General features: G+C 40.6%; 38 protein-coding genes. 24 read left to right on the top strand and 14 right to left on the bottom strand.

Annotation, left to right across the window (positions count from 1 at the left end; all coding sequences use genetic code 11):
- The first annotated feature begins 15 nt into the window (after positions 1-15).
- A complete protein-coding gene (locus tag LZG71_RS12995; RefSeq protein ID WP_233821026.1) occupies positions 16-462 on the top strand; it encodes a peptidylprolyl isomerase in 447 nt (148 codons plus the stop codon).
- Positions 463-538: 76 nt separating this feature from the next.
- Here LZG71_RS12995 and LZG71_RS12990 read toward each other — a convergent pair whose 3' ends face one another.
- The 3 genes from LZG71_RS12990 to purH form a co-directional block, all read right to left on the bottom strand.
- On the bottom strand, positions 539-2170 hold the full coding sequence (locus LZG71_RS12990) for a sodium:solute symporter family transporter (protein ID WP_233821024.1): 1632 nt from the start codon (positions 2168-2170) through the stop codon (positions 539-541).
- 163 nt (positions 2171-2333) lie between these two features.
- Positions 2334-3206 carry a hypothetical protein gene (locus LZG71_RS12985; protein ID WP_233821022.1) on the bottom strand — a complete coding sequence of 291 codons (873 nt, stop codon included), beginning with the start codon at positions 3204-3206 and terminating at the stop codon, positions 2334-2336.
- A gap of 122 nt (positions 3207-3328) precedes the next feature.
- Positions 3329-4864 (bottom strand): bifunctional phosphoribosylaminoimidazolecarboxamide formyltransferase/IMP cyclohydrolase, encoded by a 1536-nt coding sequence (gene purH, locus LZG71_RS12980; protein WP_233821020.1) that lies wholly within the window; start codon positions 4862-4864, stop codon positions 3329-3331.
- Positions 4865-5098: 234 nt separating this feature from the next.
- Here purH and LZG71_RS12975 point away from each other — a divergent pair, with 234 nt between their 5' ends.
- Positions 5099-5887 carry an SDR family oxidoreductase gene (locus LZG71_RS12975; protein ID WP_233821018.1) on the top strand — a complete coding sequence of 263 codons (789 nt, stop codon included), beginning with the start codon at positions 5099-5101 and terminating at the stop codon, positions 5885-5887.
- Between the two features lie 3 nt (positions 5888-5890).
- Here LZG71_RS12975 and LZG71_RS12970 read toward each other — a convergent pair whose 3' ends face one another.
- The 3 genes from LZG71_RS12970 to LZG71_RS12960 form a co-directional block, all read right to left on the bottom strand.
- The gene (locus tag LZG71_RS12970) at positions 5891-6427 is read right to left on the bottom strand and encodes a hypothetical protein (protein ID WP_233821016.1); all 537 of its coding nucleotides are present in this window, start codon (positions 6425-6427) and stop codon (positions 5891-5893) included.
- Between the two features lie 166 nt (positions 6428-6593).
- Positions 6594-8141, bottom strand: coding sequence for a RagB/SusD family nutrient uptake outer membrane protein (locus tag LZG71_RS12965; RefSeq protein ID WP_233821014.1), 1548 nt, complete (start codon positions 8139-8141; stop codon positions 6594-6596).
- A gap of 18 nt (positions 8142-8159) precedes the next feature.
- The gene (locus tag LZG71_RS12960; protein WP_233821012.1) at positions 8160-11213 is read right to left on the bottom strand and encodes a TonB-dependent receptor; all 3054 of its coding nucleotides are present in this window, start codon (positions 11211-11213) and stop codon (positions 8160-8162) included.
- Between the two features lie 420 nt (positions 11214-11633).
- On the opposite strand from LZG71_RS12960, the gene LZG71_RS12955 reads away from it, so the two are divergent.
- Positions 11634-14636 carry an FAD-binding and (Fe-S)-binding domain-containing protein gene (locus LZG71_RS12955; RefSeq protein ID WP_233821010.1) on the top strand — a complete coding sequence of 1001 codons (3003 nt, stop codon included), beginning with the start codon at positions 11634-11636 and terminating at the stop codon, positions 14634-14636.
- 308 nt (positions 14637-14944) lie between these two features.
- On the opposite strand, the gene LZG71_RS12950 is transcribed toward LZG71_RS12955, so the two are convergent.
- Together LZG71_RS12950 and arfB are read right to left on the bottom strand one after the other, a co-directional pair.
- Positions 14945-16180, bottom strand: coding sequence for an MFS transporter (locus tag LZG71_RS12950; protein WP_233821008.1), 1236 nt, complete (start codon positions 16178-16180; stop codon positions 14945-14947).
- A gap of 21 nt (positions 16181-16201) precedes the next feature.
- On the bottom strand, positions 16202-16609 hold the full coding sequence (gene arfB / locus LZG71_RS12945) for an alternative ribosome rescue aminoacyl-tRNA hydrolase ArfB (RefSeq protein WP_233821006.1): 408 nt from the start codon (positions 16607-16609) through the stop codon (positions 16202-16204).
- A gap of 387 nt (positions 16610-16996) precedes the next feature.
- Here arfB and LZG71_RS12940 point away from each other — a divergent pair, with 387 nt between their 5' ends.
- The gene (locus LZG71_RS12940) at positions 16997-18205 is read left to right on the top strand and encodes a DUF6600 domain-containing protein (RefSeq protein ID WP_233821003.1); all 1209 of its coding nucleotides are present in this window, start codon (positions 16997-16999) and stop codon (positions 18203-18205) included.
- A 145-nt stretch (positions 18206-18350) separates the two neighbouring features.
- Positions 18351-19370 carry a GntR family transcriptional regulator gene (locus tag LZG71_RS12935; RefSeq protein WP_233821001.1) on the top strand — a complete coding sequence of 340 codons (1020 nt, stop codon included), beginning with the start codon at positions 18351-18353 and terminating at the stop codon, positions 19368-19370.
- 72 nt (positions 19371-19442) lie between these two features.
- On the opposite strand, the gene LZG71_RS12930 is transcribed toward LZG71_RS12935, so the two are convergent.
- The 4 genes from LZG71_RS12930 to LZG71_RS12915 form a co-directional block, all read right to left on the bottom strand.
- Positions 19443-20726 carry a TIM barrel protein gene (locus tag LZG71_RS12930; RefSeq protein WP_233820998.1) on the bottom strand — a complete coding sequence of 428 codons (1284 nt, stop codon included), beginning with the start codon at positions 20724-20726 and terminating at the stop codon, positions 19443-19445.
- Between the two features lie 57 nt (positions 20727-20783).
- On the bottom strand, positions 20784-22907 hold the full coding sequence (locus tag LZG71_RS12925; RefSeq protein ID WP_233820996.1) for a bifunctional aldolase/short-chain dehydrogenase: 2124 nt from the start codon (positions 22905-22907) through the stop codon (positions 20784-20786).
- 247 nt (positions 22908-23154) lie between these two features.
- Positions 23155-24816, bottom strand: a complete 1662-nt coding sequence (locus LZG71_RS12920; RefSeq protein ID WP_233820995.1) for a T9SS type A sorting domain-containing protein — start codon at positions 24814-24816, stop codon at positions 23155-23157.
- A 219-nt stretch (positions 24817-25035) separates the two neighbouring features.
- Entirely contained in the window at positions 25036-27126 is a 2091-nt protein-coding gene (locus tag LZG71_RS12915) for a prolyl oligopeptidase family protein (RefSeq protein WP_233820994.1), read from the bottom strand.
- 213 nt (positions 27127-27339) lie between these two features.
- Between LZG71_RS12915 and LZG71_RS12910 the strand changes: the two genes are divergently transcribed.
- Entirely contained in the window at positions 27340-29697 is a 2358-nt protein-coding gene (locus LZG71_RS12910) for an ATP-binding protein (protein WP_233820993.1), read from the top strand.
- 13 nt (positions 29698-29710) lie between these two features.
- On the opposite strand, the gene LZG71_RS12905 is transcribed toward LZG71_RS12910, so the two are convergent.
- The gene (locus LZG71_RS12905) at positions 29711-30625 is read right to left on the bottom strand and encodes a PE-PGRS family protein (protein WP_233820992.1); all 915 of its coding nucleotides are present in this window, start codon (positions 30623-30625) and stop codon (positions 29711-29713) included.
- Positions 30626-30716: 91 nt separating this feature from the next.
- Between LZG71_RS12905 and aspS the strand changes: the two genes are divergently transcribed.
- The 9 genes from aspS to LZG71_RS12860 all read left to right on the top strand — a co-directional run bounded on the left by aspS (position 30717) and on the right by LZG71_RS12860 (position 43816).
- Complete coding sequence (aspS, locus tag LZG71_RS12900; protein WP_233820991.1) at positions 30717-32477, top strand: aspartate--tRNA ligase; 1761 nt, start codon at positions 30717-30719, stop codon at positions 32475-32477.
- Positions 32478-32602: 125 nt separating this feature from the next.
- The gene (locus tag LZG71_RS12895; RefSeq protein ID WP_233820990.1) at positions 32603-35020 is read left to right on the top strand and encodes an SLBB domain-containing protein; all 2418 of its coding nucleotides are present in this window, start codon (positions 32603-32605) and stop codon (positions 35018-35020) included.
- Between the two features lie 44 nt (positions 35021-35064).
- The gene (locus LZG71_RS12890; protein WP_233820989.1) at positions 35065-36141 is read left to right on the top strand and encodes a GNVR domain-containing protein; all 1077 of its coding nucleotides are present in this window, start codon (positions 35065-35067) and stop codon (positions 36139-36141) included.
- A gap of 177 nt (positions 36142-36318) precedes the next feature.
- On the top strand, positions 36319-37872 hold the full coding sequence (locus LZG71_RS12885; RefSeq protein WP_233820988.1) for a lipid II flippase MurJ: 1554 nt from the start codon (positions 36319-36321) through the stop codon (positions 37870-37872).
- On the top strand, positions 37869-38975 hold the full coding sequence (locus tag LZG71_RS12880; RefSeq protein WP_233820987.1) for a glycosyltransferase family 4 protein: 1107 nt from the start codon (positions 37869-37871) through the stop codon (positions 38973-38975). Before LZG71_RS12885 ends, LZG71_RS12880 begins: the two co-directional genes overlap by 4 nt.
- A 13-nt stretch (positions 38976-38988) precedes the next feature.
- Positions 38989-39882, top strand: coding sequence for a glycosyltransferase family 2 protein (locus LZG71_RS12875; protein ID WP_233820986.1), 894 nt, complete (start codon positions 38989-38991; stop codon positions 39880-39882).
- Between the two features lie 88 nt (positions 39883-39970).
- Positions 39971-41080 carry an EpsG family protein gene (locus LZG71_RS12870; RefSeq protein ID WP_233820984.1) on the top strand — a complete coding sequence of 370 codons (1110 nt, stop codon included), beginning with the start codon at positions 39971-39973 and terminating at the stop codon, positions 41078-41080.
- 76 nt (positions 41081-41156) lie between these two features.
- The gene (locus tag LZG71_RS12865; RefSeq protein WP_233820983.1) at positions 41157-42560 is read left to right on the top strand and encodes a right-handed parallel beta-helix repeat-containing protein; all 1404 of its coding nucleotides are present in this window, start codon (positions 41157-41159) and stop codon (positions 42558-42560) included.
- A gap of 35 nt (positions 42561-42595) precedes the next feature.
- The gene (locus LZG71_RS12860) at positions 42596-43816 is read left to right on the top strand and encodes a hypothetical protein (protein ID WP_233820981.1); all 1221 of its coding nucleotides are present in this window, start codon (positions 42596-42598) and stop codon (positions 43814-43816) included.
- Positions 43817-43952: 136 nt separating this feature from the next.
- Here LZG71_RS12860 and LZG71_RS12855 read toward each other — a convergent pair whose 3' ends face one another.
- A complete protein-coding gene (locus LZG71_RS12855; protein WP_310587756.1) occupies positions 43953-44435 on the bottom strand; it encodes a transposase in 483 nt (160 codons plus the stop codon).
- A 667-nt stretch (positions 44436-45102) separates the two neighbouring features.
- Between LZG71_RS12855 and LZG71_RS12845 the strand changes: the two genes are divergently transcribed.
- The 9 genes from LZG71_RS12845 (at position 45103) to LZG71_RS12805 (ending at position 57626) form a co-directional block, all read left to right on the top strand.
- A complete protein-coding gene (locus LZG71_RS12845; protein ID WP_233820977.1) occupies positions 45103-47301 on the top strand; it encodes a glycoside hydrolase family 55 protein in 2199 nt (732 codons plus the stop codon).
- Positions 47302-47518: 217 nt separating this feature from the next.
- Complete coding sequence (locus LZG71_RS12840; RefSeq protein ID WP_233820975.1) at positions 47519-48787, top strand: nucleotide sugar dehydrogenase; 1269 nt, start codon at positions 47519-47521, stop codon at positions 48785-48787.
- A 44-nt stretch (positions 48788-48831) separates the two neighbouring features.
- On the top strand, positions 48832-49830 hold the full coding sequence (locus LZG71_RS12835) for an SDR family oxidoreductase (protein WP_233820973.1): 999 nt from the start codon (positions 48832-48834) through the stop codon (positions 49828-49830).
- Between the two features lie 66 nt (positions 49831-49896).
- Positions 49897-51051, top strand: coding sequence for a glycosyltransferase family 4 protein (locus tag LZG71_RS12830; protein ID WP_233820971.1), 1155 nt, complete (start codon positions 49897-49899; stop codon positions 51049-51051).
- 291 nt (positions 51052-51342) lie between these two features.
- Positions 51343-52449, top strand: coding sequence for a glycosyltransferase (locus LZG71_RS12825; RefSeq protein WP_233820969.1), 1107 nt, complete (start codon positions 51343-51345; stop codon positions 52447-52449).
- Between the two features lie 47 nt (positions 52450-52496).
- Entirely contained in the window at positions 52497-53576 is a 1080-nt protein-coding gene (locus LZG71_RS12820; protein WP_233820967.1) for a glycosyltransferase, read from the top strand.
- 108 nt (positions 53577-53684) lie between these two features.
- On the top strand, positions 53685-54686 hold the full coding sequence (locus LZG71_RS12815; protein WP_233820965.1) for a sugar transferase: 1002 nt from the start codon (positions 53685-53687) through the stop codon (positions 54684-54686).
- 39 nt (positions 54687-54725) lie between these two features.
- On the top strand, positions 54726-56150 hold the full coding sequence (locus LZG71_RS12810) for a capsule assembly Wzi family protein (protein ID WP_233820963.1): 1425 nt from the start codon (positions 54726-54728) through the stop codon (positions 56148-56150).
- 51 nt (positions 56151-56201) lie between these two features.
- Positions 56202-57626, top strand: coding sequence for a capsule assembly Wzi family protein (locus LZG71_RS12805; protein WP_233820961.1), 1425 nt, complete (start codon positions 56202-56204; stop codon positions 57624-57626).
- Positions 57627-57671 lie beyond the last annotated feature (45 nt).

Genomic DNA, 57671 nt, shown 5'->3' with positions numbered 1-57671 from the left:
TTCGTTTTTACAGACATGACAAAAGCAGAAATGATCACAGATAAAGGAACCATGCTCATCGAATTTTATGATGAGGATGCTCCTATTGCCGTGAAAAACTTTGTTGATCTTTCAAAAAAAGGTTTTTACGACGGACTAATTTTCCACCGCGTGATACCTGATTTTATGGTACAAGGCGGAGATCCAACAGGAACAGGACGTGGAGGTCCGGGTTACACGATTAAATGCGAGGTAAAGAATGGTAAGCAATACCACGACCGTGGTGTACTCTCTATGGCTCACGCAGGACGTGACACAGGAGGTTCTCAGTTCTTTATCTGCCACAGCAGAAATAACACGGCTCACCTTGATGGCAATCACACCTGCTTCGGTAAAGTTGTTGAAGGAGTTGATACGGTTGACCTGATCCGTCAGGGCGACAAGATTCAGAAGATTACAATTATCGAAGAAGAAGTAGCTTAATTGAGTCCTTTGATACCAAAACGCCTGCTCTCCAAATGGAAAGCAGGCGTTTCTTATTTTGTCTTATTTCCGAATTCTACCAGAATGTAGCGTAAAGGATAATTACAATTGTTAATACAACACCCGCCCCAACTGCAAATACGGTATCCACTTTGAACATCTTCGCATCGATTTCCAGTCCTTTCTTTTCGTCAGGCATAGTTAAACCAAGCACAATCATCACCGCAACACATATTAAGAAAACCCAACCCATTCTGTCAAGGAATGGTATTGTAGTCCAGTCTGCAACCAGAGATAATGGTGGCCAGTTATTATGCATAGCGAGTGCAATCATAAAACCACCTACAATTGCAAAAAGAGCTCCCGCGGAATTGGTCCTTTTCCAGAAGAAGCCCATAATAAATGCAGCAAATACGCCTGGTGAAACCAAACCGGTCATTTCCTGAATGAACTGAAAACCTCCTTTTTTATCAATACCCATATATGGAGAGATAACAATTGCAAGCAACATAGATATTACAATTACCAGCCTTCCTATTTTGACAAGTTGCTCCTCAGATTTGTTTTTACCGAAATACTCTTTAAAAATATCCAGGGTAAATATGGTCGATATTGAGTTGGCTTTTCCCGCAAGTGATGCAACAACAGCAGCTGTTAATGCAGCAAACGACAAGCCTTTTAGACCAACAGGCAGAAGTCCCAATAAAACTGGATAAGCCTTATCGGCAACGATTTCACCATTCTCTGTAAGTTCATTTACAAATAATCCCTTACTGTAAAGTGCGTAAGCAGCAATACCTGGTATAACCACCAGCGCCGGCATCAACAATTTAAGAGCCGCAGCAAATAATAATCCTTTTCTTGCAGTTGGCAAATCTGCCCCGAGCGCACGTTGTGTAATGTATTGATTACAACCCCAATAGTTCAAATTCACAATCCACATACCACCAAATAACACAGTCAGACCTGGCAATTGAGAGTAGAAAGGACTTGACTCCTTAAAAATCATGTGGAAGTGATCGTCGTGATTCGCTTTCATTTGATGGAAACCATCTACCATTCCACCGAATGTGATAAGCCCGTCCCCTGAAACCAGATTGAGCGCCAGATAAGATGTGGCCAATCCACCAATGATTAAGAAAAACACCTGAATAACATCCGTGTAACCGATAACCTTCATCCCACCAATGGTAATGATGATGGCAAAAATGGCCAGACTCCACATGCAGAACCAGAAATCGAGGCCGGATATTCCTGATACCGCCAGTGCTCCAAGGTACAGAATGGACGTAAGATTAACCATGATGTAAAGACCAAGCCAGAACACCGCCATAATTAAGCTCACCTGCTTGTTATACCGTTGCGTAAGGAATTGAGGCATTGTCCATATCTTATTTTTAAGATAAATGGGCATAAAAAAAACTGCAACGACAATAAGTGTCACAGCAGCCATCCATTCGTAGGTAGAAATAGCAAGTCCCATGGAAAAGCCGTTTCCTGACATACCAATAAATTGTTCAGCAGAGATATTTGATGCGATCAAAGATGCTCCAATTGCCCACCATGTAAGCGATCCTTCTGCAAGAAAGAAGTCCTTAGTAGATTCTATTCCGGTTTTTTTTCTGTTGTAGATATAGTACCCGTAAGCAGCAACTATGATGAAATAAACAAAGAAAATGATGTAATCGGGTAATTGTAGCTGTTGCATACAAATTCAATAAGAGATTAAGTGTTAACCAAAATTCACTTCAAACCGAAAGGTACATTATTTTCAGAAAATAGTGCAACCTGCGATATACCATCTACGTACAATATTTGTGTATTTGAACGAAAATCGCCTAATTTTTACCAAAATTACTCTCTCGCAAGCCTTAGTCCCTGGCAGGCAAAGGTCGCCTCAACGGATTTAAAGGCAGCTTGGCGCGTTTAGAGTTTTCACCATTTAGTTGTTCAGCATTCCGATAAGCCGACTCAAAACCTTGCCCTTCCTGCATGCCGGCGATAAGTCGGCTCATTCCCTTTGAACCAGTGTTGTGTAGCCAGTATGACACTTCCAGCCCCGAAGTCATATACGCAAGCATGACATACTGCTGATTTCCCCTGAAAAAATCTTTAACCGACTCAATGTCTTCCAATTCAAGAATCTCCTGCCCTCCCCTGGTATAATACAACCACTCGTCCATGTATTCCATATACCGGTCAACGGGATGCCGGGCGCTCACAAATCTTGTATCCAGCATGAGCGCAATCCCTTCGTTAAACCATTGAGGAATCTGCATCGTCGTTTTCCACCAACCAAGCCTTGTCAAAAGCTCAATATGGCTCATTTCGTGGCTAATTACATCAATATTGACTTCCTGCATGTTGAGGATAATAAATGTGCTTCCCCATGGAGTTCCCAGGCTGCACCCGGCACCTTCGGTACTGCGGCAATATTTAACATACTCCTCCTGATTGTTACAGACAATGATCACCGGTCTGGAAGTCTTGCCGGTATAAAAGGAGTCCACCCGCATTTCGGACTGCGAGATGTATTTCAAGAGTTTCCTGGATTGTGAAGAAGATACTGATGAACTGGCGTAAACATTTTGTTTCAATGCTCTAAAACCAGAAAATCGAATTATTTCACAATTAAAAATCTGGGGATATAGAAAAGCCAGACTGGAAAGAATAACCAACACGCCCACAACAATGTATTTCCCGAATGGGATAAAATACCGGTTGAGTAAGCGGGAAGTTTTCAAATTGAGAATATAATTAACCTGACGGATAACGAAGACCATATTTCTCCGTAAACAAAATAACCGCAAATGGCTCTTTCAAGGCATTTGCGGTTATTTTATATAAAATGTATCGCTTTCGCCTTTTAGTGTTTGAAATGACGCACTCCGGTGGTCACCATCGCTAAACCATTTGCGTTGCAATACTCAACTGAATCTTTATCACGAATAGAACCACCCGGCTGAACCACCGCTGTAACTCCAGCCAAATGCGCAATCTCTACACAGTCAGCAAATGGAAAAAACGCGTCGGACGCCATTACAGCTCCATTCAAATCGAATCCGAATGCCTTTGCTTTGTCAATTGCCTGGCGCAATGCATCCACACGGGATGTCTGTCCCGTTCCACTTGCAAGAAGTTGATTTTCCTTAGCAAGAACAATCGTATTGGATTTGGTATGTTTGCACACTTTAAGTGCAAATTCCAGTGCACTTAGTTCATCCGCGGTTGGTGCTTTTTCTGTAACTGTTGTGAACTGTGAAGCAATCTCAGTCGACAAGTCTTTATCCTGTACCAACACACCATTCAATATCGTTTTGAACATCACGTTAGGAAGTTCAACCGCGTTGCGTTTCAGCAATATTCTGTTTTTCTTGGATTTCAACAATGCCAAAGCATCCTCTTCATAAGCCGGAGCGATCAATATCTCCATGAAGAGTTTGTTAAGTTCTTCCGCTGTTGCCAGATCAACTGTTGAATTGGTGATAACAACGCCACCAAATGCAGAAACGGGATCACAGGCAAGGGCATTGTCATAAGCTTCCTTCGCAGTGGCAGCTGTCGCGATTCCGCACGCATTGGTATGTTTAATAATTGCGAATGTAGGATCACCGTCAACGAATTCATCGATCAGGTTCACGCACGCATCTACATCAACCAAATTGTTGTATGACAATTCCTTTCCGTGCAATTTGTCGAATATCCCTTCCAGGTCGCCAAAATATGTAGCACTTTGGTGTGGGTTTTCACCATAACGTAATGTTTGGGAAGGCAGTTTTTGGAAATCATAAAGTGCAGCGTCCGATGCCACTTCTTTTGAAATAAAATAACTATTGATCGCACCGTCGTAATGTGAAGAAACCGCAAAAGCTTCTCCTGCATATTGACGACGATCTTCAAAATCAGTAGCACCACCTTTGGCAGACAACAAATCAACAACCGCACCATACTGGCTTCTTGAAGATACGATCAATGTGTCTTTGAAATTCTTGGCCGTAGCACGAATCAGAGAAATTCCTCCAATGTCTATTTTCTCAATAATATCTTCCTCACTTGCACCTGAGGCAACTGTTTCTTCAAACGGATACAAATCAACCACAACAAGGTCGATTGCCGGAATGTTGTACTGAGCAGCCTGGGCAACATCTCCTGCATCATCGCGACGATACAAAATTCCGCCCATAATCGCCGGATGTAAAGTTTTTACTCGTCCGCCAAAAATAGAAGGATAACCGGTAAGCTCCTCCGCGGCCGTAACCGGTATCTGAAGATTCTCAATGAATGTTTGCGTTCCGCCGGTAGAGTACAGTTTCACACCATTCTCGTGCAAGAGACGAACCAAAGGTTCAAGTCCATCCTTATAATAAACAGATATAAGCGCGGATTGGATTTTTTTAGACATTGTTCGATTATAGATTATAGATTTGGGATGTCAGAATAACTCAAATCACCTGATTTAAAAGGCCAGACCGTTTCCCTTCAAGAATAAACCGCAAAGATAGATTAAAAAAAAACGAAGTGAGAAGCATTTTGAGTAAACAGTTTAGAGTAAGAATGTTTACAGTGCTTCCGCCAGCGAAAAAATAAAGTGGTATGAAATTATTCAGAAATTAAATAAAACATTGAAACCCAAATTATGAATCTTAACCTGACAGGAAAAACGGCTTTGGTATGCGGAAGTACCCAAGGCATTGGCAAAGCAACGGCGGTCGAACTGGCATTACTGGGTGCGAACGTGACACTGGTAGCACGAAATGAAGAAAAACTCCGCGAAACAGTGGAAACGCTGGATACTTCATTAGGACAGTTGCATCGTTACGTTATTGCCGATTTTGCAGACAACCAAAATGTAAAGGAAGCGTTGGAAAATTATCTGCGGTTTTGCCCGGAAGTACATATATTGATTAACAATACAGGCGGTCCTGCCGGTGGCCCCATCATTGAGGCAGATACTGATCAGTTCCTTAAAACGTTTCAGATGCACCTTCTCAATTACCAATTCATTGCGCAAGCGGTGGTTCCATCCATGAAAAATGCAGGGTTCGGGCGGATCGTCAACATCATCAGTACATCGGTAAAACAGCCGATTCCCGGATTGGGTGTTTCCAATACCATTCGGGGTGCTGTGGCCAGTTGGTCCAAAACGCTTTCGCTGGAATTGGGTCAGTTTGGCATCACATCCAACAATGTTTTACCGGGTTTCACGAAGACTGCGAGACTGGAAGCCGTTCTTGAAATGAGGAGTAAGTCAAGTGGAAAATCTTTGGAGAAAACTTCGCAGGAAATGCAGGCGACCATTCCTATCCGCCGGTTCAGCGGGGCGGAAGAGGTGGCAGCCGCGGTTGCTTTTTTATGCAGCCCTGCCGCGGGGAGTATCAATGGAGTCAATCTGCCTGTGGATGGAGGAAAGACTGAAAGTTTGTAACTGCTAGCGCCAGCCAAAGCCGACAGCAACACCTCCGACGGAAGCAACTTTACTATCAACCAGCGACGGCGTATATCTTATTTTTAATATGTAAATCCACTTTGTACTAACAATGTGAAACCGTAATCCTGCCAATGCCAAAGGACAAATTTGTTCTTGCTGATCTGTTGGTGGGAAGTAGACATTTACATATTTGTCAAATAAAAATGCAGAAGTTCCAACTTCAAAATAAGATTCCAATACATTGTGTCCGGGGTGTGGTTGACATTCCTTTTTCCTGTATCGATTCAATAGAAAATTGTAAGTCAGCGCTGCCGAAATGGAATAAGTTGTGTAGTCGCTAATATTATAAAGTCCCAATCCTGCTTGTAAAGCAAGAAAACTTCTTGACTTATAACCAAACATTACTTCAGTACAGACCTGTCTTTGCGGAGCAGTCCCAAAAGCTTCAACGCCGACAGCGGCACGAAGAGGGGTGTAATAAGGTTGGGCAGACAATGAGTTTATTGAAAAAACGAAAAAGATGATCAGTTTTCGCATGATTGATGAAGGGCTTTTGAACCTTCAACGAAGCATTGGCATCCAGTGGTATCAGAACAGAAAAATCTGTATACGTACCTGGTTATCGCATGACAAAACTATGTTTAACAAAAAAGGAGCAAGCCTCGCAGCCTGCTCCTTTCTATTTTATTAACAAAATCAGGAATTAATATCCAGGATTTTGTTTAAGATTTTCATTCACTGCAATCTGCTGACTTGGGATTGCGTAAACCAACCTTATTGGATCACTATCAGTGGTTCTGATTTGACCTGCTTTCAGGAATTTACCGAAACGGATAAGGTCTTGTCTTCTCCATCCTTCCCAGTAAAGTTCACGTGAGCGTTCGTCAAGCAATACATCCAGATTAAGCGTTGTCAAAGCGGCAACTCCACGGTTGGTACGAATGGAATTAACAAGCGTCAAAGCATCAGCTGGTGCACCAGGAGTACCTCCACGAAGAATAGCTTCTGCCTTCATCAACAATACATCCGAGTAACGATAAACAACCCAGTCATTGTTTTTCTGTCCTCTGGATGCGAAGTCAAAAGGATATTTAATGGACCTGATACCAGCCGTTTCAAGTGTATTACCGCTGGTACGAATGCCAACCTCTTTTGTAAACACCAAAGGTTGTGTAGACGGAGTTCTTGCCATCAATGGTTTATTAGTCACCCAGCTGGTCTGTTGTCCTTGCAATAATCCAACATTCTGAATTTTGTAACCTTTGGTACGATTAGAAGTTGTATCTGCTGGATAGTCGTAGTAGATACCTCTTCTTTCGTCACCAGTACCAAATTTATCGTACAGACCAGACAATGCAGCCCATCCGTTCCATCCACCAGGCGTCATGTTGTAGTGTGACACAGTCCAGTAAGCTCTGTCTACACCTCCGCCTCTTACACCTTCCTCGTTATAAAGCGTATAGATGTTTTCGGTAGACTTCACATCGTTATCCGGAGCAAAGTTGTCAAAATACTTACCAGCAGAAGATAAGCTATATCCTGTCACTTCGTTTGCAAGACTGATTACCTTCGCCATGTCAGCAGCATCGAATTTCGGTGCATTTCTACTTAGGAAAGTACCCTTATTCAGATACACTTTCATCAACAAAACACGTGCAGCGTTTTTATTAGCCACAAAAGCCTTGCCGCTTGCCGGCAGATCAGGCATGATCGCATTTACCTCAGAAATGATAAAATCAATTGCCTCCTGTGAACTAAGCGTTTTAGGAAGAGCCCGGAAATCGTCCAAATTTTCTCTATAAGGAACCACTCCCCACAAATCCAGCACATCAAACATAGCCAAAGCCCTTATAAAACGAGCCTCTGCTGCCTGCTGAGCAGAAGGGCTGTAACGTAAGACATTGGAAGCCTGAAATATTGCGGTTAATAAACCACCGAATGTTCCACTCATATAACCGTTGTCAGCATTCCAGGTATGCAGGTGAATCGCACGGTGCAGACCATTATCATCCCAGTCACCACCACGTGTTGGTGCTACCGATTCATCTGAGGAAAGCTGCTGCAAGCACCATCGGTTATCCTGCTGATAAGGGTTATTCAATGATGCATACGCACTGATCAATAAGCCGGCAGGAGTAATGTTTCCACTTGTACTCTCCTCCAAATCACTATGTAGCTGCTCGTCTAGATCTGTGCAGGAAAACACAGATAATCCTAGCAGTAGTGTTGCACAATATGTTTTAAATCGCATAAAATCTTTTGTTTTAAATTACAATGAAAAGTTTACTCCTAACAGAAACGTTCTTGCAGAAGGGTAAGGCACATATTCAATCCCAAGTGATGGTATATCACTGCTTGAACCGTCCGTGTTAACTTCCGGATCGAAACCTTTGTACTTTGTAAGAACAAAAAGGTTCTGACCTGTCAGAGAAATATTCAGGTTTTTAAATGCTTTTCCAACGCTTCCTACTCTGTAGCTCAAAGTCAGGTTAGACATCTTCATGTAATCCCCTTTTTCAAGGTAACGTGTTGAAGGAGCAGCAGAATTGGAAGTAGATTCTTTAATATCCGTTTTGTAAAAATCCTTGGCCATATTTCTGCTTGGCATGTTATTGATACCCAATACAGTAGCAAATGTGTTGTTGAACAAATAATGTCCAAAAGCTCCGTTCATATTCACAACAGCCGAGAACTTCTTGTAAGTTACGTCAGTGGAGATCCCAAGAAGGGTTGTTGGATTAGGACTTCCTACATAAGATTTGTTTTGTGCAGGGTCAACCGAAGTACTGGCATTGCCATCTGCTCCAACATACATACTTGTTCCTGTTGCAGGATCAATTCCTGCATAAGTAGCAAGGTACCAAACGTTAAGTGGTTGTCCACTCACCATACGCTGTCCCAATACACCTGAGAAACCCTGACCTCTTAGCTGAGCTGTTTCATAAAATCCAGGTAAACCAGATACACTGTTTTTCAGGAATGTAGCATTGGCAGACAGATTCCAAACCCAGTCCTTGGTTTCCAGAACCGTACCTGTAAGCGCTACCTCAACCCCTTTGTTAACTACTTCTCCGTCCAGGTTTACCCAAACTCTACCATTTGGTGCCGGCTGAGCAAGTGTTCTCTCAAACAAAGCATCTGTTGTTTTTTTGTTGAAATAATCAATAGATCCAATGATTCTTGACTGGAACAAGCCGAAATCAATACCGGCGTTGATTGTTTCAGAACTCTCCCATTTCAAATCAGGGTTACCATAGTTAACCTGACTTACACTTTGATTTCCAAACGCATAACGATCTCTTGATGCTCCCGATGGGAATTCTCTGTTACCGGTTTTACCCCATCCTACACGCACCTTCACGTTGTTCAATGTAGTATTTCCTTTCAGAAACTCTTCGTTCGATACGTTCCATGCTACTGCAAGTGCAGGGAAGTTCGCGTATTTGTTGTTTTCTCCAAATTTCGTAGAACCGTCTCTTCTAACGGTAGCTGTAACCAGGTATTTATCAAGATAATTAACCCCAGCTCTTACGAAATATGATTGCAATTCGTCGGATGGGCTTCTGTATGAATTCGCACCTCTGTTGTTTGTGATAGAATAGTTCAGATAGTCATAGAAATCCAGTCCTACGTTAGGGAATCCACTCGCATTCACCGTATTCCAACTTTTTGCATAAGAAAGGTATTCATAACCTGCAACAGCATTAACACTCAATGATGGGTTAAGTTGTTTGTTGTAAGAAAGCGTATGCGTAAGCTGCTGATTGGTTTCCTGGTTGTTACCTACGAAAGCAAAACCATTGTTAGTAGTATTCTCGTTAACAATACCATCCAACAATCTACCTTTTCTGATACCCATCTGACGTGTTACGCTATACACAAATTTGTATTCCAGGTCATTGGTAATTTTGAAAGAAGGTGCAATGTTCGCAACAATTGTGTTAACAGTTGCATTGTCCTTGTACGCATGCAAGTTAGCAAGCGGGTTACCTGTAATTGCGTTGATGTAGGTGAAACCACCATCATCCTTTATTAGCGGACGGGTTGGGTTCCATGCAAGAGCCATTGAGATCAGGTTACCATCAGCACCTCTGCCGACGTCTATCGGTACAATATTTTCGTCTGTTTGAGTGAAAAGAACACCGAAATCAAGACCTAGTCTTTTGCTTTCAAGGAATTTAAAGTTGGTGTTCAAGCTCGCAGTATACTTTTTCAAATCAGAATTTTTGATGATACCTTTCTGATCCATGTAACCTGCAGAGATACGGTATTTACCATTGTCGGTACCACCGGTTACTGCCACAGAATAGTTCTGAACAGGTGCAGTTCTGGTTATTTCGTCAAAAGCATTTACGTTACCTTTAAAATCGTATGAATTAGGATCAGCATCAGGAGCATAATATTTAGCTGCTTGTCTGAATTCGTCAGCAGACAAAACTTCCGGTCTTCTTAGCAATGAAGACACACCAGTTGATGCGTTGAAACTTACAGTAGGAGCACCAGATGCACCACGTTTTGTAGTGATGATTACTACACCATTCGCTCCACGTGAACCATAGATTGCTGTTGCGGATGCATCTTTAAGGATGTCCATACTTGCGATATCGCTTGGATTCAGATAAGCAAGCGGGTTACCGCCGTCAGATCCAAAACCTCCGCTACCACCCGGACGAGCCGAACTACCAGATAATGGAATACCATCCAAAACGAAAAGAGGGTTATTCCCGGCACGGATCGAGGAGTTACCACGAATCCTCACGGTAGCTGCTCCACCAGGCTGACCTGTGTTATTGATCACCATTACACCTGGCGTACGCCCCTGGATAAGCTGATCAGGAGAAGTAATCACACCTTTGTTGAAGTCTTTGGATTGCAAAGATGATACAGAACCTGTTAAATCTTTTTTCTTAACTGTTCCGTACCCAATTACAACAACTTCTTCAAGTGCCTTTGCATCGTCAGTCAACACAACGTCAATTTTGGTTTCGCTGCCTACTGTAACCTCTTTTGAGGTAAATCCAATAAAGCTAAACTGAAGCACAGAACCAGAAGGTGCCGATAACGTATACTTGCCATCCATATCGGTTGTAGTTCCTTTTGTAGATCCTTTAACCGCAATGGAAACACCTGGTAATGAGCCACCTTTTCCATCTGTTACAACTCCGCTAAGTGTAACATCCTGTGCGTACAGCTGTCCACAGACAAATAGAAACAAAAGCAAAAACAACTGCTGCCTTTTGCGGCTGGAAGCGTTTCTCTTCGGTTCTAATTTTTCAGCACTACCGTCGCGATGACGATAAAAACTTAAGAATAAATTCACCATAGGTTAAACTTGATTGGTATATTGATAAAAATTAGAATTGTACAATTTAAAACATTATTCTTTAAATAATTATTACTTACTTTCAGTGGGTTATCTCTTCCATAAGTGTCATTTTTTAAATAATTAATAAAAATATTGTACAATCAGGGTGACAAATTAATATAATTACTTTTGATAATGCAATACAAAAAATCACAAAACCACCGTCCTGTTTAACATTTTTTAACTTGCCGCATTTTATCTGATTATTATACAAAATTGACATTGGATGAATGCAAAATCCCACCTAAAAACCGGAAACTAAAAATTCACTGACTCACTTTTATTTGGCGCCCGCCACATTCTCTCAAATAATGCATAAAATCATGTTGCGTTGTTTGTAACTTTGGGGCTGTTTCAATTCCCGATTTTTTGCTATTTATGGCTCCGCTGTCTCCTGTTTCTACTACCGAATTACATTCTCTAGCCGCTCAGCTTGAAGGTGACCTTTTCTATGATAATACAATTCGTACGCTCTATGCCACGGATGCTTCTGCATACAGGGAAATGCCCACCGCGGTTGCCATTCCCAAATCAGAAAAGGATATCAAAACCCTGATTTCATTTGCGACTAGTCATAAGATATCGCTCATTCCGAGAACGGCGGGTACATCTTTGGCAGGCCAGGTGGTAGGGAGCGGAATTGTAGTGGATGTTTCCAAACATTTCACACAAATACTGGAAATTAACGCTGCTGAAAAATGGGCAAGAGTACAGCCCGGTGTTGTTCGGGATGAATTGAACATGGCATTGAAACCATACGGCCTGTATTATGGCCCGGAGACTTCAACGGCCAACCGCGCCATGATTGGTGGAATGGTAGGAAATAACTCATGTGGCTCAAATTCCATTGTATATGGAAGTGCACGCGAGCATACCCTTTCGGTAAAAGCGATTCTTGCCGATGGAACGGACGCTGAATTTAAAAACTTATCGGTCAACGATTATAACAATCTCATCGCTGCCTCTGCTCAGAAAAACGGCGGCGCAGGTTTACTGGATAAAATCTATCTGAAAACAAATGAGATTCTTTCTTCTGAAACCAATCAGCTTGAGATTAGAAAGAATTTCCCGAAACCAAGCATCAGCCGCCGTAATACGGGTTATGCGTTGGACATGCTTTTAAACACCGAACCATTCCAGGGATCAGCAGCCAACCAAACGCAAAATGAGGTTAGCCCATTTAATATGTGTAGCCTCATTGCGGGCTCAGAGGGCACACTATGCTTTTTGACAGAAATAAAAGTTAATCTGGTGCCGACACCACCCAAAACACAGGGGTTGGTTTGTGTTCATTGTGATTCTATTGATGAAGCTTTGCGCGCGACAGTGCTGACATTAAAATACGGTCCTCAAGCGGTTGAGCTTATTGATGACTACGTGCTGGAATGCGCGATGACCAATGCGGAACAAAAGAAAAACGCATTTTTTGTAAAAAATAAACCTGACGGTACTTTTCCCGCCATTCTTGTGGTTGACCTTTCCCGTGAAACTACGCAAGAGGTAGAAGCTTTGGCACAAACCATGCAAAAGGAGTTGGAGGAGGCTGGTATGGGATTCCATTATCCATTGCTATTTGGTGACGACACTAAAAAAATATGGACTTTACGGAAAGCAGGTCTGGGATTACTTTCAAACATTCCGGGAGATGGCAAAGCTGTTGCAGTAATAGAAGACACTGCTGTGGATGTATACGACCAGCCTGACTACATCCGGGATTTCAACATTATCCTGAAAAAAAATGGCATGTCGGCGGTTCATTACGCGCATGCAGGAACGGGTGAGATTCACCTTCGTCCGATTATTAATCTAAAAACAGCAGAAGGCCACAGGCAATACCGGATGATCGCCGAAGAGATAGCCGATCTGGTAAAAAAATATGATGGTTCTCTTTCCGGTGAACATGGCGACGGACGGCTTCGGGGAGAGTTTATTCCAAAAATGGTTGGTGAGCATAATTATCAACTTTTTAAGGAAATCAAAAAAGCGTGGGATCCAAATAATATCTTCAATCCTGGTAAAATCGTGGGTACAGCACCGATGGATACCTTCCTGAGATATGAAGCGGATCAAAAAACGCCTGAATTTAAAACTTACTTCCGCTTTCATGATCAGGATATTCTCCAACACGCCGAACAATGCAATGGCTCGGGTGATTGCCGGAAAACGCAACTGAGCGGCGGTACCATGTGTCCGAGTTTTATGGCTACCCGTAATGAAAAGGATACCACCCGTGCAAGAGCGAATATTCTGCGCGAAATGCTCACACATTCGCCAAAGGAAAACCGGTTCGACAATAAGGAGATCAAAGAGGTTTATGACCTGTGCCTCGCTTGCAAGGGCTGTAAAGGCGAATGTCCTTCCAATGTAGATGTGGCCAAATTGAAAATGGAGTTTCTCCAGCAATACCACGATGAACACGGTGTGCCGCTGCGTTCCTGGCTGGTAGGAAACTTTTCAAAAATGACTGGATTGGCAAGTTATGTTCCCTGGGCTTACAATCTGATATATAAAAACGATCCGCTACGTAAGATTGCAAACCGTATTGTTGGTTTCCACCCGGAAAGAACAATGCCCTTGCTTCATGACACAACATTACTTGCTTGGTATAAAAAACGAAGAAAGTCTTCCTCTCTTCCCCATTCTCCATCTGCCCGGAGAGTGTATTTGTTCTGCGATGAGTTCACCAATTATAATGATGTAGAAATTGGCAAGAAATCAATACAAACTCTGGAAAAACTGGGTTATGAAGTAATTATCCCGCAGCACGGACCATCGGGCAGGCCACAGCTTTCAAAGGGTCTTTTGAAGGATGCTAAAAAAATCGCCGAGGAAAATATCAGGTTGCTGAAAGATGTGATCTCACACGACATGCCGCTGGTTGGAATAGAACCTTCGGCAATCCTGACTTTCAGAGATGAATATCCTGATCTGGTGAGTGACGAATATGTAGAAGATGCCAAAAAACTGGCTCAGAATGCGTTGCAGTTTGATGAGTTTGTTGCAAGAGAAATCGAATTGAAACACATATCCAAAGACGTGTTCACGAAGGAAAAGAAGCTGATCAAACTACACGGACATTGCCAGCAAAAAGCGATATCCAGTATGGTTCCGACTAAAAAGATGTTATCTCTTCCTGAAAACTATACCGTGCAGCTCATTCCATCGGGCTGCTGTGGTATGGCGGGATCTTTTGGTTATGAAAAAGAACACTACGATATTTCCATGCAAATTGGAGAACTGGTACTGTTTCCAACCGTGCGCCAACAGCCGGAGGAAGTGATTATTGCTGCACCGGGAACCAGCTGTCGTCATCAGATTCACGATGGAACAGGAAGAAAAGCATTGCACCCTGCTGAAATTCTTTGGGAGGCTTTGGTTTAGGTTTATTGATGATCTGTTGTTACATCCCTACGGGATTTGACAACGTAGGGCTTCCGCTTTATTCTAAGGATATTTCATCCCTCTGGGATTTGAGGGTTGAAATTGGAGGGAATTTGTGATGCAATCCCAGAGGCATGTACTCGGTACATGTCCACGGATTTAGATCATGTATATGTTTGAATCTATCCACATTGCATCTTTCAGGGATTTGAAGATTTAAGAAGATAATGCCTTAGGCATGTAACATTGGTAGAAATACAAATGATCCAATGGAATACAAATGCCGGAGACATGCAATAAAATCACAACTAAGACTCTTCGTAATCCAGATCCTTACCATAGGTCTCTTCCATTTTCCATAGAGACATTAGTGCCAGTAGAAAACAGATACCGCCCACGGTTGCGCCAGATTTTAAAACACCCCACTCTGGTTTTAAGAACTGGAAGAGTGGCAAGGTAATGAGCACCGTTGCACGTACATTGTTCGCAATAGATGTGGTGACCGTTGCGCGGAGGTTTGTTCCAAATTGCTCGGCAGTTGTTGTCAGGAACATGGCAATGTAGCCGATGGAAAAGCCTAACCACGCGTAACATACATACAAAGTTGATGCGGTTTGAATACCTCCGTGAATGAGCCAGATAGTGCCGCCAAGTGTCATGAGCATCATCCACAGGATCGCCTGTTTCCGTGATCGAAGCCATTGACTTAAAAACCCGCTGAAAAAATCACCGGTAACAATACCCATGTAAGTGTACAAAACGCAGGTTCCCGCCTGCACTTCTTCCTGAATACCCAGCGCTTTGGCAAACTCATTTCCAAATGTGGCGTAAATTCCGATGACCATATAAGTAGGTAGGCCAATTCCCATGCAACGGATGTAGCGTACAAGTCGCGATGGATTTGTGAAGATGGTCCACCATTGCACTTTGTTTGTTTTTCTTTTCTTGATACTCAAATCAAAAATGATGGATTCCAGCACATTTACCCGAAGAGCAAGTAAAATAAGCCCCATGCCTCCGCCGATGAAATAGGCCGTTCGCCAATCGGTTAACTTGACGGCAAAGAACGCAGCAATGGCTCCGGCCAATCCCACACTTGCTACCACAGACGCTCCGTACCCACGTAATTCCTTTGGCAAAATTTCGGCTATGAGCGTTATCCCGGCTCCGAGCTCGCCCGCAAGGCCAAAGCCTGCTATAAATCTAAGTATGGAATACACCTCAACATTACTGGTGAAACCGCATGCAACGTTTGCCAGTGAGTAGGTAAGTATGGATCCGAACAACACGGATCGGCGCCCCATTTTATCTCCAAGAATCCCCCAGAGAAAACCACCAATAAGGAGCCCCGCTTGTTGCCAGTTGTAAATGTGCGAACCTATCACCGAAATTTCCTCATCCGAAAGCCCCAGATCCTTTAAGCTGGGAACCCTCACAATATTGAAAAGAAGCAAATCGTAGACATCGACAAAATAGCCGAGCGACGCTACAATGACCGGCAAACTGACAACGGAACGAACAGGTGAAGTAGATAGTGAATTCATATAGGATCAAGAATTCTTGTTTTAATCTTCGGATGGTTTTCTGCGCAGCGATTTTACAATGGCATTACGCTGTTTGGTTTGCAGACGTTCCGTCTTAGAAGCTAACGTAGGTCTCGTTGCCCTGCGTTTCTTCTGTACAGTAAATGCTTTTTGAATCAATTCATTAAACTTGGCAATTACTTTGTCTTTGTTAGCTAATTGCGAACGTTCTGTCTGGTGATACAAAATCAGCACTTTATCATTTGTCATACGAGAAGCCAGTTTTACGTACAACAATTCTTTCTGGTCATCACTGAGCAAAGCCGAGTTTTTGACATCAAACCGGAGCTCCACTTTCGTCTCCACTTTATTAACATTCTGCCCTCCGCTCCCACCGCTTCTTGCAGTTTGGAAAACAAGTTCTGAATGAAGTGTTTCGGGATTAATCATTTGTATAGGTTAATATGTAATTAGCTGCCGGCTATGAGCCGTCAGCTATTGGCAACAGCCTGATGAATTTCTTTATCGCACTGGCTAAACAACTGCTTATGTTAAGGATTGTTAATAGTTATACGCACAGATGGGGGAATTTCGCTTTATAAATGTCTTTGCAACGAAACCAACTCATACATTCAGACGCAGAACCAGAATACAATCCATTGATTATTAAATATTTAAAATAAAAGAACGCTTTCTTGCAACCATTTAATAACAATAAACATCGTTAATCAGCAGAACATATCCATTTATACACCTTACAAAGGTCGTTAAACCAAGCACAAAAAAGATAGTCAAACCGTCGATTTTAATTTTAGAAAACAATTAATTCTTATAGCTATGAACACCATACATCAACTTCGGATCTTCGGCCTGGCGCTACTGCTTTTGGCGGGTCTGTCGGTTCAGGAAAAAGTGCAGGCGCAACCCGGTGTTTCTATATCATTCCAGACATTCTATAACGAGTTGTCTCCTTATGGACGCTGGACTAACTCACCACAATACGGATCTGTATGGACACCTTATGCAGAACGAGGTTTTCAACCCTATTCTACCAATGGATACTGGGAGGTAACAGAATACGGTAATACCTGGGTTTCGGATTACGACTGGGGCTGGGCTCCTTTCCACTATGGCCGCTGGTCATATGATGATTACAACGGTTGGTTCTGGATTCCCGGATATGAATGGGGCCCAGCTTGGGTAAACTGGAGAACAGGCGGTGAATATTATGGCTGGGCTCCTTTGGGACCTGGCATGAACGTTAACATTTCGATCAATATTCCATCGTTCTGGTGGGTGTTTGTTCCGCAACGTTACATCGCAACCCGTAACTGGTACAACTACTGCGCTCCGAGAAATCGCGTGACGCATATTTACAACCAGACCACGATCATTAACAATTACTACCGAAACGACAATCGTACTTATGCTTACGGACCAAGACGCGAGGAGATTGAACGTGTTACGAGAAGAAGTGTTCCCGTGAGAGAAATTGACAGTAATCGCAGAGGTCGTGTTGTTACAGAAAGATCACCCTACGACAGATACGACGCTCCGGACCGCAGTGGATCGGTATACCGCCAAAACGGAAGAACAGCAAACAATGGCCGAAGCAGCAATGAATCCGACCGCGGAAACTCGGGAAGATATCAGTCTAACGGTCGATCGTCAGGTTCAGAAAACGGTAACAGGGGTTATGAAAGTCCATCACGTTCTTCCGCTCCAAACCGCGATGTTTATTCAGAAGGAAACAACGGCCGTGGGAATTCTGATTCTTACAGATCAGCTCCGTCAGCGCCAAGTGCTCCACAACCAAGCCGGGAATACCGAAACCCTTCACAGAGCAACGAACGCAGCGGAAGATCGGAACGCCAGGCTGATATGGGAAGCAGAAGTTCGGGACGGATTAATGGCGGAGAATCGCCGGCAGTACGTTCAGCTCCATCCGAAAGAAGTTCCGCACCAAGATCTTCACGCTCCGAATCCGGATCTGACAATTCAGGTGGCGGTTTGCGCTCGGAAAGAAGCAGCAGAGGTCCCCGTTAGTACATTTAAGTCAATTTTAAAACCCCACCAGAAAACACGCTGGTGGGGTTTATTTTAAAAAGATATTTCTATGCGGGTAATTCTGGCATCTGTTTGACTCTTTGTTAAAGCGTTTGAATACGATTCCTAAATCTTACAGCATTTAATGGAAATACAGTTTGATATCGAGTTTAAGGAAAGTGCGCCTAAATACATACAAATTATCAAATCACTCCTACTGGCGATCAGTAAAGGAAAGCTTAAAAGAGGAGATAAAATACCATCTATCAATCAGTTAAGCGAGGAATATCTATTATCTCGTGATACTGTTGAGAAGGCATATAAGCACCTGATCAAAGATGGTGTACTTGTATCTGCCCGCGGCAAAGGCTATTTTATCAATAGGGTCGACATTGAAAATACCTCCCGTATTCTTTTGGTTTTTAACAAAATCAGCAATTACAAAAAGCAGATTTACAACGCCTTTGTGGAGAATATGGGGCGTAATGTACTGGTTGATCTTCACATTCACCATTCCAATATTAACATCTTCAGGAACCTGATCCAGAATAGTTTGGGTGAATATGACTATTATGTCATCATGCCGCACTTTTATGAAAAAGCAGATGAAGCACTGGAAGTGCTGAAATTACTTCCGCCTGAAAAACTGATCCTGCTTGACAAGGATATGGACCTTCAAAGCAAAAAACATTCGGCTGTATTTCAGAATTTTGAGAAAGATATTGTCTGCGCGTTAAATGAAGCGGTTGATCTGCTGAACGTTTATCAAAAGATTATATTGATATTTCCGACCATGATCCCCTATCCGAAAGAGATTATAAAGGGATTCCGGATCTTTTGTATTCAGCACCATTTTGAACATGAGATCATCTACGATTTTCATGAAAACAGCCAAGTAATCAAAAATGCAGCTTACGTAGTTATTGAAGAAAATGACCTCGTGAACCTGATCAAAGAATGCCGGCAACAGCAATTGGTGATAGGAAAGGACATTGGAATAATTTCCTATAACGAAACGCCCCTGAAAGAAATATTACTGGACGGCATCACTACAATCTCAACCGACCACGAACTCATGGGCAAAACCGCTGCTCAATTGATCAACGAAGGCAAACAGGCACTGATCAAAAATCCGTTTACGTTGATTAGGAGGAAGTCGTTGTAAGAGAAAGGTCTAAGCCAGGTAGAAGTAAGAAACTCCAACTCAGCTTAGACCTAATGTATTGAAACTGGTATCTTACAATCCAGTTGCCACAGTCACTTTTCCTCTTTCATTCATCAGTTCTGAGCGAACTTTCAGGTTTCTAAATAATCCTACCGGATCAAGTGCTCCTCCGCTCAAACGCATTGATTCACGTACCAACGGACGAACGTCTGTTCTGAATGCATTTTGTAAAATTTGCTGCGCGAGCACCACGTCATTCTGCTGACGAGCCTGTTCAAGCTTTTTGCTGTCAACAAGAAGTGCCTGAGCATGAGCAATCAAAATGGCTTCAACAGACTGTAACAAATCTTCCAAAGGATCTTTCACGTTGTGACTTGCATCGATCATCCATGCATAACCATCACTGCCTTTCCCCGCACGTTTCATTCCTTCAACAAGCTCAACGAAGATCAGGAACAACATATATGGACGAATGCTTCCTACTGTCAGGTCATCGTCGCCATATTTGGAGTCGTTGAAATGGAAACCAGCCAAACGACCTTCCATCATCAGCGTGGCAACAATTTGTTCAATATTGGCATTGGGCAAATGGTGACCAAGGTCAACCAATACATCCGCTTTCGCCCCCAGTTTCTGGCAGAAAAGCAATGAACTTCCCCAATCCTGAATTACAGTTGAATAAAAATTAGGCTCGTATGCTTTGTATTCTACAAATACTTTCCAGTCGTCAGGCAAAGCAGCGTAAATTTCCTGTAACGATTCCAGTGTATTCTGGAAAGATCTTACAAAATTGGATTGTCCAGGAAAGCAAGAACCATCGGAAAGCCAGATTGACAACGCTTTTGATCCAAGATCCTTACCATATTTGATCACTTCAATATTGTGCTCAACAGCCTGTTTTCTAACTGCTTTGTCAACATGTGACAGCGATCCGAATTTATAAGAATGCTCCTGATCTTTCTGATCCTGAAATGTATTGGAATTAACCGCGTCAAATTTCAGATCCAGAGACGAAGCCAGGTTGATAACCGACTGCGCCTGACTTGGTATATCCCAGGGAATGTGAAGCGATATAGAACCACTTGAACGGTTCAATGCGTGCAACAAACCAACATCCTCAATTTTTTCTTCCAATGAACGAGGTTCTCCGCCACCTGAAAAACGGCCAAAACGAGTTCCGCCGGTTCCCAAGGCCCAGCTTGGAATCGCAACCTGAAACGCTTCAAGTTGTTTTACAATGTCATTTGCATTAATTCCCTGCTCTCCCAGCTGCTCTTTTAAGAAAACAAACTGATTATTATGTCTGGAAAAAAGGCTGTCATTATACTGGTCAACCTGATATTTTTCAATTTTCATGATATTTAGCTTTTGGCTTCTAGCGGTTGGCTATCAGCTGCTATGGATATTCAATTATTATCTTACAAACGCAGCAGGTACACCACCATCAACGTTAATCACATTACCAGTACTTTTGCTAAGCAAGCCACCCACAAGAACGAAAACGCCGTTAGCGATGTCTTCCGTATGGATTTCAGCACCAAGAACGGTACGTTTTGCATAGTATGCAGGCAATTCTTCAATTTTGATTCCGTAAGCTTTGGCACGACCGGCAGCCCAACCACTTTCCCAAATCTTGCTACCAGAAATAACGGCATCCGGGTTAACCACGTTGACACGAATTTTGTCCGGACCAAGTTCGGCTGCCAAAAGGCGCGTCATGTGTTGCTGAGCAGCTTTCGCTGTTCCGTAAGCAACGTTATTTGGTCCTGAAACCAATCCATTTTTACTAGCAATGTTCACAATATCACCACCCAAGCCCTGCTGACGCATAATTGCGACGGATTCCTGTGAAACAAGGAACTGACCTTTTACCAATACATCTTGCAAAATGTCCCAGTCCTTGATAGTCGTTTCTGCCAATGGCTTCGAAATAGAAAGACCAGCACAGTTCACTACGATATCAACACCACCAAATTTTAATTTCGTTACATCCAGGGCCGCCTTAATCTGATCGGCATCCAATACGTTTGCATTTGCAGTTGCAGAGAAATCTTTGCCAAATTTAGCGTCGAATTCCGCCTTAGTTTCAGCGAGTGCGTTATCATCAATATCTGAAATAACCACGCATGCGCCTTCCTGAAGGAATTTCTGAGCGATGGCTTTGCCAATACCGCCAGATCCGCCTGTAACGATAGCCACTTTACGGGAAAGCGCTTTTTCCTTTGGCATACGCTGCAATTTAGCTTCTTCCAATAGCCAGTATTCAATGTCAAATGCTTCCTGCTCTGGCAGAGACACATAAGAAGAAATCGCCTCAGCGCCCTTCATCACATTGATGGCATTGGTATAGAATTCTGCCGCTACACGCGCAGTTTGTTTGTCTTTTGCAAAAGAGAACATACCTACACCTGGAAGCAAAATGATCACCGGATTCGGGTCACGTACAGCCGGACTGTTGTCATGTTTGCAACGGTCGTAGTAAGCCTGATAATCCACACGGTATGCTTCAAACTGCGGACGGATTTTGTCAAGAATCTCCTGATCAGTACCACCAAGCAATTCAAAAGGAAGGTCCAATACCAGCGGACGGATTTTTGTACGCAGGAAGTGATCCGGGCAGCTGGTTCCAAGTGGAGCCAGTTTATCAAGATCATGGCTACCAATGAATTCAAGTACGCGTTCGTCATCTGTAAAATGACCCACCATCGCTTGTTTGTCAGACGCCAAACCTCTTAAATAAGGAGCCAATTTGGCAGCAACTTGCTGACGTTTTTCTCCTGCTTCATTTTCTACACGTTTTCCACCAAATACCGGACGGCTTTTACCATAGTTCGCTGCAAGGTATTCCGAGGCTTTTTCAATCGTGTCAAGCGTATTGATATACGATTCGTAAGCAGTGTCACCCCATGTGAAAAGTCCGTGACCGCCCAATACGATCCCGCGGATTCCGGGGTTTTCTGCCAGAGCCTGTTCCAGTTTCAACCCAAGGTCGAAACCAGGACGCTGCCAAGGCACCCACGCCAGTTCACCACCGAATAGTTCTTTTGTAATCGCTTCACCTTCTTTGGATGCAGCAATAGCAATAAGTGCATCCGGGTGCAGGTGGTCAATGTGTTTGAATGGCAACAAGCCATGCAAAGGCGTATCAATAGAAGGTGCTTTGGATTTCAGATCGTAGATACAGTGATTGAAAAGCTCAACCATTTCATCTTCAAACTCCAGACCACGATAAATATTTTTCAGATTATGCAAACGATCCTGATACAGTCCTGCCAGTCCACTTCTTGTCAGCGTTCCGATATCACCACCTGAACCTTTGATCCACATCACCTCAACGTCGTTACCTGTCAAAGGATCTTTTTCAATTGTTTTACAACTTGTGTTTCCACCAGCATAATTGGTCAGACGAAGGTCTGCCCCCAATAAATTGGAACGATAAAGAAGAAGTGCAACCTGATCATCTCCCAGGGAAGCCGCCTTTTCATCATCCCATAAATAACTTACATACTTGTACTGGCTTGCTTTTGAACTGCTCATATTTTGTGTTTTTTAATAATCCGCGTTTAAGTAGGAAATCATAGTGGTGAAAGAATTTCATGAAACAATTACTACTCTTCTAACATGGTACAAGATTAGAAAACTTAGCAATAGACACCGTCCTGTGGTATCCTGCATGTATTAATAAAATAAGAAATAATAAGATAAAATATATCTAAACTAAACAAAAAAAGTGCCCAGGGAAATATATATCCCGGGCACTTTCTTTACTACTTCCTTATCAAACTTATTTCTCTATAACAATTCTGGTTGTTTCATTACCTACTGTTACGATATAAATGCCATTAGGTAGTTGGGTTGTACTGATTGGTTTACCGGAAGTAAGTTTCTGGTTTAAAAGTACCTTACCCCTTAAATCGTAAATTACTGCATTATCGTTTTTTTGAAAATCACTTACAAAAAACTCGTTGGATGCAGGATTTGGGTAAAGGTGTAAAAATGAACGATTACGTTTAATTGAAATAATTCGTGAATATTCAAACTTTCCGTTATGATCAATTTGCTTCAGACGATAATATGTAATCGGCCACACCTCCGTATCAGTAATACTATAAGTCTGTAACTCCTCTGAACTTCCATGACCGTCAACAAAACCGATGCGTATAAATTTTTTCATGTCTGCACTTTTTTCTATTTCGAAACCAGAATTGTTAACTTCTGATGTAGTGCGCCAGGTTATGATATTATTTGAATTTTCATTTTTTGCAGTGAATGAAACAAGTGTAACCGGCATCGAACCAAGTTCAATGAAAACTTCTTCGCTATACAACGTAAGTCCGGGGACTAAACTATTGGTAACCTCCACTTTATAAGTAGCTCCACCGTTAACAAAAATTTGCCCGGATATATCACCAACCAGGGTCGCTATCAATGTCCCATTCTCAAAAAATTTGTACGTGTTATTATTACTATATGTGGGATAACCTGTTTCCAAGCCACCTGCATCTACCGAAATAATGTAGGGAAGAGGAAAAGCGGGACTAACTGAAAGGGGAAGCAAAGCCTGTGGAGAATAAGATGCTAATCGACTTACATTTGTATCCATTCCGTCAAATGTAAAGGAGTGATTACTTATATAAACTTTGGCCGTGGTAGGCAGCCCGGATAAATCGGGAATAGGTCCGTGCAAAGCACCGTAAGATCCGTACCCTCTTACAAAATCTCCAAAATAATGAAGATCTAATACTTCCAAATTCGTGAAATTGCCGAAAGAGGCAGGAATCGTTCCTTCAAAAATGTTCCCGCCCAGTTTCATGAATTCTAAAGCGGTCAAATTACCTAATTCCCCGGGAAGATTGCCACTTAGGTTTTGATATGATAAGTCGAGATACTTCAAATTTATTAAGTTGCCTAATTCAATTGGTATTGCCCCTCCGAGCTCTCCTACCGGATCAAACCCGAAATCAAACGCCTTGTAACTTATGTCCAGAAACGTCAGATTTAGTAAATTTCCCAAGCTTGAAGGAATTGACCCAGTAAAACGGTTCCCACCAAGATCAAGATATTCAAGGTTAGTTAAATTACCAAGTTCCGCAGGAATAACGCCGGAAATCCCACCCCATCCTTGCAAATCCCCAGGATCATTGGCGTTGAGATTCAATACTTCCAAGGCGGAAAGATTACCAATTTCAACAGGTAAATAACCGAATGTCGCGTTTTTGCGAAGGTTCAATTCAGTTACCCGGCCACCCTCACAAGTTACCCCATACCAACCGCAAGGATTATCACCAGGCGCTCCCGAAGGATTCCATCCAGTCTTATTTGTCCAATCATCCCCATTAGTTGCATTATAAAGCGCCACCAAAGACAACCGATCATCTTCCAAAGTTTGCCCAAAACTTACACTTACAGAACAAAGAAGGGCAAAAAATAAGTAATATTTTTTCATAGTTTTTTGATAAGCGTGAATTAAAAATTACCGTACAATAAAAATCCCGCAGAATGAAATAGCATCATTCTTGTCACGTGATTATATAGAAGCTGTTCTGAGACGTTGAAAAAAATCGACAGTAAGGTATGCCTCTGTCAAGGTACTAATTCAAACAGAAAATTAAGTAAATACAACAATAATTTAATTTCTGTTACTTATCTTAATATTTAAGATACATCATTTCCAAATCAATCCCATGTTTTCAAACATAAAGGCATAAATGTCTGACTGCGTTTCCAGTGCTTTTTTGGTATTGCTCGCTCCGTGTCCTGAATTGGTGTCAATACGGATCAGTAATGGGTTATCAGATGTTGCTCCTGCCTTAGCCTGTAGTTCCGCTGCATACTTGAATGAATGCGCGGGCACCACCCTGTCGTCATGATCAGCGGTGGTCACCATCGTAGCCGGATACTTCGCTCCTTCTTGAATATTATGCAAAGGTGAATACCCGTAAAGCATTTTGAATTCATCTGCATTGTCGCTGCTGCCGTAATCTGCGATCCAGTTCCAGCCAATTGTGAATTTGTGGAATCTGAGCATATCCATCACGCCGACTGCCGGGAACGCAACTTTGAAAAGCTCCGGACGCTGATTCATTACCGCTCCTACAAGCAACCCTCCATTTGAGCCGCCCTGGATAGCAAGACGAGCCGGAGACGTATATTTTTCCTTAATTAAAAACTCCGCAGCTGCGATGAAGTCGTCAAACACATTTTGCTTCTTGAGTTTCATTCCCTGTTCGTGCCATTTCTCGCCATATTCACTTCCTCCGCGCAGATTGGCCTGTACATACACACCGCCCTGATCCAGGAATGGAATACGTGTAGGACTAAATGAAGGAGTCAAACTGATGTTAAAGCCACCATATCCATAAAGAATAGTAGGATTTTCACCATTCAGCTTCAAACCTTTTTTATAAGTGATGAATGCAGGAACCTTTGTTCCATCTTTACTGGAATAGAACACCTGCTTGGTTTCATAATCGCTTGGTTTGAAAGAAACCTCAGGCTCACGAAAGACCGAGCTTTTCTTTGTGGCAATATCGTATCTGAAAATGGTTGGCGGATAATTGAATGAAGTATAGGTGTAGAAAACAAAAGTATCTTCACGCTCTCCACCAAAACCGGATGCCGATCCCAGGCCAGGCAACTGTACTTCATTTTCGAGTTTGCCTTTCAGGTCATATACATAAACTCTTGTGGTCACGTCCTTGGAGTAGGAAGCAAATAATTTCCCGCCCGCGGTTCCTGCACCTTGCAAAGGTTCGGGTTTCTCAGCCAACACATCCTTCCATTCCTTCGTTTTCAGACCATAAAACAACACTTTGCTGTTAGGAGCATTCTCATTGGTTTCGATTAAAAATCCGTCGTTCAGGTTGTCGATCAGACTATAACTAAAATCTGTAATCTCTTCTTTCACCGGAACGAACTTAGATTCTCCTCTTTTCAAAACCCAAAGTCCGTTTCCGTCTTTTCCTTTCCCTCTGTCACTCACATACAAGGCAGCATATTGCTCATCCTCTGTCGTACTTACCGTATGAAAACGCTGCGGATTGGCAGGATCCTGAAAAACGAGTTTATCCTCTTTCTGGCTGGTTCCAACTTTGTGATAATAAACCTGGTGATTCTCATTTTTGGCAGCCAAAGCACTACCTTCCGGTTTTGGGTAGCTGCTGTAATAAAAACCATCTCCCTGCCATGCCGCTCCGGATACCTTGACCCATTCTACTTTATCAGCTAGCATCCGGAGCGTTTTCATGTCCATTACCTGGTATTCCTGCCAGTCAGATCCTCCCTTCGAAAAGCCACAAACTGCATGCGAACCTGTTTTCGAAAGCTCAAAGACGGTAAGTCTCGTAGTACCGTCAGCGGAGAGTTTATTAGGATCCAGCACAACTTCTGGTGTTCCTTTTAATCCTTTCTGACGATATAGCACGGCCTGGTTTTGCAATCCGTCATTTTTGTAGAAGTAAAAATAATCACCCTTCTTGCTCGGAGCAGAATATTTGGGATAATTATAGGCCTTTTCCAGATCATCAAAAATCTTCTGTTTGAAAGGTATTTTATTCAGATAGCCAAAAGTTACTTCATTCTGCTGTTTGACCCAAGCTTCGGTTTCAGCCGAACGGTCGTCTTCAAGCCAGTGGTAAGGATCCTGAACTTTTACACCATGATATTCGTCGGTATGCTCAATCTTGTTTGTAACCGGATATTTTACTTGCTGAGCCAAGCTGGTTCCAGCCACCGCCGTTGCAATTACTGCCGTCATTCCTGCGATTTTTAAATACATAAAACTGGTATTGTTCTTTAATCAATTGTTCAAGTAAACACAATTCGCCTCAAAATCATTGAATGCATTAAAATAAAAATCTACTACGATATATTTTTTTAGAAAAACTTTGCTTTAATTTAAACTACTACTACACATTACATCAAGAATTCACGATAGTAAGTCAGTAAACCCGTAATCTAAAATTTGTCAATGAGCCGAAGTTTAAAGTTCCTGCTGCTATATATAGTAGGTGTGGCCTTAATTCTGACAGATTGCTATTCACAAGAAAAAATCCCTTCCCAAAATATTGCAAAAGCAGGAACACTTGATCTGCGAAACGTAAACCTGAATAATCAGGATGTTGGTCTTACAGGTGAATGGAAGTTTTTTTGGAAAATGTCGCTGGCTCCCAAACAGGTTGAACCGAAATACGAATACAGTAAATTTCCAGGTCTTTGGAGCGATACGGAATGGAAAAATGAAGCAATTCCGTCCCAGGGTTTCGCAACTTATAAGCTCACGGTCCTGCTTCCCGAGCAAGACCAGCAATTGGGACTGGGCGTGCCCGAGATGTATTGTGCCTACAACTTGTTCGTAAATGGAAAACTATTGGCCAGGAATGGGAAACCTGGTAAGACAAAACTGCTGACACTGCCATACTGGTCAAATCAGGTGATTCCGCTAGCCTCAGAACGTGACACGTTGCAAATACTGATTCAGATTGCAAACTTCCAACACGAAAAAGGAGGCGCTTCAAAAGAAATAAAAATTGGTATCCTCAATAATCTTCAGGCAGCAAGCAACCTGAATTATGCCACCGACTATTTCCTTACCGGATGTATTTTAATGGGAGGTTTCTTCTTCCTGGGGTTGTACCTTTTCGGTAATCAGGATAGGTCCATTCTCTACTTCTCGTTATTCTGCATTTTTTACAGCTACCGTATCATCGGATCCGGACAATACACACTTCAATCCATTTTTCCACATTTGAGCTGGGAATATACCGTTCATTTTGAATACTTGTCCTTGTTTCTGGCAGTTGCTATGTTTGCGCTTTACACAAGGCATTTGTACCCGGAAGATGCCCCTCAAAAAATACTCTCTGTGATGGCCGGCATCTGCCTGGCCTTCGCCTTAATTACACTTCTCGCTCCTCCCATTCTCTTTACAAGGCTTATTGATCCTTTCATTTTTATTGTTGTCGTCTACATCGCCTTTGCTGTTGTAATTTATTGGCGCGCTTTCAGGAATCGCCGTGTGGGATCGGGATATGCACTGATGAGTTCCGTGGCAATTTTTATTATTATCATTTGTGTTATTCTGGAATATTATGGAATAGCCACACCATTCGACTTCGTTCTGTTTGTCGGATATGCCATTTTCTTTTTTTGCCAATCGCTCATTTTGACGTTCAGATTTGCATACACCTTAAAAAAAGCAAAGGAAGATGCAGAACTTGGTCTTAAAACGAAAAGTGAATTTCTCAGTACGATGAGCCATGAAATAAGAACACCACTTAATTCGGTGATCGGAATGACGCACCTGATGATTCGTGATGATCCGCGTCCCGATCAGAAAGGCCAGCTCGAAGTGCTTCTATTTTCCGCAAACAATTTGCTAACCATTGTAAACGATGTGCTCGACTTTGGTACCATTGAGGCAGGCAAGATACGTTTTACCCTTGAACCTACGGACATATCATTGATAGCACGAAACACCATCTCGGGATATCAGGCTGCTGCAAACAACAGCGATATTAACTTTATACTGGACATAGATGAGCATCTGCCCACGCACGTTCTGGGCGACAAAACACGAACTGCCCAAATTATGGGAAACCTGGTTCATAATGCGACCAAGTTCACCAACAAGGGACACGTTAAATTATCCGTTCATACAGTAAAGAAAACCCAAGAGGAAATTACGCTTAAAATTTCTGTCGAGGATACCGGCATTGGAATACCGTTGGACAAACAGAAAGTCATTTTTGAAAGATTTACCCAGGCCGACTCTTCTACTTCCCGTGGTTTTGGCGGAACGGGACTCGGGCTGGCGATCAGCAAAAAATTGTTAGAGATTCAGGGAGTTGATCTGAATCTTACGAGTGAGCCGGGCAAGGGCTCTACCTTCTATTTTGTACAAACTTTTCCGATTCTGGTAGAACCTGAAATTACGCCAAAAATAGAGAACAAATCTCCTCAAAAACTCTCAGGTATCAGGATATTAATTGTAGAAGACAACGAGATGAATATACTGGTGCTTCAAAATTTCCTGAAACGCTGGGGTGCCTCTTTTGATATCGCCCGTAACGGACAGGAAGCCATTGATATGCTGAACGAATCACACCAGTTAATTCTGATGGATATGCACATGCCTGTAATGGATGGCTACGAAGCAAGCAAAGTGTTGCGCAGCAGAGGTGAAACCATACCAATCATCGCACTGACAGCAGGGGTTGCAGTTGATATTGAAGATTCAATCTACGAAATCGGGATCACCGACATAGTCGTAAAACCCTTTATCCCGGAAAGTCTTTTGAAAGTGGTTTTACAACACTTAAAAGCCTGAAAATAATCTTGTGCTATTTTCTTTTGTAGTAGTTCAGAGTCACTCTTTCCCCGTTACCCTTTTCACTTAACGTGTAGAAACCATCAGCAGCCCGATCAAAACATACAGCCTCTCCCTGTGGTTCCAGAGCAACCATGAGCGTCCTGGAAGCCGCTTTTGTTAATGTTTGCGCAACAGTTTCTCCGCTTTTCCTCTTCCAGTAATACACCGCAACATACGTCCGGATTACGATCTCGTCTCCGTCAAGAGAAATATCTCCGCTTGAAGCTATACTTACAGAAGGAACCACTCCCACTTTTTCAGCAGTAATCGTTTCTGTTGTCGACTGCGGATATGGCAGCCTGTATATGCCCGTTTGAGCCTCTTTTGATACTATAAAAATATCACGGGTCAATGGATCCAATATCAGCGTCTCCGCATCTCTCGGTCCATCCGGATAACGAAATCTGATTTTGTCCAACTTAGCACCGTCAAAACTACCATTAACGTTACTTATTTCAGGAATTCTGTATACAATGTTCGTTTCGGTCATTGGTAAATTGTTGTTTCCAATGTCTCCTATAAAAACATAATTTACCCCATCTTGTGGTCCGGCCCCCAGCGTTACATCCTCCCAATCGTGGTTTGCTGCACCGGGCACTCCAAACTCTTTAATTGTCTTGCCATCACCAGAAACCAAATAAAGCGAGGCCGGACGGCCAGAATCCTGGTGCGTCCATAAGTAGCCATTCATACTCGCACTTGCCGCTAAACCCGAAGCTTCATCAATAGTTCCCGGTTGTATATCAAACTTCTGTGGAGAAGATTCAAATTGTTCGGATCGTCCGTTTGAAGGTTCCGGATCCGATCCGCAGGAGATTATAAAACAAGATGCGAACAATACAAACTTATAATCGATACGCAGATAACCTGTTTTATTTTGATTCATAAAAACTCATCATGTTAGATTTGCTAAAAATACGTACTTTTGCGCCATTTATTATAGGACACTATCCATTTCTCAGTATTAAAATAATTATATGTTACGTACACATACCTGTGGTGAGTTAAGCTTAGAGCATGTAAATCAGGACGTTGTCTTGTGCGGATGGGTGCAGCGCATTCGTGACAAGGGCGGCATGATCTGGTTGGATTTACGCGACCGCTATGGCCTGACGCAACTTCTTTTTGAAGAAGGGAAAACTCCCGCAAGTGTATTGGAAACTGCCCGTTCACTCGGCCGCGAGTTTGTTATTTCTGCAAAAGGACAGGTGATCGAAAGGCTTTCCAAAAATGATAAAATTGCAACAGGATCAATTGAAATACGTGTATCGGAACTTTCGATTTTGAATCCCGCCAAATTACCTCCTTTCCTTATTGAAGATGAAACCGACGGTGGTGACGACATCAGGTTAAAATACAGATATCTTGATCTTCGCCGTAATAATGTTAGAAAAAACCTTCAGTTGCGTCATCAGGTAGCACGTCATACCAGAGCATATCTGGACGAACTTGATTTCATTGAAGTTGAAACGCCAGTTCTGATAAAATCGACTCCTGAAGGTGCACGTGACTTTGTGGTACCGAGCCGTATGAATCCGGGTGAGTTTTATGCTCTGCCACAATCTCCGCAAACATTCAAACAATTGCTTATGGTAGCCGGTTTTGACCGTTACTATCAGATTGTAAAGTGTTTCCGTGATGAGGATCTTCGAGCGGATCGTCAGCCTGAATTTACACAAATTGACTGCGAAATGTCTTTTGTTACTCAGGAAGACATCCTGAACACATTCGAAGGCCTGATCAGAAACTTATTCAGCAAAGTAAAAGGAATAGAACTTCCGGAAGTTCCTCGTATGACCTATGCAGATGCGATGCGATTGTATGGTTCAGACAAACCGGATATTCGTTTCGATATGAAATTTGTTGAACTGAAAGGAGAAAACACTGATCTTACATCCGGAAAAAGTTTTGGTGTATTCGATGATGCAGAATTGGTTGTGGGCATATGTGCTCCCGACTGCGCGCATTATACCCGCAAACAAATGGATGAGCTAACCGACTGGGTTAAACGTCCTCAGATCGGAGCGAAGGGATTAATCTATGTGCGCTACAACGCCGACGGAACGATCAAATCCTCGGTGGATAAGTTCTATTCAGAAGAAGATCTGAAGAAATGGGTTGAGGCATTTGGCGCCAAGCCGGGTGATCTGCTTTTGATCATGTCAGGTGCAGGTGATAAAGCCAGAAAGCAACTGAATGAAATACGTCTGGAGATGGGAACCCGACTGGGTCTTCGTAATCCGGACGACTACCGCGTGCTTTGGGTACTGGATTTTCCCCTATTAGAGTATGGAGAAACTGAAAATCGTTGGTTTGCCATGCACCATCCCTTCACAAGCCCGAAGCCGGAAGATATCCATCTTTTGGACAGCGATTTAGGAAAAGTTAGGGCCAACGCATACGATATGGTCATCAATGGCGTTGAGGTAGGCGGAGGATCTGTTCGTATTTTCGAAAGAGAACTACAACAAAAAATGTTTGGGATTCTTGGTTTTACACCAGAAGAAGCACAGGCACAATTTGGATTCCTGATGAATGCATTTGAATTTGGTGCCCCTCCACACGCGGGTATTGCCTTCGGTTTCGACAGGTTGTGCTCATTGTTCGGCGGAGTGGATTCCATCCGGGATTTCATCGCATTCCCTAAAAACAACTCCGGTCGTGACGTGATGATTGATTCACCTTCTACCATTTCCGACCTGCAATTGAAAGAGTTGTCAATCGGCGTTACGGTTTAGACAAAAAAACAATCTTAAAATTGTGCTACTTTTCGTAGCTTTGCGCAATAATTAAAAGATGGTAGTGAATAAGTTACAGATTCCCTACCATCTGAATATCTATAAATTGTAATTTGATACACTACATGCATTATCCATTGTTACAGAGAATAACCCGTTCAATTGCTCTGTTTTTATTGCTGATTATATCAACTTTTTCTTTCGGTCAGGATCCTGTACCAACCCTTCCAATACCAGTACCCGCAACAACACCCGCCCAGCAGGTACCAGCAGTACCCACACAAGCAACACCTGCCACAAATTCACAGGCGGTTCAGTTCTACAACCAGGCCAAATCAGCCGGGATGTCCGATATGGATATCGAAAAAGCTGCTTTACAAAGAGGTTACACGTTGGATGATATTTCGGCAATGCGTAAAAGACTTGAACAGGGTTCAAAGGATAATACAAAAAATGAAACCAACAGGGATAAAGTCGACGATTCCCGTAAACAAGAGGATGAACTGGATGACGAGACAAACAATGAAAAAGATTCTTTGTCTGTAAACCGGGCAAGGTCAAGGACTATCGATAGAACTTTTGGCTCTTTTTTCTTTCAGGGAGCATCCACTACTTTTGAACCTAACCTTAGGATTGCTACGCCAAGAAACTATATTCTAGGCCCTGATGATGAATTAGTAGTAGATATTTATGGCAACGCAGTAGATAACTTCCGAATGAAAATCAGCCCGGAAGGAACAGTTAAAATGCTAAACCTCGCCCCTGTTTATGTAAATGGGCTTACCGTTGAGCAGGCAAATGAACGTATTGTCAATCGCCTCAGACAAGCCTATTCAAGCCTGAACCGACCAGGGTCCGGCACGTACTCAACCATTACGCTGGGTAATGTAAGAAGTATTCAGGTAATGATTACCGGGGAAGTAGCTCGTCCTGGCACATACACAGTTTCTTCTCTGACCACCGCATTTAATGCACTCTACAGGTCAGGAGGACCAAATAGTAATGGTTCTTACAGAAACATTGAGGTTGTACGTAACAATAAGGTAATTCGCACAATAGACTTGTACCGCTTTTTAATTGATGCCGACCTAAGGGATAACATCGCCCTTCAGGATCAGGATGTCATTCTGATCAGACCATATGATGTACGCATTGAATTGAATGGTGAACTTAAGAGAACAGGAATTTTCGAAGCGCGTTCAGGTGAAACATTAAAAGAAGTTCTAAAATATGCAGGCGGCTTTACTCCGGAAGCATTTACATCTTTAATTCAGTATCAGCGCAACACGGGTACAAACTTTATTATTGGGAGTATCGACTCAGTGCAACTTAACTCCTTTCAATCCAAAAACGGGGACATTTTTACAGTAAAGCGAATACTGGATGTCATTGCAAATCAGGTTGAGATCCGTGGTGCTGTAACCCGCCCTGGAATGTATCCGTTGGATGAACGCACAAAAACGGTAAAAGAACTTATCACCAGTGCACAGGGAATGGGGCAGAGAGCGTTTCTAAACCGCGCGCTACTGGAAAGATCAAGTGGGGATACCCAAACCGGGATGATCGCCATTGATCTTCGAAAACTAATGAACAATGAAATTCCTGACATTAACTTGCTGCCAGGCGATATTTTGACTATTAAATCCGTTGAAGATTTGAAGGAATTTACTTTTCTTACTGTCAACGGATCAGTCATGAATCCTGGTGTTTACTACTACTATAAAGACATTACAATACCCGATCTTATTTTCCAGGCAGGTGGTTATACAGAAGGCGGAGTTCCTTATCGTATAGAAGTATCTAGAAGAGTAAAAAATGATACATTGGATTTACCTTCCAATCAGAATGTGAGGATTTTCACGCTTGACATCCCTGACAATTTACGTATGGATTCCACAGCACAGAAGTTTGTTTTGTTTCCGTCCGACATCATATTTGTGCGTCAGTCACCCCGATACGAAAACCAGAAAATAGTAAATATAGAAGGAGAGGTAATGTACCCCGGACGGTATACAATCAAAAACAACTTTGAGCGTATATCCGATCTGCTACCTAAGATAGGAGGACTTAAACCGGAGGCCAATCTAAACAGTGCTCGTTTTTATAGAAATAATGAACAGGTTGCGATTACCATTTCCGACATACTGAACAATCCTTCTCTGCCTTCCAACATGCTATTGCAGGATGGGGATAATCTGGTCATTCCAAGAAAATCAGAAGTGGTACGGATTCAAGGAGGCGTCTACAACCCATCTTTGGTCAATTTTGATCCCAAGTTTTCATTTGGTGAATACATCTCCCAAGCGGGTGGATTTGCAGAGCGTGTGCGAAAAAACAGAGTGTATGTATCCTATCCAAACGGAAGAACGCATCGCACGAAACAATTCCTCTTTTTCCGCTCATATCCAAAAGTGGAACCAGGGTCTGTGGTAACTGTACCGGTGAAAGAACCGAAGGTAGAGCGCCAAATGACCACAGGTGAAAGATTAGCGATAATCTCCCTTCTTACTACTATGGCAATAACGATGGTACGACTCTTCTAATATTTAGCAAAAAGCATATTAACCATATCTCATCTAAACTTAGGATGCTAGTACAAGAACAAGTGGACAATTCCAATACTAACTCACTTCCTGAAATCCATCTCTCTCACGTTTTGGAGTTTTTCAGAGAAAATATGCTAACTCTATTCCTAGCAGTTTTCTTAGGAGGTGCATTAGGCGCATTAGGGAGCTACACATTTACAAAAACCTACACAGCTAAGACAATTCTTCTTCCCGAATATAGTACAGGAAAACCATCCTTTTTTAGCTTAGCCATGGGCTCTGGCTCATCTGATGGAACTGGCCCGTTAACACCCGATTTATACCCGAATATTTTGGAAAGTACTTCATTCGGTGAATATATGATTAAACAGCCAATTGTAGATTCAGAAGGAAACAATTACACAAGTTTGAAAATTTACCTCAATAAACCCGCAAAGGAATCGCTGCTCTCAAATGTAAAATCGTTATTTTCATCAGATAACAAGGGGCACGGCGAAATAAAACGGAAGGTTGTAATTCAGAATAAAGATATACTAAATCTTAGTACAGATGAAGAAGCTGTTATAACTTTTGCAAAGAGCCTGGTTAAAGCTTCAATCGAACAAAAAAATGGACTTATTTCCATTGAGTCTGAAATGACTGATCCTATAGTTGCAGCTCAATTGGTAGAAGCCGGCAAGATATACCTGACAACCTATATTGAGGACTTCCGTGTAGCAAAACTTGAGCAACAATTAGAATTTATAAATAAAAGAGCCAGTGAGGCAAAAAAAAGACAGCAAAACGCTGAGTATGCACTTCAGAGTTATAGAGACCATAACCGGAATTCTTTTTTAAACGTTGCGCGTATTGAAGAGCAAAGACTTCAGTCTGACTACACATTGGCCCAATCAATTTATTCAGATTTAATTATCAAGTTGGAACAAACTAAAATTAAAGTAAAGGAGGAAAGGCCAGTTTTTAAAGTTCTGGAAGCAACTAAGGTTCCTCTGAATAAAACAAGTCCCAAACGTATCCTGATAGCGGGCATAGGCGCTCTAATAGGTTTTATCCTAGCTTTGACTTACGCAATTTATACTAACCAAGGTGTTAGGCAGTACCTTATTAGGCTACAGTAGTTTTACTCTTTGTTGTGAGCAATCATCGGCTCATTCACATTGTTCAAACGATGTGTATTTTTTTCTGTAAATGAGTAACCATCTCCAACACCGCGCCAACCACCAAAACGAGCAGTTAACATTCTTGGTAAACTTAATGAATTAATTTTTAATTAATTCTTCACTAATTAATATTTAATGTCCGCTAGCCTTGCCACTTCTAATAGAAAAGCGATTAGCCTGTTTTTACTTCGGCTCATCAGATCAGTTATCTCAATACTTACTCTGATTCTTTCTGCCAGATATTTTGGGGTTTCCTCGGATAGAGATGCATGGTTATTGGCGTTCAATTCTATTGTAGTGATTAATCTTGCATTTTGGGGACCTTTAAATGAAACCTTCAGAACACAATTTATTTTTATTAAGGAGCAGGATGGAGAATCGTCGGCTATTAATCGAATAAACTCACTATTTTTCTTTGTATCCATAATCTCAATATTCATTGTTGTAGTAATATTCTTGTATCCCAATCTCTACACTTCATTAATAGCACCAGGCAAAACTACTTCAGAGCTTAACACCCTAACTCTGATATTAAAACTACTTTTACCGTCGCTACTATTAAACCAGTTTACGCTTTTACTTAGTAGTATCCTTAATTCTTATAATATATTTTATATTCCAGAAATTGCAGGATCAATTTCTTCCATATTTAACGTATTGGCATTATTAGTACTAGCTCCAAAAATTGGGATATATTCCCTGGTAATATCCTACTACTTTGGATTAATTGTACTGGGTATCTTTTTATTTCATGAATTAGGGAGAAATAAAATTCGACTTTTTAAGCCGCCATTTGAATTAAAATACAGCCATGTAAAACCATATTTACTTTATGCGATCCCATTTTTCTTTCCGTATTTCTTCGGACAACTGAACGCTATATTTGAAAAATCCATTGCCAGCCTCCTTGGCGATGGGATAGTTTCAATCCAAGATTATTCTCGAAAATTTATTGATATTCCTAGCGGAGTCCTTATTTCGGTATTAACAACAGTGCTTGTACCAATACTATCGAAAGCATTTGCTCAAAAAAATCTTGATCAGTTTGAGGCTGAATTTAAAAGCATATTTAGATTAGGTCTTTTTGTCTTAGGCTTCTTGTTGTCATTTTTCATCATGTGCTCAAGTGACGTTGTTACTTTATTTTATGCATCTAAAAATATTGGAAGGGAATCTCTTTACACTATTTCCACACTATCCATTTGTTACTGCGTGAGTGTAATTTCTGTCTTTTACTACTCTATAACGGGTCTGGCTTTAATGTCAGTCAACCAGGGTAAGATTTATGCAACTTGTGGAGTATTGGCGCAAATTTGTATGTTAAGTTTAAATTTTTTATTCTACAAAAAATTAGGCATATACATTTTCCCAGCCTCCCTGTTCCTTGCACATATTTCAGCAGCATTGGTAATGACTTTAAAATTAAATTTTCTCACCAAAACTATACTTATAAATTTACTTAGCTATCTAATTTTCACAACAGCACTTGGTTTTTTATGTTATACAAGTAATTACTATTATTTCTCCAAATTATCTTGGAACTCTTTGTATCTAATTATTATAAAGGGCACATCTTTGACAGCAACTGTCATAGCGCTACTATTTATACTGAAGATGGATGAAAGGTTATTTATACAAAAAGGATATTATCGTGTAAGAAGTGGCATTAATCAATTTATTTCAAAATGAAAAATAAACGCTGGCTCACCCTATTTCTTGATACTGAAAATATTCATTTAACCAAAGACGTAGGAATGATTCCATTTATCCTGTTTAGAGAGTTTCGATACGATTCAACAATAGCAAGTTATCAAAATGGTGAATATCCCAACATTGTGACTGATGTGAAAGGCTTAAAACAACTCTTTGTAAAAAAACTAACAGGAAATTTGACCATTGATGGCTTATTATTCATTCTAATAAACTATAATAAGTTTGATATCCTTCAAGTTTATCATTTCACAACAAGGTCTCTAATATGGTGCTATTTTTTTAAAATTGTTAAACTGGGTAATTGTAAGACCTATCTAAAGTTGGATGCCAATCCTACAATTTTGGATATGAAATTTGGTTTCGTAAAATCCATAATTATAGAACATCTGAAAAATAGCATTGATCTTATTAGTGTTGAAACAAAATACTTACATCAGTCTTTAAATAAAAACTGGAATCGAAGAGTTGAGTATATCCCAAATGGCTTTTATGACTATGGCAACCGCAAGAACTTAGATCTCAGTGCAAAGGAAAACACTATCTTATTCGTTGGACGGGTCGGAAATTATCTCAAAAATAATGAAATACTATTAGAGGCATTTGCTGAATTTGCCGAGACAAAAAAAGATTGGAAGCTGATGATGGTTGGACCAATTGAATCAGATTTTCAACATTATTTTGATAACTATTTCATAAAGTACCCACAATTGAGAAATAGGATATTCTTAACAGGGTCAATTATCGATCGTCAAGAGTTACGAGCTATTTACAACAAGTCTAAAATATTTGTACTAACATCCAGATCTGAGAGCTTTGGCCTGGTATACCTCGAAGCCATGCAAAGTGGTTGTTACGTTATATCATCAAATGTGCCGCCTGCTTACGATGTAACCGATAATGAAACTTATGGAAGTATCTTTCCGATTGGAAGTAGCACTGGATTATTAGAGAAGCTAATTACCATCACTTCTGCACCAGAGTTAATAGACTTCAATGCTATCAAGGTTCAAAATTATGTTTACAGTAAATTTTACTGGCCGGCAATTTGTGCACAAATTGATCACCATCTTAACCCTTAATTTAACATAAGTAATGGATGTATCAATCATAATAGTAAATTACAATACCAAGGCGCTTACCTTGGCAAGCATAGAGTCTGTTTATAAACATACAGAAGATGTTACCTTTGAGATTATTTTAGTCGACAACGCATCTCAGGAAGAAATATATTCAGACGTTGCAAACTTTTTCCCCTTGGTTAAAATCATTCTTAACAGCGAAAACGTGGGATTTGGCCGTGCAAATAACTTAGGAATTTTGATGGCGCAAGGTGAGTTCATTTTTCTGCTAAATTCTGATGCATTTCTAACCTCTAATGCGCTAAAACACTTTAAGAACTTTATGAAAGACCCCGCAAACAACAATGTTGCTATTTGCGGTGGTGAGTTACACACTGGCGGTAAAGACAATACAGTTTCTTATGGGAATTTCCCTACTTTATCCGACGCCTTTTCTTCAATTGGCTTCTATAAATTGTACAAATCTTACCATGCAAAACACATAGCGTCAGGCGTAGTTAATATTAATCCCTCAATTAGAGAGGTAGACTACATCTGTGGTGCTAATATGTTTATCAGAAAAAGTATTTTAAATATTGTCGGATATTTTGATGCAGATTTTTTTCTATACTTCGAAGAAACTGAGTTATCTTACAGGATTCGAAAAAATGGTTATGTATCCAAAATTGTTCCAACAGTTAAAATAATTCATTTGAGTGGAGCCTCACAAAATAATAAATCTAATTTCAACTATTCAAGCTTTTCTCATTTTTGCAGAGGTAGAAGTTTGTATTTTCAAAAGTGCCATGGAAGTCTGTATTCCTTTGCGGTAAATGTCTGTTATGCTCTTACAGAAATTAATTTAAGTTTATTGGGCAAAAAGAAAGGTAATATTATTAAAAAAATTAAAATCATATTTAGTTCATAAAAATAACACTAAAAAAGGATTTATATTATCGCTACATTTCATAATAAAAAAGATTGCATTTCGCTAATTTATAACTCTGAATATAAAAATGTTTTACTACATTGTTTTCATTCTGCTATCTGTTTTAGCTCTTGCAGAAATGGTGGTAACACCTCGGAATGTTAAGAATTGGACATTTTTCGTGGTTATATTTGTATTTATATTAATTGGTGGACTTCGCTGGCGAACTGGCTCTGACTGGTTTCCATATTTTAACTTCTATACTAAATTTGCCAGTGACGACCCAATATTTATGCTAAGTATGGAGACCGGATTTACATACTTCGTAGGATTTCTAAGACTTTTTTCCACCCAATTTACATTCTACCTGTTAATACTTTCCCTAATAACAATTAGCCTAAAGGCTCTTTTTTTTTACAGATTTACAAATGCCCTGTTCTTGGCATCCCTTCTTTTTTGGGGCACCGCGCTTAGTGATGTTATTGCGGTCAGACAGATGTTAGCTATAAGTCTGTGTGCTGTTAGCACAATTTATATAGTACAAAAAAAACCATGGATTTTTGCTTTACTTGTTTTATTAGCAGCTCAGATTCACGTCACTGCCTATGTTTTTCTGGTATCATACAAAATATATCATTTAGAATGGCCCGTATCTTCAAAATATTTAATCTTAGTTTTTGCTGTAACCTTTGGTCTTACCGTAGGATCTGAAAAAATTCTAGAGTATGCAATTAATATAATTCCTGACGGGTTTGGCATGGCTCGCATTTCACGGAAAGCGGAAGCGTACATGAACATTGGCAATGAAATCACCGTGACAGAAACGTTAAGTAAAACTCAACGAACCATTGCCGCAGTTTTGAAGAGAGCAATTTTGCTACCTGTATTTTTTCTGTTCCAAAATAGGTTGAACAGCAAACCCTACAATGGCTTTCTTAATCTTTACACCTTTGGAAATGCACTTTATTTTATAGTAATTGACTTTTTAACTTTACAGCGTGCTGCGACGTATTTTTATTTCTTTGAAATCATTATTTTCTGCTTGATTTTTGAAAACGTAAAAAGCAAGGGAATTTGGCTCCTTATAATTATCTTATACTCTCTCCTAAAATTAGTATCGTTGATATTAAGTGCTGAGAAGTTACTTATACCTTACATTTGGATCTTCTCGGAAGATACATACAGATTCCACTCATAAGGTAAATATCATCATAAAGGTAAAGCAATAAAATATTGTCCTGATCGTAACAACATAAGAACCAAATGATGAGCTTATGAGACCAATCATAATTATTCCGATTGCAATGGTACTTCTTGAATTACTCTCAACACTTGCTATTTCTTCTTCGATTAAAAATTTCAAAAAAGATTTTGGAGCAAAAGGTGACGGAATATCTGACGACTCCGAAGCATGGAGTCGAGTAATCACACACTACAACCTTCACAAAGGCGGTACGCTGATAGTTCCAGAAGGAATTTATCGTGTCGGTGCACAAAAAACTAATTGGAATTCTCGTAAGGATGTCAATTACTCTTCTCCCAAATATAATACCACTCTTTCCGAGATCGACGGTCTATTAATCCAAGGGACTTTGAAGGGAGGCAAAATTGTCTCTATTTTCAAGTATCTAAGCGGGATTAAATATGGTTTTTTCAATCCAGATACAGGAACTCAGGGTTTAGACGTAACATTGAGCTCACACGCCTCTCCTGGAACCTTCCTAACCTTAGGTTGGGATTGTAAAAACGTAATAATCAAAAATCTTGAATTAGACGGCAACTTTTCAGAGGCAAACTATAAGGCTGCTCCAAAAGATATGAAAGGACCAGATTTAACCTATTCTGGAATTGCCTCATATATGGCAAGAAATGTTGTGATCGAAAACGTTTATGCTCACCACTTTGGACTGGATGGTATTTATATTCAAACTCCTAGGGAAAAGTTGACACCTGGTAAGTTTCATACTACTTTATCAAAAGTTAGATCAGAGTACAATGGTCGGCAAGGTTTAAGTTTCACTGTTGGATCAAATTTGAAAGTTATAAATTCTTCATTTAAGTATACCGGTATGGGAGGTATTCGCATATCTCCGTGCGCAAACGTTGATATTGAAAATCATGACAATACCGGAGCACCTTTAGCAAACAGCATTTTTGAAAATTGCATTATATCCAGTAATCAGGGAGGGAGCGGATCCGTTAACATAGCTGGAAAGGTTGACAACATTCATTTCAAAAACTGTGTAATAGATGCAGGTCCAAAGATTAAGGATACGAATAGAATTTACTCTGTTCAGATGAATTTTTCACCTAGCAGAAATGTATCATTTGATAACTGTAAATTGACAGGAGTTTTTCTGATGTATCAACCCGGCAAAAAAATGGATGATGATGGATTCACGTTATTGAAGAATTGTACAATAACAGACAACAATGTTTCTAATGACATTCCGGAAACCCAACCACTGATTGATGTATACGATCAGATCAAGTTCGATAATTGTACTTTTTTTGTGAGTCCAAAAAGAAAATTTATTAGGAGTTCGACTTTCAGTAAAACCGAATTATCTGATGCGGAAGATGTAACGTTTAAAAACTGTAAAGTAATGAATTTAAAAACCAGGAAAACTATTCCAGACATTAAAGCCAGAGTTACGTCAAATATCAAGTTCCGATAGTCCCCGTCTCTAACAACTACCTTTGATAGTACCTCATGAAAACCTTTAAAAAATATTACGTTGTTGATAATGTGATCATCGGCAGTAATCATGTTATCAACAATGCAGGGGCCATTAATTTAATTCAGCAATTCGATACTCTACCTACTGAAATTAGTGTTTACGGAGACAAAAATCATTTAGATAGCATTCGTTCCAAAATTAAAAGCATTCCTGGCAAAACAATCAATTATCAACCAATAAAGGTTATAGACCCTGCTATAAACCCCTTTAAGAAAATTGTATCCTGGATCAGCAAGCTTAGAGAAGACAGATCCTTTGTTTACCAACTGTTCAAGAAGTCGTCTCAAGAAAACCCTGAATTAATTTTATTTTGTACTATCACGGCCATTAATCTGTTTAGATTTATACACCTGTTCAATGCTCAAAATAATAGAAAAATACTTATTGGACTGCATGGTGAAATAGAGTTCTTGTTCAGAAATAACTCTTCTCTTAAAAACAGATTGAATGCATATTTCTATAAAAAAGCATTCGCCATTTCCGGATATAACGTGAAATTTTTAGTTCTAAGCCCTTTAATCCGTACCAAACTTATTCAATCCGGGCTTGTGAATGAAAGGCAGATTGTCTGCGTAGAACACCCAATTAACGAGGCATCTCGGACACTAACTGACATTCCTACAAAGCGTTTGATTTTTGCCCAGTTGGGAGTAGCGTCAAAAAGAAAAAATTCACAGGTTATATTTGATCTGGCGCTAAGATTCAAAGAGCAAATTGGCAACTCACAATTAGCCTTTGGAATTATTGGAAAGGTTGCTCCCGACACAGAGCCCTATGTAAATGAGTACGTAGAAATCAGCTCACGTGAAGGAAAACCGTTAGACCAGAAAGACTATGAAAAACTCATTATGAAAGCTAAATACTCCCTCAGTTTCATTACAGGAGAGGATTATGTTTTTCGTATAAGTGGTTCAATAATGGATTCGATCCAATACCAATTACCCATTATAGCACTAAGACATGAGTTCATTACTGATCTCTTTCAGCAAGCTGGCGACGTTGGCTTCATTTGCGAAGATCTGACAGAATTAGAGTCAACGATTCAAAAAATCATAGATGGAGACAGTTTATGTACCGAACGATATCAAAATCAAGTATTTAACTTAAAGCTATATGCATCAAGATTTTACGATGTAAATAACGTTATATTTTTCAAGAAAAATCTTGCTGTTTCAGGATGGACTTTCGCGTAGGCGAACTATCATACGTTAGCTGCTCCTAAGTATGAGCTGGATAGTGTGCCTTAATTGATTAAAAGCAACAGTAAGCCCAAGTCAAAAATTGAACAGTAATAAGACTAAGTCACAGTAATTAGAGCGTGTTTGGGAATTATATTTTGTCTGTTGGGTAAATTCGTTGTAACATGATTTGAATATTCGCTAAATACAGCCAGCCTACACTGGATGCGAGGGTATACTCATAATCCTTGACAATTCTTCTAAAGAAATTAGACCAAGCAATAGTTCTCTCGACTACCCATCTTTTGGCAACCGGAACAAAGCCTTTCGTTGATTCGGGTTTAGCAGCTTTTTCAAATTTGATCTTATGTTTTTGAATCTCGTCTGCGAAAACTCCTGCATACGCCTGGTCACCATAAATTTTAACCAAGCGTTCGTTTTGGCAAATAATGTCTGGCATAAATCCTAATGTAGCTGCACCGTCATGTATGTTTGCAGCATGTACTTTAGTAAACCAAAGCCTTCCACCACTGTCAACAAGAAGTTGTCTTTTTCTCCCATTTACTTTTTTATGTGCGTCCAATCCACGGTTCTCCCAAATCATTGGAGCCAGTTTAACTGATTGGCTATCAATGCTAAATATCGCAGGGTTTTCATCTCTGCCATTGTTTTTTCTATCGAGATTATTGAGGGCAATATTAATTTCTGCAAAAATATTTGTCTTCTTCCATTTGGAAAAATACCGCGCGGCGGACCGTCAAAATATGGCTTGCCAGTGAGGATAGCTACTGGGTAAGTTTCGCTACTGACAACCCGTTCTTAAAATGTAGAAAATCGCATCCATAACATCCCGCAGATTCAATTTACGCTTACGTTTTGTATCCAAAAATACCGATATTGCGCCCCATTGGAGATCGGTCAGTCTACTATACTGTTTAATCGACTCTTTAACGTTTGGTCACTGCAAAGATGGTACGATCTCCATTCTTTTCAATTCCCAAACACGCTCTTAAGGTCGCATGCACGTGTAGTGCTGTGCCATGCTATGGCCTTATCTTGATGTACCCGGCACATCGTCGACCAAACCTCAAATGCTTAATCCACAACATCCCTCTTGTATTAATCTATCCTAGTCCTTCAAAACTACTACAAGATCACATCAACACACGCGTAATACAAATTAAATTATTAATTAATTCTACATTAATGAATAATTAATTCATTTTGAATTAGAGTTAATTTTGATATATTTGTGAACAAATTTATTTTACAATAAACTTGTTCTACAAACTATCATAAGAATGTCATCGATCAAGTCAACCTACACTTACTTAGCGCTGTGCGTGCTACTATTATTCGCTATAAATGCTAGGGCCAAAGAAGCAATTGACCCTATTCGTTTCAACCTAACAACCAGTGCTCAACAATTGGCTTTGAATGAAGAATTTGAGATTGACATCCACGCCAGTTATCTGAGTATCTCGTCGACAACAGTTTTTATGTTTGAGGGATCCAATTCTTTTCGATTGAAACTTGTTATGCCTGTAGGATTTGTGCAAACGGGAGGATCATATAGCGATAATGTTGTTGCTGAGTTATCGCCATCAAAACCTTCCATTAAATACACGGTTATAGGAAAGTTCACAGATAAGTCAGGTAACGGTGTTTTTCAGCTTTTGCGCAACCATAAGAACTCCAGTAATTTAGATAACTATGCCCAGGTATCTAAACTCAGCTTTACAATGGATGAAATAACAGGGACTGATGATACAAAATCTGCCAACACCAGAATAGCAGCTATTCCGACTCCTGGCTACATACCTTATCTATCGATCACCGATTTAAGGTCCGGGGCAGCTGATACTGCTCGCGTGGTTTATATTACGGATGACTTCAAATCTGGTTTATTCAGATATAGTGCTTCCTCAACACAAGCCGATGATGGAGTGATGACAATTCGGCACGGTAATCGCCGCTACGAACGCATACATGATGGTACTGTCAATGTCAACTGGTTTGGCATATTTGGAGATGGGACTACTGACCAGACCAATACACTACAGAGTCTGCTAAACAATAATAGATATACGACCCTTTTTTTCCCAAAGTCAGTGGTATCATACAGAATTGGCCATGTTCGCATTTACTCAAATAAAACACTTTTGTTTGAGGACGGTACTTTTATTGAAGGTCTCAAAACAGCGGTAAACGGGCAAATGTTTTTTATGTATGACGCCTCGAATATTGTAATAAAAGGAACAAATGTTATCGTTTCAGACCCTAACCCCAATTATGTTAATAACCAAATGAGGGTCATTTTTCACATGGGTGGGGTGACAAATGTACTTATTGAGGGCATAGCTGCAAATAATGGTGGTGGAGATGGTTTCTATATTGGAGCAGGTAGCGCAAAGAAATACTCTGAAAATGTAAAACTCGTGAACGTTAGTGCGGATAAAAACAGGCGTCAGGGAATCTCTATCACTGGAGGGAAAAATATTGAAATTATCAATGCTGTGCTAACCAACACCAATGGCATAGCACCGGGCGCGGGAATTGATGTAGAACCAAACACAGCGGAAAATATAACTGAGAATGTAAGGATAATTAACCCGATTACCCGGAACAATTCGGGTGCAGGAATAATTGTGTCTCCTGGAGCATTTGTTGGTACAAATCATATTGTAGACGTGGTAATAACGAATCATGTTGATGAGGGCAGCACTTATGGTTTTTTAGTAACGGGAGTTACCGGACCAGTACTTGGCACGGTAATTACTCAAAATCCGATATGGAAAAATAACCGTGGTTGTGCTTTTGTTTCTAGAAACTGGTCACACAAAGCTCCTGCAGTTTTAGTACAGAGTCCTACAGTTATCAACGCAAACACAGGCGCTACAACATCTCCAAACCTCGGGGCAGCATTCTTGATTTACCGGGCAGAAAATGATGCTGGGGATATAAATCTTGGCAATATACATATTTTTCATCCTAGAATACAAGACACTAGATCTCCCCAGCTTATAACCTCTTCATTTGCTTATCGTGATCTGGCTCAACATAACCTAATACTCAATTGTAGCATTACAGATCCCATTATGTCATTCTCTCCTTTGGTAAATAGATTTAGCACGGTTTACAACGCGGAGCTTATTATTTCAGACAAACATGAATACCTCACTTGCGACTTCACGAATTATACAAGATATGTAAACTACATCTTTCATGCATCTTTGTATCACAATGCTAGTTCAAATGCAGCTCGCTTGTTACAACTGTCTAATGTCAACCCCAACTTTCCGGAAATTAAAGTTGAAGTGAGAGCCTCACAAGGAATAGTTATTGTACCTGAAAGTGTCAATAATATTTTACCACTATCTCCAGTGAATGGGAAACGCATCACCAGCAATGTCGTCGGTAGCAGTATAATACTCAAGAAAACAACGAATAATAGCTGGTTTATCAAACAAATGATTGGAACCTGGACAGTCTTACCTTAACAAAAACGACGTATAAATATTACACTAACGGAACACATTTAATTACTAACTGTTTCTTTCTGCAATATTTTCAATTACTTTTGCAACAAAAGTACCAGAGAATTGTGTATTAATTCTCTGGTACCGCCACCTCCCTCCTCCAAAAGTAATCCCTGATTGAAGGGATATTATAAAATTGCCTTTGTGGGCAATTTTAAATGTTGTTAAAATAAGATATATGTCTGCAAGAGAAAAAACTATTTGTATAGTAGGTCTGGGTTATGTCGGTTTACCGCTGGCCATCGAGTTTGGAAAGAAAAAAAAGACAATTGGTTTAGATATTAACAAGCAAAGAATCAGTGAGTTAAAATCAAACTATGATAAGACACTAGAGGTAGATGCAGAAGAATTTGGAAGAGCCTCGCAGTTATCGTTTACAGATGACCCCAATGAAATTCGCCATGCAGATATTTATATAGTAACTGTTCCCACTCCTGTTGATCAATTCAACAACCCCGATCTGACTCCGGTAAGAAAAGCAACAGAGACAGTTGCTAAAAACTTAAAACTTGGAGACATCGTCATTTATGAATCCACAGTGTATCCTGGAATTACCGAAGACTTCTGCGTACCCATACTTGAAGAAATATCTGGATTGAGATACAATTCTGACTTTTACTGTGGTTATTCTCCTGAAAGGATAAATCCCGGAGACAAACACCATACTCTAACCCGAATAAAAAAAGTCACCTCGGGTTCTACTCCTGAAATTGCTGATGAGGTTGATGCGCTATATCAAACAATAATCACTGCGGGAACCTTCAAAGCTTCATCCATTAGAGTCGCGGAATCGGCTAAGGTTATTGAAAATGCGCAACGGGATATTAATATTGCTTTTGTTAATGAACTTGCGAAGATTTTCAATCTACTCAATATAGACACCAACGAGGTTTTGGAAGCTGCTGGGACAAAATGGAACTTTTTACCTTTTAAGCCAGGTCTTGTTGGCGGACATTGTATCGGTGTCGATCCCTTCTACCTTGCTCAAAAAGCCATTGAGGTAGGTTATCACCCGGAAATCATTCTGTCTGGCCGTCGTCTGAACGATTCCATGGGCGGCTACATAGCAGATCAGTTTATAAAACTTTTGATTCAAAAGGAACAGAAAATCAAAGGAGCCGAAATACTTATCATGGGTATTACCTTCAAAGAAAACTGCCCTGACATAAGAAACAGTAGAGTAATTGATATCATCAAGGAGCTCGAAACTTATGAAATTCGAATTTCTGTTTATGATCCCTGGGCAAATAAGGAAGAAGTGGCTCATGAATATGGCATAACGCTTCTCGATGAAGTACCTGATTTTAACAACTATGAAGGTGTTGTTGTTGCGGTAGGTCATGCTGATTTTGAATCGCTGGTCATAAAGCAGCCTGATACAGCTCGACCTGTCCTGTATGATGTAAAAGGGATTTATCCAAAAGACAAAGTGGATGCACGACTCTGACGATCACATCAAAAAAGTTTTAATCACCACTAAAATATCAGCTTATGAATTTCAGTAAATACCATAATCAGGATATTACTAAATCAAGTTTTTTAATTACCGGGGGAGCCGGCTTCATAGGTTCTAATCTGGTAGAATATCTGATACAACACCACGCAGGCAAAATTGTTATTCTTGACAATCTTTCAACAGGTTATCTGGAGAACATAGAAGAATTCATTGAATTACCCCATGTAGAATTTATACCGGGTGACATCCGGGATTATAAAACCTGTTTCGATGCGCTGTCAGGAATCGACTATGTTTTACATCAGGCCGCACTTGGATCTGTTCCCAGGTCTGTGGATGACCCCATAACAACCAATGAAGTTAATATTTCAGGATTTTTAAATATTCTTACTGCGGCAAAAGAAAATAATGTAAAGAGACTTGTATTCGCTGCATCCTCTTCCACTTACGGTGACAGTGCAGAGCTACCGAAGCGAGAAGAAAAAATTGGCAATCCCCTTTCGCCCTACGCAGTAACAAAGTATGTTAATGAACTATATGCTGATGTTTTCTCAAAAGTATATGGCTTTCATTCCATCGGTCTCAGATACTTTAATGTTTTCGGTCCCAAACAGAACCTAAATGGTCCTTATGCTGCTGTAATACCGCTTTTTATTAACAACTACCTGGAAGGAAAGTCGTCTGTTATAAACGGAGATGGAATTACTTCCAGGGATTTTACCTTTGTTGCAAATGTGGTCCAGGCAAATATCAAATCGCTGTTCCTATCTGATTTGGCGCAATACCAAGTATTTAATGTAGCTTGTAATGAGCAAACTTCCTTGAACGAGCTTGTGACACTCATCGGTAACGAATTAGGTAACACCATCCCGCCTACATACGCACCGGAGCGAAGAGGAGATGTAAAACATAGCCTGGCGGATATAAGTAAGGCCGTAAAAATCCTGGATTACCAACCGGAAATAAAATTTGGCGAGGGCATAAAACAAACCATTTCATTTTTCCAGGAGAGATTTGCTAACAATATAAATTAAAAAGCAGGGTTTTAAGATAACCGGCATTTTAAGATACTCAACCACCCCATAAGATTCACACTATTCATGAAAAAAATTACCTTACTAAGAATTTCCACCGAAACTTACTCTCTTCGAATTCTTCTTAGAAATCAATTGGCATATATGGGCACACGTGGGATTAATGTCTCCATGGCAAGCAGTCCTGATGTTCACGTAGCAGAATTGGAGGAACAACAGAATGCCAAATTTTACCCACTGCCGCTTACACGAGAGCTTACACCATTTTCTGATTTAATAGCACTTTATCACACGATCAGGTTAATTAGAAAAATTAGACCTGAAATCGTTCATACCCATTCTCCCAAAGCTGGTATTGTAGGAATGTTGGCTGCTTCTATTTGTAATGTACCCGTGAAAGTACATACCGTAGCTGGTTTGCCGCTGATGGAGACAAAGGGAATGAAACGCTGGCTTTTGGACACAGTTGAAAAGGTTGTATACAGATGTGCCGACTGGGTTTTACCAAATTCAAATGAGCTGAAAAATTTTATTGTCGAAAATAACCTGATTGACGATAATAGTAAAATAACAGTGATCGGACAAGGAAGTAGCAATGGGATTGACCTTAATTATTTTTCAACCACCGAATCCATTGCCAAGGAAGCGGAATTGGTTATGCAGACTCATAACATCTCTAAAAACGATGTCGTCTTGACTTTTGTCGGTCGGCTTGCTTTCTACAAAGGTATAAATGAGTTGGTCGCAGCATTTGAAAAACTGCAGTCAAGCCATACAAATTTAAAATTACTCCTGGTTGGACCATTTGAAGATTTGAATCCATTAGAGGAAGCTACATTACAAAAAATAACGAGCAATCCAGATATTATCTCTGTGGGTCATCAGAATGACATTAGAAAATTTCTTGCTATCACCAGTATTTTTGTTTTCCCAAGCTACAGAGAAGGTTTCCCCCAATCACTTATGCAGGCAAGTGCGATGGGGCTTCCAAGTGTAGCCACTAATATTAATGGTTGTAACGAAATTCTGGATGATCAGGAAACAGGAATATTAATTGAGCCTAAAAATCAAGATGCTATTGTTGAAGCCTGCATTCAACTCATTGAAAACCCTGAAAAACGTTTGCAAATGGGTGAGAAAGCAAGAAAAAGGATATCAGAGAGCTTCGAACAACAAGATCTTTGGAACAACATTTACGACTTCTATCGATCCAGTTTATAGTCAATATATGCATCATAAAAGAAGCCGCTGTGATTAGCGGCTTTTTTTATGCAGTAAATCAATATTCACTAAAATTATACTTTATTTGCATTGAATTTCTAAAACACACTACTACATGCTATATAATACGGTCATATCCCGCCAATTCTAGTCCTTGATCTTACCCAGATTTCTACTCTGCATTACAATGCAACCTGAGGACTGACTCTAGATAAATAATCACGGCTTCAAAGACCGTGTGTACCTTATTTTTAAGTTCATTTCAATTATTCGATAAGAATTTCCGAGCCCATGCGCATTTTGCATATCATAAATAATCTGAATAAAGGCGGGGCAGAACGCCTGCTTGTAGACAATCTGCCACTCTACATAAAAGCTGATGTTCATGTAGAGGTTCTGCAACTATCTGAATTACACTCGGAGCCTCAGTATTTGAAAACGTTACTGGACGGAGGCGTTAAATGCCACTCCCTTGGTCAAACAAGTCTTTATAATCCTTTGCTGGTGATGAGTTTAGTTAAATTTCTTTCTCAGAATAGATTTGATATCGTACATGTACACCTTTTCCCAGCAATGTATTGGGTGGCAATTGCATCAAAGTTCATATCTCAAAAGCCAGTTCTTGTTTTCACAGAACACAGTACTCAAAACAAAAGATCAAAGAATTCACTGTTAAAACCTCTTGAAATATTTATATATAGAAGTTACAACAGTATCATAGCAATCTCCGAGCAAATAAAAGATAAGCTTATCTCGTGGACTGGATTCACAGATAAAATCAGAGTGATACGAAATGGCGTTGACACCCTTCGTTTTGAACAAGCTCCCAAATACGATGATTTGTTTTGGACCAATGAATTTTCAATTCCTCGCGGATCTGTAAAAATGCTCATGACAGCAAGATTCAGCTATCCGAAAGACCATGCAACCCTTGTCCGGGCGCTTAGCCAGTTGCCTGGGAATCATTTTTTGATACTGGTAGGAGAAGGGCCAAATAAAGAAGAAATAAAAGCACTTTCCCTAGTACAAGGTGTAAGCGAAAGAGTAATTTTTGCAGGATTTAGAAATGATGTTTCTTCATTAATGAAATCTGTAGACATCAATATTCTTTCTACCGACTACGAAGGAATGTCTGGTGTTAGCCTCGAAGCTCTGGCATCAGGGCAACCTTTTCTGGGATCTGACGTTGCCGGCATTAACGACCTTGTTCCAGATTCCCGATATTTATTTGCAGCGCGAAATTCCGATGCCGCTGCTCAACAGATAACCAACATAATCGCCAATCCTGCATTAAAGACATCCATGATCTCGGATGGCTTGGAACACGCAAGTAAATTTGATGTTAACTACACCCTTAACAATCATTTGAAACTGTATTCTGAAATTGTGACACATTAGGAATACTTCCTGATTCTAATAAAACCTCCTCGTTCACACACCATTTAATGAAAATACTACACGCTATCACGTTGTCTGAACTGGGCGGTGCCCAGTCGGTTATGCTTAATTTAATTGAAAAGTCTATCACAGACGGTCATGAGGTTTGGGTAACATCATCGGTTGGAGGGGCCTTGTGGAATGAGTTACCGCCGTCTGTCGTTAAACGCACCATCAGTCAGCTGCAGCATAGAATTAGCATTTGGAAAGATATTCAGGTTATATACGAACTATATAAAATATACAGAAAGTTTAAACCGGATGTGATTCATCTGCATTCGTCCAAAATTGGTCTTCTCGGTAGAATAGCCTTTCCCACCAAAAAGATAATTTACACTGTACATGGTTTTGACTCAATCAGAATCGCACACCGCAAATTTCTGTACCTGGAAAAATTATTACAATACAAGGCCAGACATATTGTCGCTGTAAGCAACTATGATGCAAATAACCTTCAAAACGAGGGAATTCAACATAACCTGAGCTGCATTTACAATGGCATTCCCGATTTCAGCGAAAAGGTTAAAGGAATACCCGAAGAAAACGCTTTTTTGAGAGCAAGATCAGTAATTGAAGAAGGTGAAAAATTCCGGGTTATATGTATTGCAAGACTTGCTGCTCCGAAAAGATTTGATATCTTTTGTAAAGCCGCCGAAATATTAGTGAACGATAATATCAGCTTTTATTGGGTTGGAAATAAAAAACCGGTAACTGATGTTCCTACAAATGTCAAGTGCTTAGGAGAAATACCCAATGCGCATCAGCTGTTGCCTTATACTCAAATTTTCATGCTACCATCCGATTATGAAGGTATGCCTATGTCAATTCTCGAGTCTCTATCTTATGGAGTTCCGGTAGTCGCATCCGCTGTTGGGGGCATTGGTGAGGTGTTGGATAGTAAAAATGGCTTTGCAGTTCAAAATTCAGGAGAGGAGTTTGCTCATCACATCCGTCTATATAAAAATGATCAGGCACTTTGCAGGCGGGCTAAGAGAGAAGCGATAGACTCCTACAGATCAAAGTTCACTGTCTCAAAAATGTATCAGGAATATTTTACTCTTTACACTTCTGTTAGTCTAGGTCAGTAATCAGATAAAGTACGTGTAAACATTGGGTTAAGTTTCATAATTAAAAAGTTTATAGCTAATTTGCGCTGTTTTCACACACATATATAGTATTAATTTTATAGCACACTTATGAGCCAGACTTTAGTTTCTGATCGCAAATATGTACACCGGCTACTCAGCAAGAATGCAACGACTGATGAGGTGTTAATTATCACCAGTTATGATTATTTTCTTCAGAAATACGATTTTAAGGTTCTTAAGTCCATCTACAAAGAGATAATCCTTATTCCGCACTCAACCGATGATGAATATTTACTGAATCACACAGTAAGTCCGCTATTGGAGAAATATGAGAAAATTCACCTGATCACGAATCCGCAGTATGATAGCCGCTATAGAGTGATATATGAGTTGGTGATCAGAAAAAATAAATCCATCAAAATCAGTACAGTATTTGACTTTTGCGAAAAACAACTTGGAAAAGTCTACATTCCTGAAAACATCAACGACGTCAATCCGAACCTTTTGGAAATGTCTTCATTCAGAAAGCGCGTCAGATATCCGAAAAAAATCGTGGATGTTACTGCGTCAGTCATTCTGTTTTTGGCAAGTTTCCCGTTATGGATTTTAAGCTTCTTCAAAATCAAAATGGAATCTCCTGGTCCGGTGTTTTTTCGACAGGAACGCGTTGGGTTGGATAACAAGCTTTTCTACTGTGTCAAATTTCGCTCAATGCGGCTGGATGCGGAAGCTAACGGAGCTACGTTTTCCAAAAAAAATGATTCTCGCGTATTTGCTTATGGAGGGTTTATGCGCCTGACCCGTATTGATGAACTTCCTCAAATCATCAATATCTTCAATCGCGACATATCCCTGATTGGACCAAGGCCTGAGAGACCTGTATTTACCGAAACTTTTGACGAACTTATTCCTTACTACAACGTACGCCATAACATCAAACCTGGTATTACCGGATATGCGCAGGTAATGTACTCTTATGGAGCAGGCGTATATGATGCACGTCACAAGCTGATGTATGACCTATATTACATCAAAAACTGGACCTTATTGCTGGAGCTTAAAATAATATTTCTGACCATACTAGTCATATTAGGAAGAAAGGGTCGTTAAGATGTTACTGCAAGCAACTAAGGATCATTTCCATTCATAATGAGAGGTATTTTTACGCTATTATTTTTTTCATTTGCGATTGTTATAAATGTATCTGCTCAGGATTCTACATTTTACTATTCTGCAAATATTCAGGGTGCTCTATCCGGCACGAATACCCCATATTGGCTACAAGCTAACCAATATGGAGCGATACCGACCGAAGGCTCATTTCTAAATGCCCAAATCGGTGTATATAAAAAGTATAACCGAAATAATCCACGTTTTTTTCAATGGTCTGCGGGAGTTGAAGGAGTAGCCACGCTGGGAAATACACGAGATATATTTTTCACGGACTTGTACCTTGCTGGTAAAGCAGGTCCCGTTGAGCTTTCAATAGGGCAACAAAAGGATGTAGTTGGTTTAGGAGACACCTTGTTAACATCCGGTTTTTTTGCTTTATCAAATAATGCCCGCCCTTACCCAAAAATCAGAATATCTACCCCCAACTTTGTCAATATAATTCCGGGCAACGATCTGCTAGCCTTTAGTTTTTCTTATTCAGATGGCATACTTGGTTCTGCACGGATCACCTATGGTAATACAAACCGAGTTCCTCAGATCTACATGCATCATAAAGCTATTTATTTGCGAGTTGGTGGTCCGTCTCATAAAATCAGCCTTTTTGCAGGTTTCAATCATCAAGCGATGTGGGGAGGGGAAGAGAAGATATTCTCAGGGGGACTTAAAAGGAATGTTGCTTACGAATACGTCGTATTTGGCAAGCCTTGGGCAGCAAGTAGAGTTGGGAATCATTTTGGAACTATAGACCTGGCTGCTCAACTGAATGGTCACAAGTGGAATCTCTATATTTACAGACAAAGCATCTATGAAGATGGCTCTCTTTCCAACTTATCCAGCATAGCTGACGGATTAAATGGAATAAGATTAAAAAGGGTCAAGAGCAGGGAATTACAACCAGGTATCAGGTTAAACACGCTGTTACTGGAGTATATATACACCAAAAGCCAGGGAGGTAATGTATTTGACTTTTCGACAGGAGTTTTTGGAAACGACGACTATTATAATCACTATGTATATGCCCAGGGCTGGTCATATCGAGGCCGGTCTCTCGGCAATCCTTTGATTGGTCCTCAGGTAATGAACAGAGAAGGTGTACCCACTAATTATCGGGATTATACAGTCAATAACCGCATATCTGGTATTCACATCGGCTCGGAATTGTCCTGGGATGAAACGACTATTCTTGTAAAGGGAACATTCACAAAAAATTTCGGGACGTACCGCAGAGAATTTCAGCCCTCTCTGAGTCAATCTTCTTTTATTGTTAAAGCCGAAAGACCATTTCCAATTTGGAACAGAAGTCTTTTCAGTATAAGTTTGGCAGCTGACTTTGGAAAGTTATATACGTCCAATTCAGCCATCATGATTGGTTGGCGAAAAAACGGCTTCCTGGGGAAATAATTCCGGCAAACCATTTCTTATTTTAAGCCCAAACGACGTACTTTTTTAAAGATGCGCATACGCTTTTTTTTATTACTAACGTTTCTTTCAATCCGGGCTTACGCGCAGGACAGTACATTTCAGTACAGCGGTAGGTTACTTGTCTCCGGGTCAAGCGCACAAACACCATTTTGGGTATCGGCCCGTCAGCAAGGCGCAGTTCCGGCGTCAGGTACATTTACTTTGGGGCAGTTTGCACTAACAAAATTATATCATCCTCATGATCCAAGAGTGTTTAAATGGTCGGCTCGGGCAGAGTTGACAGCGAGTTATGCAAAAAAAGCCGATTTCTTCTTCACAGATCTTTATCTCGCTGGAAAACTAGGCGCGGTAGAATTGTTAGCCGGTCAACAAAGATCATTTACGGGTCTTGTTATGGACAGTACGCTTACATCGGGTTCTCTTGCCATGTCAGACAATGCCAGGCCTTTTCCTAAAATTCAGATATCAATACCTGAATTTTATCCTCTGGCATTTACAAATAACTATGTCTCTGTAAAAGCATCTTACTCAGATGGTCTTCTTCAAGGCAGTAACATTACCTATGGTGCCACACGCTTCGTAGAAAGGACTTATTTCCATCAAAAGACGTTTTATTTGAAATTCGGCGGAAATTCAAATCGTTTCCAGGTCTATACCGGATTCAACCATCAGGCAGTCTGGGGCGGGGAAAAAGAGCTGGCCCCCCTTTACAAACTTAGCAAGAAGGATGCCTACTGGCATACTGTTACAGCTAAAAAGCTAGATCATAAAATCATAGGAAATCACTTTGGCACGGTTGATATAGCATTTGCCTGGCTCCAGCCTCAGTGGACTTACTCAGTTTACCGCCAGAACATATTTGAAAGCGGCTCACTATACAAAATCATCAATTATAGAGACGGACTCAATGGTGTATCAGTAAAGAGAAACAAGACTCCGCAGGCTGACGCGACTTATTTCTCTTTAAACTCTGCGATGGTAGAAGTGATTGGAACAAAGAGCCAGCGTAATAATAACCCCGCTATGGGTTTGGGGATTTTTGAATATGGAAATTACTTCAATCACTATATCTACCAGAACGGATGGTCGTACCGTGGAAATAACTTCGGCACGCCGTTAGCTCCGGCGAAAGGCAACACCATCGAGAGTTTGCCAAGATCAGAAAGCGAATTCACCAATAATAATAGATTCTGGGCTTTCCACACGGGTTTGACTGCGTCCTGGCTTTCAATGAATTTCATTTTCAGAGGCACTCATTCGTTGAATTATGGAACCTACATTTCCGATTTTGTAAAAGTCAAACATCAAACCTCCGTTTTTCTTTCAGCCGAAAAGAGAATAGATTTTCTAAAAGGGAGCACTTTGACTGCGGGTCTTTCTGCTGACACAGGGGCCGTTCTGCCGAAATCTTATGGTTTACTTATCGGGCTTAGGAAGAGTGGATTTCTAAACTGAAAAATTTTTGCTGCCTCAACAATAAAAATCAAGAGAGAACGTGTA

Origin of the sequence: Dyadobacter sp. CY312, from assembly GCF_021390535.1 — a bacterium.
In the GTDB taxonomy this organism is placed as follows: Bacteria; Bacteroidota; Bacteroidia; order Cytophagales; family Spirosomataceae; genus Dyadobacter.
Note: the sequence above shows the minus strand (reverse complement) of the source record. Positions and strands in the feature narration are given on the sequence as shown.

Excerpts from the sequence above, each read along its gene's own strand:
- LZG71_RS12995 (WP_233821026.1), top strand. The coding sequence starts at position 16 with ATGACAAAAGCAGAAATGATCACAGATAAAGGAACCATGCTCATCGAA.
- LZG71_RS12990 (WP_233821024.1), bottom strand. The coding sequence starts at position 2,170 with ATGCAACAGCTACAATTACCCGATTACATCATTTTCTTTGTTTATTTC.
- purH (WP_233821020.1), bottom strand. The coding sequence starts at position 4,864 with ATGTCTAAAAAAATCCAATCCGCGCTTATATCTGTTTATTATAAGGAT.
- LZG71_RS12975 (WP_233821018.1), top strand. The coding sequence starts at position 5,099 with ATGAATCTTAACCTGACAGGAAAAACGGCTTTGGTATGCGGAAGTACC.
- LZG71_RS12970 (WP_233821016.1), bottom strand. The coding sequence starts at position 6,427 with ATGCGAAAACTGATCATCTTTTTCGTTTTTTCAATAAACTCATTGTCT.
- LZG71_RS12965 (WP_233821014.1), bottom strand. The coding sequence starts at position 8,141 with ATGCGATTTAAAACATATTGTGCAACACTACTGCTAGGATTATCTGTG.
- LZG71_RS12960 (WP_233821012.1), bottom strand. The coding sequence starts at position 11,213 with ATGGTGAATTTATTCTTAAGTTTTTATCGTCATCGCGACGGTAGTGCT.
- LZG71_RS12955 (WP_233821010.1), top strand. The coding sequence starts at position 11,634 with ATGGCTCCGCTGTCTCCTGTTTCTACTACCGAATTACATTCTCTAGCC.
- LZG71_RS12950 (WP_233821008.1), bottom strand. The coding sequence starts at position 16,180 with ATGAATTCACTATCTACTTCACCTGTTCGTTCCGTTGTCAGTTTGCCG.
- arfB (WP_233821006.1), bottom strand. The coding sequence starts at position 16,609 with ATGATTAATCCCGAAACACTTCATTCAGAACTTGTTTTCCAAACTGCA.
- LZG71_RS12940 (WP_233821003.1), top strand. The coding sequence starts at position 16,997 with ATGAACACCATACATCAACTTCGGATCTTCGGCCTGGCGCTACTGCTT.
- LZG71_RS12935 (WP_233821001.1), top strand. The coding sequence starts at position 18,351 with ATGGAAATACAGTTTGATATCGAGTTTAAGGAAAGTGCGCCTAAATAC.
- LZG71_RS12930 (WP_233820998.1), bottom strand. The coding sequence starts at position 20,726 with ATGAAAATTGAAAAATATCAGGTTGACCAGTATAATGACAGCCTTTTT.
- LZG71_RS12925 (WP_233820996.1), bottom strand. The coding sequence starts at position 22,907 with ATGAGCAGTTCAAAAGCAAGCCAGTACAAGTATGTAAGTTATTTATGG.
- LZG71_RS12920 (WP_233820995.1), bottom strand. The coding sequence starts at position 24,816 with ATGAAAAAATATTACTTATTTTTTGCCCTTCTTTGTTCTGTAAGTGTA.
- LZG71_RS12915 (WP_233820994.1), bottom strand. The coding sequence starts at position 27,126 with ATGACGGCAGTAATTGCAACGGCGGTGGCTGGAACCAGCTTGGCTCAG.
- LZG71_RS12910 (WP_233820993.1), top strand. The coding sequence starts at position 27,340 with ATGAGCCGAAGTTTAAAGTTCCTGCTGCTATATATAGTAGGTGTGGCC.
- LZG71_RS12905 (WP_233820992.1), bottom strand. The coding sequence starts at position 30,625 with ATGAATCAAAATAAAACAGGTTATCTGCGTATCGATTATAAGTTTGTA.
- aspS (WP_233820991.1), top strand. The coding sequence starts at position 30,717 with ATGTTACGTACACATACCTGTGGTGAGTTAAGCTTAGAGCATGTAAAT.
- LZG71_RS12895 (WP_233820990.1), top strand. The coding sequence starts at position 32,603 with ATGCATTATCCATTGTTACAGAGAATAACCCGTTCAATTGCTCTGTTT.
- LZG71_RS12890 (WP_233820989.1), top strand. The coding sequence starts at position 35,065 with ATGCTAGTACAAGAACAAGTGGACAATTCCAATACTAACTCACTTCCT.
- LZG71_RS12885 (WP_233820988.1), top strand. The coding sequence starts at position 36,319 with ATGTCCGCTAGCCTTGCCACTTCTAATAGAAAAGCGATTAGCCTGTTT.
- LZG71_RS12880 (WP_233820987.1), top strand. The coding sequence starts at position 37,869 with ATGAAAAATAAACGCTGGCTCACCCTATTTCTTGATACTGAAAATATT.
- LZG71_RS12875 (WP_233820986.1), top strand. The coding sequence starts at position 38,989 with ATGGATGTATCAATCATAATAGTAAATTACAATACCAAGGCGCTTACC.
- LZG71_RS12870 (WP_233820984.1), top strand. The coding sequence starts at position 39,971 with ATGTTTTACTACATTGTTTTCATTCTGCTATCTGTTTTAGCTCTTGCA.
- LZG71_RS12865 (WP_233820983.1), top strand. The coding sequence starts at position 41,157 with ATGAGACCAATCATAATTATTCCGATTGCAATGGTACTTCTTGAATTA.
- LZG71_RS12860 (WP_233820981.1), top strand. The coding sequence starts at position 42,596 with ATGAAAACCTTTAAAAAATATTACGTTGTTGATAATGTGATCATCGGC.
- LZG71_RS12845 (WP_233820977.1), top strand. The coding sequence starts at position 45,103 with ATGTCATCGATCAAGTCAACCTACACTTACTTAGCGCTGTGCGTGCTA.
- LZG71_RS12840 (WP_233820975.1), top strand. The coding sequence starts at position 47,519 with ATGTCTGCAAGAGAAAAAACTATTTGTATAGTAGGTCTGGGTTATGTC.
- LZG71_RS12835 (WP_233820973.1), top strand. The coding sequence starts at position 48,832 with ATGAATTTCAGTAAATACCATAATCAGGATATTACTAAATCAAGTTTT.
- LZG71_RS12830 (WP_233820971.1), top strand. The coding sequence starts at position 49,897 with ATGAAAAAAATTACCTTACTAAGAATTTCCACCGAAACTTACTCTCTT.
- LZG71_RS12825 (WP_233820969.1), top strand. The coding sequence starts at position 51,343 with ATGCGCATTTTGCATATCATAAATAATCTGAATAAAGGCGGGGCAGAA.
- LZG71_RS12820 (WP_233820967.1), top strand. The coding sequence starts at position 52,497 with ATGAAAATACTACACGCTATCACGTTGTCTGAACTGGGCGGTGCCCAG.
- LZG71_RS12815 (WP_233820965.1), top strand. The coding sequence starts at position 53,685 with ATGAGCCAGACTTTAGTTTCTGATCGCAAATATGTACACCGGCTACTC.
- LZG71_RS12810 (WP_233820963.1), top strand. The coding sequence starts at position 54,726 with ATGAGAGGTATTTTTACGCTATTATTTTTTTCATTTGCGATTGTTATA.
- LZG71_RS12805 (WP_233820961.1), top strand. The coding sequence starts at position 56,202 with ATGCGCATACGCTTTTTTTTATTACTAACGTTTCTTTCAATCCGGGCT.